The organism is Thermodesulfobacteriota bacterium (assembly GCA_034189135.1).
GTDB lineage: Bacteria > Desulfobacterota > Desulfobacteria > Desulfobacterales > JAUWMJ01 > JAUWMJ01.
Genome location: JAXHVO010000034.1, coordinates 1 through 45,833, shown reverse-complemented (window position 1 = coordinate 45,833; position 45,833 = coordinate 1). Strand labels below are relative to the sequence as shown.

The window sequence follows — 45,833 nt, the reverse complement described above, 5'->3', positions numbered from 1 at the left end:
AAAAATGGATTTGGTCGCAGAACAGTAATTTTAACACAATAATACCCCTTAAGGGGTTATCAGTATCGATGCCCTTATAGGGCTTTATGCAAGCCTCCGGCTGGGCCGGAGGTCATGACTCTAATATAATCATGGGGTTTTGGACTTAATTGGAACGCTTCAGATTTTAATTTGGTGGCGATGCAGGGACTTGAACCCCGGACACTGCGGATATGAGCCGCATGCTCTGACCACCTGAGCTACATCGCCATTATTTTTTTCTCAAATTTTAATAGCGCTTTCTCTAACAGTCTGTTTTAACATAGTCAAGTGGAAAACCAACCAAATGTACCATTTTATAATGGTCTCAGGTTCATATCGGATTGTTGAACACAGTTTTAATCTAAATCGAGGTGAAATCCGGCTGGCGAAGAGAAAAGCTTTGTCTTAACAATTCCAAAGGCAATATTTTTTTTAATCACGTTTTTACCCTGAACCGGAGACTTTTTTCTAAGACTTCCCCGATCCCGCTACCTGAACGGAATATTCTTCCAGACCACTCGGAAGGTTTGAAAATACAATCATAAACGGGAGCACCTGGCCGCTTTTAACATTTAGATTTATTCTTTTATCACCCAGGCGGTTTTTCAGTCGCTTAATAATGGCCGTTTGGTTAAGACTTTTAAGCTCTGTTTCTGATAATAAATTTCCACAATAAACCGTTTCTGTTTTTACCAGTGCTTTGCCCTGTTTATAGAGTTTGCCTGTCATTCTTATATGACGCCGGGAATGCTTGTATTCGTTTTTAATTTTACCGGTGACCACGAAAAGGGTTCCTATTTTCGGATTTTCTACAAATTTACCGTTTACGGACCTTTCAAAAATATTCATAGAAAGGTTGCCAATGTCTTTAACATCAGGTTGAAGCAGATCCCCCACTAAAGGTATTTCTCGGATAGCGTCGGTCACAGAAATCTTTATCCCCATGCTGTTTAAAATCTGCTGGGCCCCGTAAGCGCCTCCCACCAGAAGAACCAGGATCAGCAATATACGCATCGGCGCGCTCAGCCGCTTCTTACCCGCTGGTTTTTTTCTGGTTGCATAGGGTTTTGCTTTTTTTGAATCCGTAAAAGCTTCCACATCTTCAGCTTCGGATTCGTATTCCACCGCTCCCATATCAAAAGTATCATCAAGTTTTTCTTTTTGGGGTGAAACAAGTTGTTCTTCAATCGTTTCATCTTCTACCAGAAGATCCTGGGCGCTCCCATCAATTTCAAAATCCAGCTCCACTTCCTCTGGCTCCTCATCCTGTGGTTTTGTTTTTTCATCTGTATCGATCATGCTATCAATATCAGACAGATCGAATTTTTCTGTTGATTCCAGCTGTATTTCCGATGCGTTATCATCGGGGACGTCCGTGACTTCATCCACCATATCTAAATCCAACTCAAGCTCTTCCAATTCTTCAGCAGAAGCATCTTCTTCAATCTCTTTATCATTTTCACCCAGAGCGCTTTCCAGATCAGATAAATCGAATTCTTCCGCATCTCCCAATTCAACGGCCAACGAATCGTTATCAGTGTCTTCGCCCTCTTCCGTAACCATGTCTAAATCAAAATCAAGTTCATCTGTTTTTTCATCATAAACGTCTTCAGCAACCTGCTGATCTATTGTACCGGTTCCATCTTCCATATCAGGCAAATCGAGTTCTTCAATGGCTTCCGATTCAGGTTTTAGCTCTAGTTCAGCGTCATTTATGCTTTCAGCTTCGTCCATATCCAGATCCAGCTCAAAATCAAGTTCATCCGGCGCTTCTGCTTCTGCAACGGTGCTTTTTGGTGTTTTGTCGTCGGATTCCTTTTCATCTTCAAAATCAAGATCCAGTTCAAAGTCAAGATCATCATCTGCAGCCGGTTCAGCGCTTTTGGATTCCTCATCTTCAATTTCAAGGGAAGTGTCCGAATCCGACAAATCCATTTCAACGGTTTCTTCCAGTTCGGAATCGGATCCGTCTTGGTCGGAGATCTCATCAATATCAAGATCAAGTCCGAGGGTGTCATCGGTTGACTCGCTTTCAGTCTCCGGCGGTTTATCTTCATCAAGGATGTTTTCAAAATCAGAAAGATCCAAATCTTCTGTCTTTTCCAAATCGACTTCAGGTTCGGAATCACTTACCACTTCATCTTGATCGGAGCCAAAATCCAGTTCAAAGTCAAAGTCATCTTCCTCCGATGACTCACTTTCTTTGGCCGGTTCATCTTCTACATCAAGGATATTGTCCATATCAGACAGATTTAGCGCAACGGTTTCGTCGGGTTCGAAATCGGGCGAACCTTGGTCAGAGATTTCATCAATATCAAAATCAAGATCAAGCGCAAGGGTATCTTCGGAGGGGTCGCTTTCTGGCTCCGGTTCTTCGTCTTCTTCAGGGATACTATCCATTTCAGCAAGATCGAGATCTTCAGTTTTTTCCGACTCAAGAGTGGATTCCAATTTGGTCTCACCTTCATTTTCATCAATGTCAAGATCAAGTTCGAAGTCGAGATCTTCCTGCTGGGATGATTCGGTTTCTTCTGCCGGTTCATCTTTTACTTCCAGAATATTTTCCATATCCGACAGATCGATCTCTTCAGTTTTTTCCGACTCAAGAGTGGATTCCAGGCTGGTCTCACCTTCATTTTCATCAATGTCAAGATCAAGTTCGAGGTCGAGACCTTCCTCCTGAGATGATTCGGTTTCTTCTGCCGGTTCATCTTTTACTTCAAGGATATTTTCCATATCCGACAGATCCAGCGACAATGTCTCTTCGGAGATTTCGTCTTCTTTTAGAATATTATCCATTTGAGCAAGATCAAGCTCTTCAGTCTTTTCCGATTCAAGAGTGGATTCCAGGGTGGCTTCTTCTTTATCTTCTTCGGCGGTGAAATCGAAGCCAAGTTCACCGGATCCTTCTGATGAAGTCTCTGCGGAATCAGGCTCATTGTCCATGCCGAGTATGCCTTCAATTTCTTCCAGGTCAACGTTTTTAAGGTCTATTCCGTCTTCATCCGGCGTTTGGAGAGATGGTTCAGTATCCGGCGCAAACGGTGGCTCGTCTTTTGTGGCAAAGTCGGTCATTTCAGACTGGCCTTGTGAAGAAGTGGGATAGGCAGTAAAAACATTTTTGCATTTTGAGCACCGGACTTTAGAACCTGTTTCTTTTAAAAGGGTTTCATCAAAATTGAAACCGATACCGCATTTATTGCATGTTAAAATCATGGCAAACCCCGCTGATTATAATTTCAGGTGGTAAATTTCCGGCAGATTTCTATAATCTTCCGCATAATCAAGCCCGTACCCTATAAGGAACCCTTCCTGTACCACATGTCCGGAGTAATCAATTTGAATGTGGGTTTCTCTTCGCTCACGCTTGTCAATCAGGGCACAAATATTGACAGTGTCAGGCTTAAAAGATTTAAGATAATCGATTAGCCAGGCTAACGTCAAGCCTGAATCAACAATGTCTTCCACCACCAGTACGTTTTTGTTCTTAATATCGATATCTATGCTTTTGGTTAATTGAATCTTTCCCGATGATGAAGTTTTATCGCTGTAGCTGGAAATCCCTACGAAATCGACCTTTACAGGAATGGACAGGTTTCGCATGAGGTCAGAAAGAAAAACAAAAGAGCCTTTTAAAACACCGATGAGAACAAGGTCCCTGTCCTTATAATCCATTGAAATTTTACGTGCAATGTCAGCCACCATTTTGCCGATATCATCTTTTTTAAGGACAGGTATGAATTCAGGCATAGTAATAAGAAATCCCAACTCAATCAGAGCTATATTTTTAAATTGTGATTATTACACAGAATAGCTGTTCTTGTCAATATATTTAGGCGTTTAGTCAAGCCATATTGACAATATGTTGTCAATTCCAGACAGGATGTTGGTTTTAAGTTGAAAGATGCTGCCGTGAGTTACATGTTGAGCGCTACCGGTGGTTAACTGAAAATAATCCTGATTTATACCCCCCAACCCGGTATGCTATTTTCTGCTATGAAAAAGCCCTATTTTTTGGGTCGTTGGTATATACCACCTTGTTTCTACAGGCCGCTTTCTTTTAATTGTTTAATGATCTTTTTCTGCTCTTTGTTTAATTTTTTTGGTATGGGGATCTGGATATGAACATAAAGATCTCCCCGTTTTTTTCCTTTCATGGAAGGAAGTCCGTGGCCTGCGAGACGCATTTTGGTGCCATGCCTGGTCCCAGGGGGTATTTTCAGGCTTAACTCTTTTCCTTCAAGGGTTGGCACTGATATGCTCGTACCGAGAATGGCTTCACTTAACTTGAGGTCTCGATTTACATAGAGGTCATATTCCTTTGCACTATATATCGGATCATTCATTACCTTAGACTGAATATATAAATCGCCTGAAGGCCCGCCATAAGGACTCTCTTCCCCTTTTCCGGCAATACGCAGCTTTTTCCCGGTGATCATGCCTTGGGGAATCTTGACAGTCATTTTTTCATGGCGGCCTTTATGGTCAAAGCTGATGACCTTGCTTGTTCCTTTGGAAACCTCCTGCAAGGACAGTGGGAGCTCATATACAAGGTCCGGCCCTTTTAGTTGCTGCTGCCGGCCCGGATGAGAACCGAATGGGGATCCGGAACCACGTGAAAATCTCATACCCCCTCTGCGGCCCGTAAACGGGTTGGTCCCACCAAAGCCAAATTCTTTGAAGATATCACCGAAATCAAAACTTCGGAAAATATCCTCTTGAGAAAACCGTTGTTGAAAACCGTCAGAACCAAAAGTGTCGTACTGTTTACGTTTTTCCTTATCACTGAGCACGGCATAGGCTTCACTAATTTTTTTAAACTTTTCTTCAGCGTTTTTATCTCCCTTGGTGTGATCCGGATGATATTTCATGGCAAGTTTTCGGTAAGCCTTCTTGATTTCATCATCAGTGGCGGTTTTGGTTACCCCAAGTGTTTTGTAATAGTCTGTTCCTGACATTTATATTTCCTTATGTAAAAATTTTTTCATGTTGGATTATCCAGTATGAACAGAAAATAAGTTTAAAGTCCTTAAATGTCAAGGTAATTGGGAGGTGATTAAAATCACGTCGGCTATTTTCAGTAAACCATAGTCCCATCTACTTTGTTGTAGCGGTTTTTCAGCCATTCGCACTATTTTTTTTGTGAGCTTTAAGGGCAATCATAAGCACGGAAATGGCAGCCGGAGTGATTCCGTCTATGCGAGATGCCTGGCCCAGGGAAGAGGGGCTCACCGTTGACAGCTTTTCCTTCAATTCATTTGAGAGGCCATGGACAATGGAAAAGTCAAAATCCGGTGGTATTTTAATTTTTTCAAGGTCTTTGAACTTTTCAATTTCTTTGAGCTGCCGCTGGATATAGCCTTCGTACTTGATTTCTATTTCCACCTGACGGCTGATCTTAGGGCTGAGGTTGGCTGGACTTCCGGTCAGTTTTTCCACCGCACCATAATCAAGCTGAGACCTTTTGAGAAGTTGATCCAAATGAATCCCATTGGTGATTTCGCTGGAACCACGGCTCTTCAGGTAGTTGTTCACTTTTTTTGTTGGCTTGACAATGGTCTTCTTGATTCTTAGAATCTCATCGGCAATCCGGTGTTTTCTTTCTTGGATATCTTTTAATGTGTCATTATCGATTAAACCAAGCTCGTGACCGGTCTCCATAAGCCTAAGGTCTGCATTATCTTCCCGCAGCATAAGCCGGTATTCGGCTCTTGAAGTAAACATCCGATACGGCTCACGGGTACCCCTGGTGACAAGGTCATCAACCATCACTCCCATGTATGCTTGCGATCGGTCCAGAATGAAAGGCGGTCTTTTCTGAATGCGGCTCGCCGAGTTGATGCCTGCCCACATTCCCTGTGCGGCTGCCTCTTCATAACCGGAAGTGCCATTGATCTGCCCTGCCATATAGAGTCCCGAAATCGCTTTTGTTTCAAGTGTATGTTTAAGCTGGACGGGGTTGACATAGTCGTATTCTATGGCATATGCGGGGCGCATCATTTCAGCCTTTTCCAGTCCGTTTACAGATCGGACGAGCTGAATCTGGATTTCCATAGGCAGGCTGTTTCCAAGGCCGCTGGCATATATCTCTTCCGTATCGAGGCCTTCCGGTTCAAGGATGACCTGGTGCCTTTCTTTATCAGGAAATTTTACAATTTTATCTTCAAAGGATGGACAATATCTGGCGGAAACTCCCTTAATAATTCCGCCGTACAGTGCGCTGTGTTTAAGGTTGTCATAGACAATCTGATGCCCTTTCTGGTTGGTGTGCCCAATGTAACTCGGGATTTGAGGCATGGAAATTTTATCAGTAAAAAAAGAAAAGGGCACAGGGTCTGGTTCAACCTCCTGTCTTTCAAATTTGGTAAAATCGATAGTTGATTTTTTTAACCTGGGGGGTGTGCCGGTTTTCATCCTTCCCAGTTCGAATCCGAGCTCGCTCAAATGCGCTGGGAGGCCATAAGAAGCAAACTCTCCAGCTCTTCCTGCCTTAATTGATTTAAAACCAATATGTATAAGACCGCTTAAAAAGGTACCGGTCGCTAAAACAACAGAGCGCGCATGGTAGCCAAACCCAGTGACATCCTCCAGACCGATGACTCTCCCATCTTCTATCACCAGCTTTTCCACCATGGCTTGTTTTAAATCAAGGTTTGGCTGTTTTTCCAAAACAGCCTTCATGGCTATATGGTAGCGTATCTTGTCGTTTTGCGTTCTGGTTGAATGCACCGCCGGGCCTTTTTTGGTGTTCAGCGTTCTGAATGCAATAGTCGACTTATCGGTGATCCTGGCCATCTCTCCGCCCAGAGCATCTATCTCTTTAACCAGCTGTCCTTTTGCCATTCCACCGATGGACGGGCTGCAAGGCATCGCTGCCACTTTATCGAGATCAATGGCCAGAATAAGGACGCTGCATCCCATTCTGGCAGCAGCCAGAGCGGCTTCACATCCTGCATGGCCTGCACCGACCACTATGATGTCGTAATTTTTTTGATAAAATTGCATCTCTCTATTTTTGATAATCCGTGACTACTCATGCAGTCAGACTACTCACCTGGGTAGATACCCCTTGAGTTCTTTACCCCTTTATGGTTAAAAAATCATATAATCGAATCAATGGAAGGTCAAGCAATGATAGCTGAAGTGGATAAAAGATACAACGATTTAAACTCCTACTTTAAAAGTATTTTCGGATGCAGGGTTCAGAAAATTACCATAGATGCAGGTCTTTCCTGTCCAAACAGGGATGGGAAGATTTCGACGGGAGGCTGTATCTATTGCAACACGCGCGGATCAGGAACCGGCGCGTATGCAAAAGGGTTTTCCGTTACCGACCAGATCCTTGCAGGAAAAGAGGCCCTTTCCAAACGGTACAAGGCCAAAAAATTTATAGCATATTTTCAATCATTTTCCAACACTTACGCACCAATAGATTTGCTTAAACGCCTTTATGATGAAGCCCTGTCAATAGCAGGGGTGGTCGGCCTTTCCATTGGAACACGGCCGGACTGCGTGGACGAGCCTGTTTTAAAACTAATCGAAAGTTATACAAAAACACACCTGATATGGATCGAATACGGTCTCCAGTCCATACATGACAAGTCACTGGCGTTAATGAACCGGGGCCATGACTTTCAATGTTTTAAAGATGCGATTGAGGCAACTTTAAACAGGGGGATCAAGATATGTGCCCATGTGATTCTCGGGCTGCCCGGAGAAAAAAGAGGTGATATGATTGAAACGGCAAAGTCCATTGCCACAATGGGAATTGACGGGATAAAAATCCATCTTCTATATGTGGTTAGAGGAACTAAACTCGAAAAGCTGTACCGGCACCGGCAGGGTTCATACCAATGCCTCGAACAACGGCAGTATGTGGATCTGGTGTGCGACTTTCTGGAACGTATTCCCAAAGATATGGTTATTCAGCGACTTACCGGAGATCCCCATCCAGAAGAACTCGTCGCCCCCCGGTGGTCTGTTAAAAAAGCTCAAACCCTTGCCCTTATCAAAGAAACACTGGAAAACAGAGACTCATGGCAGGGAAAATTCTTGGATTAACTAACGACAACGTCACTTACAAGCTCTATCAGCAGCTTGTTTTTGTGTTTCGCGTAATTGTTGCGGGTTACGGGTTGCGGGATACGGGTTATAATAAAGCTATATTTCCTTTCAACAACGCACAACTCGTAACCCGCCACTCGCAACCCGATCATATTTTCTCAAGTTCGTATATACGGTTTCCGAGCCCAAGGCTTTGGGCATAGTCAAGCTGTATTTCCCAGTCCACCTTTGGATAGAGTTCCTTGAATTTATCTTTGCCGGGTTCGGTTTTTCCTTTAAGGCAGGTTCCTGCAAGACCGGTCTCTTTGTTTACCAGATCCACGGACGCCTGGTCAATGGCAACCGGATCTGTTGATGCCAGTATGCCGATATCCTTTACAATAGGTGCATCATTATAGGGATAGCAGTCACATGCCGGTGAAACGTTGGTAATGAAGTTCACAAACAGCGCCTTGTCTTGTTTACCCTTTAGAACACCCATGGTATATTCCACCATTTTCTCCAGGAAAACCGGTATCTGTTGATTCCACTGTACCTGCACAGCCTCATTGGGGCAAATAAGGATGCATTCGCCGCAACCGATACATTTTTTGATGTCAATCACGGCCTTTTCTTCAACCAAAGAAATGGCGCTTTGGGAACAGTGATCGACACAGTCTCCGCACCCGACGCATTTTTTTCTAACAATTTTTGGTGACACGGTTGAATGCTGGGAAAGTTTTCCTTTGCGGGACGCGCATCCCATTCCTAAATTTTTGATGGTTCCGCCAAAACCGGAAAGCTCATGCCCTTTGAAGTGGGCCACCGATACCAGAGCGTCCGCCTCGAAAATTTCCGACCCGATATATACTTTTTTAAAATTTTTTTGCCCGATTTTAACCACTGTTTCGCTTTTACCTCTTAAACCGTCTGCGATGATTACAGGGGCCTGCACAACGGAATAGGCAAAACCGTTTTGGATGGCGGTGGAAATATGATGTGGGGAATCGCTGCGGGTGCCCGAATAAAGTGTGTTGGCATCCGTTAGAAACGGAGCGCCGCCGACATTCCTAACGGCTTTTACTACCTTTTGCAAAAATACCGGCCGGATAAAAGCGGTATTTCCCATTTCGCCAAAGTGAAGCTTTACTGCAACCAGATCTCTATTGTTGATACAACCGGAAAGCCCTGCCGTAGCCAGCAGCCTTCCCAACTTACCCAACAGGTTTTCTCTGGCTGTTGCTCTTAGATCAATAAAATAGACTTTGCTAGTCATGGTTTTTTCTCCTTATGCAATATTGATGAACCGGTAAAAAGTGATAAAATTCCCTCTGTTTGTCAAAGATACAGCGTTTATGAGTGGGCCGGAAAAAATTGGGCTGAAGGTGAATAATGGGAGGAAACACTCTATACCAAGCCAGCGGCATAAAAATTGACGGAACAAGATGTTCAATTTTTAAAGAACTGGGTAATTATGAATCCATGATTACTATTTCGGCCTATATCCCTGTGCGAGTGGGTAGCGCCGGCCGTAACCGAACGCCTTTGACGTTACCTTAAGACCGGGGGCTGCCTGGTACCGCTTATATTCGCTCCTGTCCACCCTTGAAATAACATCCTCAACTGTTTCTCTGGCGAATCCCATTTTCACCAGTTCGTCTGCACCTTTATAGTCTTCGATATATCCCTTTAATATTGAATCTAAAATATCATACGATGGCAGATCATCCTGGTCTGTCTGTCCGGGTTTGAGTTCGGCGGAAGGCGCTTTGGTAATAATTCTGAACGGAATATATTCTTTTTCAGCATTTATAAAGCGGGCAAGTTTATAAACTTGTGTTTTGGGCACATCCGAGATGACCGCCAGCCCTCCATTCATATCACCATAAAGTGTGCAATACCCCACTGCAAGTTCGGATTTGTTTCCGGTGGAAAGAAGAATGCTGCCCTCCCTGTTGGACATGGCCATTAGAATAGTCCCTCTGATTCTTGCCTGTATATTCTGTTCCACAATACCCGGATTGCTTTTGTCGAAAGAAGGCGAAGTATATGGCAAAAACTCTTTGAGCATGCGATCAATCGGAATGTTTACAAGCCCTATTTCAAGGGTGTTGGCAAGTTTTTTTGTATCTTCATAATTATCTTTGGAAGTATATTGTGACGGCATAAAGACAGTGGAAACATTTTCTTTTCCCAAAGCCATGGTGGCAATATAAGCGGTTAATGCTGAATCTATTCCGCCACTTAAACCAACCACCACTTTGGTAAAACCACATTTTGTCACATAGTCGTGTGTCCCCATAATAAGGGCTTTGAGTAGGGATTCTGTATCCGATCCTGCCACTGCATGAAGATTCTGCCTATCAGGCTCAGAGATTCGCAAATCAAACAGGACCATATCTTCTTCAAAATCCTTTGCCCGGGCGGTCATCATTCCTTCTCGATTAAAAGCAGCACTTATTCCATCGAACAGCACGCTGTCATTTCCTCCCACCTGGTTGGCAAAAACAAAAGGAACATCATATTTTTTTGCAATAGATCCCAACATGTCCCATCTGAATTCTCTTTTGCCGACATGAAAAGGAGATGCGGATATATTTATGATTAGATCAGCGCCATCTTCTACCATCAATGATACGGGATTTAGGTGATACACTCTTTTTTTTATCACATCCTTGTCGTTCCAGACATCCTCACAAATGGTCAATCCTATCCTGTATCCCTTGTATGAAAAGCAGGCGGCTTTCCCCCCGGGTTCAAAATAACGCCTTTCGTCAAATACATCATAATTAGGCAGCAGCCGCTTGTTAACCCTGTGCAAAATTTTGCCGTTTTCAAAAAGAACGGCGGAGTTAAAAAGTCGGTTTCCTTCATCACCCGGGTTTTTATCGACAAAACCGCAAATAACACCTATGCTGCTTATGGTGGATATCAGATCGTTTAAACAGGCCAGGTTTGCCTCAATAAAATCTTCTTTTTCCAGAAGATCCCGTGGGGGATATCCTGAAACAGTAAGTTCGGAAAACACCACCAGGTCACAAGACAGAGCTCTTGCTTTGTCTGTATAGTATTTGATTCTGCTTAAATTATGTTTGAAATCACCGATTACGGGATTAATTTGGGCAATTGCTATTTTCATGACATACTTGGGTTGATGGTGAGAGTCTATAAAACGCTGAAATTAGAAAATAGAAATTAAAAATTTGGAATTCATGCTATTTTATTGCTTATTAATTATATTTAAGCACAGGCGGACTTTTTTGCCCATTTCGGCAGCAGATTTAAATCGCTTTTTTGCGCTCTTGGTCAGTGATTTGGTGATAATTGCCTCCAGGCAGGATGGAAGATTTGGTTTAATTTTTGACAATGGTATGTAGGACACATTTGAAATGGCATACATTAGATTTGTAAGGTTATCCCCTTTAAAAGGTTTTTCCCCGGTCAACAATTCATAAAGAACGACTCCCAAAGAAAAGAGATCGCTGCGGCCATCCAACTTTGCTCCTGCAACCTGTTCAGGTGACATGTAATTGGGAGTACCCAGGATGACCCCTGTCTGGGTTTTGGAAGCAGTCATCACACGGGCAATACCAAAATCAGCCACCTTTACCCTGTTGTTTTGCAAAAGAATAATGTTGTCAGGTTTTATATCTCTGTGTACCACACCATTGCGATGAGCATAATCAAGGGCTTCGGCTACTGACAAAACAACTTTTAATACCTGTTTGGGCCGGAGTAATTTATTTTTGCTGCAATATTCGGATAGATCCTTTCCTTTGAGAAATTCCATGGCCATGTAGGCCATATCGTATTCTTCTCCCACATCAAAAATGGTCACTATTTTAGTATGAGAAAGCTTTCCTGCAGCCTCCGCCTCACGAAAAAATCTCGTTTTTACTTCAGCCAGTTTATCGGCATCCACATCGGCATATTTCAGTGTCTTAATCGCCACTTCCCGGTTAATTTTCGGATCCATGCCAAGATAGACCGTACCCATTGCACCCTGACCAAGTTCCTTAATAATTTCATAGCGCCCCAGGGTGGGCTTGGTTGTGGCACCATTGATCAACAAAGTTTCTTCCTGCATGGTTGAACCAGGACTAAATATGGCGGTCTCGCCAAAACTTTCCAGAGCTTTTATGCGTTTGGTGATATCCTTGAATTTACCTGCTTTAAGCATATGGTTATAAACATCCAGTGCCTTTTTAAACATCCTTTTTCGTTCAAAATCGAGACCGAGATCATAAAGTAGGCTCCTGACCTCCTTGTTTTCAACAGGACAGCATGAAAATTTTTCAAAGGCAAAATCAAGCACACCCTTTTTCTGAAACGACAGGCCCAACATCTTGTTTAATTCCATGCTTTCACGCTGTTTTTCCTCGGCAAATCTTTTATATCCTGTGATAAAAAACCCGATGAAAGCCAGAAAAATCGGGGAAAGCACCTTAAGCCAGTAACCGAATACCATAAAAAGAACAACGGTAAATCCAATCCAGGTTAATAAAAAAATACTCAGTATCAAACCACCGTCTCTTGGATTTACCTTGGGAATAACAAATATAAGGAACAGGCCAAAATAAAGGACAACCATGGTTTCCATGGCAAAGCCCCAGGCGGGCCTGGAAAAATGTTTTCTATTAATAATATTCTCAACTACATTTGCGCAAATTTCAACTTTCGAAGCATCGCTATTTGCCGTTGTTTTAAACAGGGGAACAAAGTCTCTAGAAGTGACTCCAAGGAGAACGATTTTATCATTGAAGGCTTTTTCAGGAACTTTGCCGTGATAAACATCGGAAAATGAGTAACTGGTAATTTTTTGTCCCTTTCCGCCATAATCAATAAACATCTGGAAATATCCGTCAGTCGGGATTTCCAGGTTTTTAAGTCTCAGTCCGTCGTCAATCGGTATTATTTCATTAATACCCACCCCCACATATTTTGCAGCAAGTTGAAGGCCAATGGAGGGGAAATATCTTTCTTTATATTTGATAAAAAGTGGGGATCTTCTGACTTCAAAATCAGAGTCGATAGTCTGATTGATATGGCCCAGAGCTCCCGCCTTCCTGGCCAATTGATCGAAAGTGGCTGTCACTTGGTTGGCAACGATAATATCGCCGTCAAAAGCATAGGGATGTTGTGCCGGGCTTACCTTGTTTTTGCTGAAGTCGAGGGAATTAATAATTAAAATACCTGGCAATTCGGAGCCATCATCGTCATTTACGGGGCCGGTGTTAAAGCGCAGCGGCAAAACGATGTTGACTGCGTGATTTACAGCTGCAGTAAATTTATTGTCATGTTCAAGCCGTTTTTGGGATTTGGCCAGAAACCGGTCAATTTTAAGTCGACTTTTTCTGCTTCTGAGGAATGGTTCATTTTTAAATCTTCCTCTGATATTTATAATTTCCTTAAGTCCCGGATTTATTTCCTGGCTTGGGTATAAAAGATGCAGGCCAAATGCTTTAGGACTAAATCTGGAAAGACGGCTTATGACTTCGGCAATATATGAACGGGGCCATGGCCAGCAGCCGATCTCTTTTATGCTTTTCTCGTCAATTTTTACCAGTACCACCTGGCTGCTGATTTCCCTTTTTCGCAGGCGGGTAAGAAAATCATAGGCCTTGTATTCCAGAAACTGCATGGGATGAAACTCAAGCAGCATCCCCCCGATAACAAGCAGGGTGAGAATAGTGCAAATCAGCCAGTTGGAAAACAAAATTTTTTTAAGTTTCAGACTCATTAGACATTCAAGTATTAAACCAGTATTATTCCCATTCAACCATGGCAACGTTCTTCAGGTATCTTTGCGCGTCAAGATTTCCCCTGGTCGCTGCCTGCTTAAAATCTTCTATTGCCTTTTCTTTATCACCTGACAACAGGTAAACCCTTCCCCTGCCATAATAAAAAAGTCCTTTCTCTGGATCAAGTTCGATGGCCCTATTGATGGAAGACAGGCTTTTTTCATATTGGCCGAGCTCACCATATGACACGCCACGATGAAAATAAGCCTTGCTTTGTTCAGGTTCCAGGTTAATGACTTTATCGAAATACCTGATCGCATTCTCGTCGTTTCCGTAAACAGAACAGAGTATTGCCATGTCATACCAGTAGGCGGAGTCATTGTTTTGGTCTCTTTGATCTCTTTCCACCTCTCCTTGTTCGACAACATCTTTTTCTGCAGCCCCCGGGTTTTTTTCTGCGGAGATCTTTTCTGCTTGTTGTGTTTTATCAACTTTTTTCTGGTTTGCAGACAGTGTGCTGTTTACTCCCAAGATGAGCATGGAGACAAGGAGAATGATAAAAATTTTGTTAAAAAATTTGTGTACCCTCATTTTAATTCTCCTTACAAAATTGATGGCTTTGTAGGGCTCCCATCTGATGTGTTGCAGCGCTTTTTCAGACACTCGGTATCGGGTATGTAATGCCTCGTCTCTATAAAATCACGCCACCTTGGTTAGGGAGCTTTCTAGTTACCTATCGGTTATATTTAACAAATTGATTAGGTTTAATTTTATCATGTTTAGCGTTCTGGAAAAACTGCATTCAGACTGCCCGGTTTATGGTAAGGAAATCATTTATTATACCAGATAGTTAAAACATTTACCAAGTAAATGAAAGATTAAAAATATCAGCTTTTCATGCAGCCATCGGATATTGTATCAACAGCGGCAAAGCCCGGTTCATGAAGGGGGATCAATATATCGGCCATATGTTTAACTTTTAGCATGATATCATAAGCATCATAGGTATTTACCGGTGTACCCGGTGGAATGACCTCCATTTCCATTGCTTTTATTTCTTTTGGCGGGAATAAATTTTCCCTGATCACACAAAAACCGGTTATGGCTGCTTTTCCATCGGAAGTATCCACCAGTACAGTCAATCCCCCTTTGGTATGCACCGGCGTGTGCAGAACATGAATGCCCGGCAGGATTTCCGAATCTTCGGTAATCATTTTGATTTGTCCGTTTTGTTCCACATCTTCGATATAATCTTCGAGGTAACGGAAATCGAGAGGGTGGGGATGGTGGATACATTCCATCTCTTTTTCATGAATGTAAAACACCGCGTTCACGCATTTATAGTCATTTTCACAATGATCATTGTGCAAATGGGTGTGTATGACGATATCGATTTCCTCCGGTGACAAATTCCAGCGACTGAGTCCCTCTTCAAAGGTATAGATCTTTCCGTTGATCAACTTTTCTCTATCTGCCGATTGAATCGGACTCATTTCTCCGGTATCCACGAGGATATTTTTATCGCCGCCTTCAAGATACCAGGAGTAAATGGGTATGGTATAAGGCTTTCCATAGTCATGCTGGTACGTCATCATCCCCTTGTCGAAAACCTTGGTTCCCATTACAATAGGATGTATTTTATATTGGCACAAGGTTTGACTCCCATAATAAAAATATTAAAAATGACATAAAGGTTGAAATAATTCAACATTTAATATTATAACACCATCATAAAAAACGCAATAGCCCTGTTATCAAAACTTTGCATACGTCCAACCATGTGTAAAAAGAAAGACGATAGATTGTAAAAACACCAGCAAAATTTTTTAAGAAGATCAACTTTGCTGCACCTGTCACCGGTCCTTAAAGAAGCACCGGAAGGCCAAATAAAAAGGATGATATACAAGGCCTGGCGGTTTTAAAGGGACGAGACTATACATATAGTATGTTGAATTTCTGCAAAACCGCTGCAACGCAGTAGATGAGAATTTTTGCCACACCATCAACTTTAAAAAGGTTTTAGCAACATGGCCAAAGAAAATGATCTGATACTTATATATCTTGAAGATAAACCTCTTGCCTTCGCCAGAATAGAAGATATCCAGGCCGATTCAAAACCCGACTGGTACCACGTTAAGCTCCTTATTCTTCAAATTCCGGTTCAGATTGTCACCTGGATCTTGAAAGATATTTATATCAACGGCAGCGAATTTACCATGAACGGGAAGAAGATGCGGCTGGAAGAAGTCACAACTCCGGACGATACCATAAAACCGGACAGCACAAAACGACCGACGGACAAAAAAATGAATTCCGGAGATAACACCGGTGCCAAGGTGATTTCTATTAAAGATCTAAAAAAATGATGGATATGGCTTAATTTTTTAAGGGCATTGTTTCCCTTGAACGTGGCTCGATTTTACAGCAAAAATTTTTACGTCTGCATGATTTTGGGAGAAAATTGGTGCCGCAATGGATGGATTCAACTTCAAAGTGCACCACATTTTAAATAACTTTTGTTTGGTGAACCGGAGATTTCCCCATGGCTAAAAAACCCAGCTATGAAGAATTAGCCCAACGGGTAAATGAATTGGAACAGGAAAATAGCGAGCTCAAGCGGGTGGAGGATGCATTGCGTGAGAGCGAGGAAAAACATCGAAGTATTCTGGAAAATATTGAAGAGGGCTACTTTGAGGTCGATATGGCAGGGAGCTTAACTTTTTTCAACGACTCATTGGTAAAAATCCTCGGGTATACCCGCAATGAGTTGATGGGGATGAACAATCGACAGTACACCGACGAAGAGAATGCAAAAAAGCTATATCGAACCTTCAATAAAGTATATCGCACTGGAAAAACGCAAAAAGGCTTTGATTGGGAAATTATAAGAAAAGATGGCAACAGGGGATATGTTGAGGCCTCAGTCTCTTTAAGAAAGGGCACCGAAGGTCAGCTAATCGGATTTCGAGGGATTGTCCGGGATGTGAGTGAGCGCAAACAGGCGGAAAAGAGGGTTTTGCAATCGGAAAAACGTTTTCGTGACCTGTTCAATTCTATTAGTGATCTCATATATACTCATGACTTTGAAGGGCGCTTTATTTCATTAAACCCGGCCATGGAAAAGCTATTTGGATATGAGTATGATGAACTGGTCGGACAAAAGGGTTCGGATATAATGAAACCGGAATTTGCCAATGCTTTTGAAAGTGAATATCTGGAACCTCTCAAGGCGCAGGGATACCATGAAGGGGTCACCGTATATTTCAAGAAAAATGGCCAAAAGAGCTATATTGAATATCACAGCACGGTGGTTCATCCAGATGATGGAGAGCCTTTTGTCAGCGGTACGGGAAGGGATGTCACTGAAAGAATTTTATCGGAAAGAAAAGTTACCAAACTTCAGGAGCAATTGACCCAGGCCCTAAAAATGGAAGCGATCGGTACCCTGGCAGGGGGAATCGCACACGATTTCAACAATATTCTGTTCCCCATGTTCGGCTATTTAGAGATGATGTTGGAGGATATTGCTGAAGACCACCCGTTGCGTGGCTACCTGCTGGAGGTGTTTAGCGGAGCCAAAAGGGCACGGGATTTGATTAAGCAAATCCTTACGTTCAGCCGCCAATCGGATCATGAACGTAAACCGTTAGAAGCCCAAAGAATAATCAAAGAAGCCCTCAAACTGATCAAATCTTCCCTGCCCGCCACCATTGAGATCAGTAAGGATATACAAAACGATTGTGGACTGGTGCTGGCAGATCCCATCCAGATTCACCAGATCCTGATGAACCTGTGCACCAATGCCTATCAAGCCATGGAGGCCACCGGCGGGAAGCTGACAATAACCCTCAAAGAAGTCGAGTTGACGGCCAAAGAATTAAAAGACCCGAACATGATCCCGGGTCTGCATATTTGTCTGACAGTGGCCGACACCGGCCCCGGTATGGAGCAGAGCATCATAGACCGAATATTTGATCCCTATTTTACCACCAAAGAAGAAGGTAAAGGTTCGGGTCTGGGTCTTGCAGTTATTCATGGCATTGTCAAAAACCATGGGGGGTTTATCCGCGTTTATAGTGAACCGGGAAATGGAGCCGAATTTAAGGTTTATCTTCCAGTGATAAAAAAACAGAAAGAAACAGCAGCAGTTGAAACTGATACGCCCATTCAAAAAGGGACTGAACGCATCCTTCTGGTTGACGACCAGGACATTATTGTGGATATGGAAAGGAAAATGCTTGAGCGGTTGGGGTACCAGGTGACGGTTCGTACCAGCAGCATCGAGGCTTTGGAGGCCTTTCGGGCTAATCCTGACAAATTTGATCTGGTCATCACCGACATGACCATGCCCAACATGACCGGGGACAAACTGGCCGGTGAGATGATTAAAATTCGCTCTGATATGCCGGTTGTTCTCTGTACCGGATTCAGTGAAATGATGTCCAAGGAAGAGGCTGCAGCCATGGGAATAAAAGGTTTTCTGATGAAGCCGGTGGTAATAAAAGATCTTTCGGGTGTCATCCGCAAGGTGTTGGATGGCTAATTGAACCAATTGATAATCCCATCATTGCTTCCGGAAAACCTTGAAAATTTCAGCACCGCCAGATATATGCCTCACCCATATTCCATCTTTCCTTCTTTGCTTAAACGTTCAAAAGCGGAAAATTTTGCAGAACATTAAATGTGTTGACTGACACACAACACCTACAAAATATTAATAACCGGTATGAAAAAACAGCGAAAGAAATAAAACAATGAACGTTATATATTAAAACAACAATGGGTTCCAAAGGTCTCCCTGGTCAATGTTTATTGGCATCAGTTGGAGTTTAGCTGTTTTTTTATTCTTGACTACAGTTCAGTTGCAGTATAAACAATAAAAGACGCTTTGAAAATGAATGATATTTAAATATTTAAACCGATTTTGCTCTATTGTTGAATAGATGATTTTACACTGTGAGACTTTTGCAAAACGACACTTTCCGAAGTCTACGCTTATCTGCCCGATTTCTTCACCAGGCTCAAATTTCAATCTCCAAAATATTATATATATTCCTGTGGCTAAAATTTTCGCCTTCTTTGAACTCGAACAGACATTACCATTTTTCAAATGTCTCACCGTAACACCCTTGATAGATGATGTTTTTCCTCTGTGAGTCAATATTAACAGAAGTTTATTCCCCAACATACGTTTTTACATAATAAGGAGGTATTCACATGAAGATCAAGAGCTTAAAATTATTGTTTATCCTGCTTGTATCGGTTCTGTTTTTATTGGCCGCAAACAGCGCGTTGGCAAAAAAGCCGATTGTGATCGGATGCCCGTTATCGACGGCATACCTGTATGGCTGGGATGCAGAAAGGGGTGTCAAGCTGGCCGTTGAAGAGATCAACGCCAAAGGGGGCGTAAATGTGGGGGGTAAAAAGCGCCCATTCAAGGTAGAGGTGATAGATACCAGGGATTTAGAACCCGGTGTTCCGGTGAGTGAAGCCCTTTTGGCTGTGGAAAAGCTGATTTTAGACAAGAAAGCCGACTTCCTTATCGGCGGACCGGTCCGCTCAGAAGCGGCCCTGGCAGCCATGCCCCTTTTGTCAAAATACAAAAAAGTGTCTATTCTTACCACCGGTGTGTTGACTCCCAAATACCATGCCATGGTGGCCAAGCAGTATGACAAGTTTAAATACTGTTTTCGTATCCACGGTGAGGCCAAGCAGCTCGTGGGCGAGATGTTCGCCAATTTTGGTGAACTCAAAGAAAAATACGGATTCAACAATCTGTTTATTATTGCCCAGGATGTTTCCCATGCACGCGGTGCGGCAAATGTGATGCAAAAAGTCGCCACCAAAAAAGGGTGGAATGTCACCGGCGTGGAAATATATCCCACCGGTGCGACCGATTTTTCCATGGGACTGTTGAAAGCCAAAAAAACCAAAAGCGAAATTATCAATATCTGGATGGACATGCCTGAAAGCGCCATTCTCTTAAAACAATGGTATGAGATGAAGATTCCTGCGCTTCCCTTCGGCTCCACCCTGGCTGCCGCCGAACAGCCCGGTTTCTGGAAAGCCACCAAAGGCAAAGGGGAATACACCCTGTGTAATGTGGTCAACGCCGGTAATGCGCCCTCCAATGCCACCCCGTGGACCATGAAATTTTACAACGCCTATGCCAAAAAATGGGGAGTTGAACCGGAAGGCCTGGGTACGTCCAGCAGTTACATGGCTGTGCATGTATTGAAAGATGCCATCGAGCGTGCCGGAAGTCTCGACTCCAACCAGGTGGTCACAGAACTGGAAAAAACCGATGTGATGGGGGTTTACGGAAGGCTTCGGTTCGATCCTAAAAGTCACCAGGTCATCCCGGCAGCCGATCCCAAAGACGGCGCTGTGGGCAGTATTTTGCAGTGGCAGAAGGGAAACCGTGTGGTGGTGTATCCCAAAAGTATCGCTGTTGGCAGCATCCAGCTTCCGCCATGGATGAGAAAGTAACTATCCGAATCCAAGGGGATAGATCTTGATTATTCCTTTAAGTGGTTACATCGTAATCACAACACGGTGCAGATTAAAGGTTGCGTGTTACGGTTAACAACACGCATCACGTAACCCGTACATAACTCAATCAATTCGGTACAGCCTTTTGTCGTTGACCTGCTCCATAGGACCAGGTTTTATGTGGTAGAATAAAATATGGATATTCTGATCTACGGAACCATCAACAGTGTGGCCCTGGCGCTTTATGCCCTGGGTTTTGCCATGGTGTATGGCGTCAGCCGGCTGCCAAATTTTGCTCACGGTTCGCTGTATGTTCTAAGCGGGTTTGTGACCTGGGGTTTTCTTAACTCCCTGGGGCTGAATTACCTGCTCAGCATTATCCTGGCCATGATCGCTACCGCTGTGATTGGTGCTCTGATTTACCAGTTTGTGCTGATTCGTATCCGGGGCATGGAGATCTCGGAAATCATTGCTTCTTACGCCATCGGGCTTGCCATACTCGAAGGGTTGAGGTGGGGCGGTTTCAAGGGAATGACTTACACCCTGCCCGCCTTTATTGAAGGGAGTGTGACCATCGGCGATATCCCCGTAGATTACCAGCGAATGTTGGTGGTGGGTATTGGAGGGGTTCTGGTGGTATGCCTGTGGCTTTTCACCCGTTACACACGGGTTGGCCTGGCTCTTAAAGGAATGGCTCAAGACGAGCGTGCGGCCATGATGCTTGGAATTGATTCTGATTTTATGGCGGTGGTGGCCATGGGTTTCGGTTCAATGCTGGCAGCCCTTGCCGCAATTCTTCTGCTTCCTTTGGGAAACATAGTGGTGGAATCAGGTTATAATGTCCTGATTCTGGCCATTTCCGTTTGCATTGTAGGCGGACTGGGAAGCTGGATAGGCGCAATCTTGGCCGCCTTTCTCATCGGTTTTGCTCAAATCCTGACCGCTGTCTATTTGGGCTCTCATTATCAAATGGTGGTGGCATTGCTGGCCATCATTGTGACTTTGATCATTAAACCATCCGGTCTTTTCGGAAGACAGAAAGAACTGGAGGAAAGGGTTTGAAGGAAAACACTGAACGTCGCAGAGAAAGGATAGATCGGGGGATAAAGGTACGCACGGACGGAATTTATGCCATGATGTCATGGCGCGAGTTATCTTATTTATCCGCTCCCAGGTTGGTACTGATTTTGGGGATGTTGATTCTGCCTGTGGTGATGCCCGGGATGTACTGGCAGCGGGTCATTACCATTACCTGCATATATGCGCTTCTGGCCTTAAGCTTTGATTTTCTGGCGCATTTCGTCGGTCTGGTCTGTCTTGGCGGCGCGTTTTTTGTTGGGACCGGTGGCTATATGGCCGCCATACTCAATACGTCATTCGGTTTGTCTCCTTTGCTAACGATTCCCCTGGCTACCGTGGTAGGTGCCAGTGTATGCACCCTGCTTTTACTTCCCTGCCTTCCGTTAAGAGGGGTTTATTTTGCCATCGTCAGTCTCATGTATCCTTTGTTTTCCGCCCGGGTTATTGAGGCGTTTGATATTCTCGGTGGCACGGACGGTATTATCGGCATTGACGGCTTTTCCAGCAACTGGATTGAGCAGTACTTCGTTATCGGGGTGACTCTCCTTTTTCTCTTTGGGATCAGACGACTGGTGAATATGGATATCGGTCTTGTTTTTCGCGGCGTTAAAGACAACGATCAGGCAATCAAGGCATCGGGAATGGACATCACTCGTATTAAAGCCATGGCTGTTTTTATCGCTTCGGCCATGGGCTGTTTGAGTGGCGCATGTCTGGTCCACATCTATATGTGGTCAGGTATTTCTCAGTTTGCGCTTGATTTTTCAATTCTACCAATTGCAGCCACAGTGATAGGTGGTGGAGGAACGCTGGTGGGTCCGATTATCGGCTGCATGATTTTAGTCCCTATTTCCGAACTGCTGCGGGATTTTGGAACGCTTCGAATCGTTTTCTATTCCATCATCCTGGTGGGTTTCATCGTTTTTAAAAGTGAAGGAATCATGGTTTATGGACAGCGAAAATATCATCAGTTTGAAAGGTGGACAAAAGTATGACCGTAGATCCGATTCTTACAGTGCAGGAAGTAACCAAAACCTTTGGTGGGATTATTGCTTTAAACAGAGTCAGTTTCGATGTTTACGAAGGAGAAATATTGGGGATTATCGGTCCCAACGGGTCCGGAAAGACCACCGTGGTCAACTGCATCACCGGTTTTATTAAGGCATCCTCGGGCAGGGTCTTTTTTCGCGGAAAAGATATCACCAGCAAGGCGCCGCACAAAATTGCCGATATGGGAGTGACCAGGACCTTCCAGATAATGCGACCCTATTACACCTTACCTGCGTATAAGAACCTGGTTATCCCGCTGTTTTCTCCTCGTGCAAAGCGAACCGGAGGCTGGCGGGGCGGTGGAAAGCTTGGTGACAGGAACACCGTGAGCATTGATATCTTAGAAGAGATCGGCTTTGAAAGGGATTCGTTTGTTCCATATAAAATAACCTCTGCCCTGCCGACAGGATACCTTAAACGACTGGAGCTTGCCAGGTGTCTTGCCCTAAAGCCCGATCTTATTATCTGCGATGAAATTTTCTCAGGTCTTTCCATGAGCGAAATCGCAAGCATGGTGCCACTTATTGAACGCCTCCAGATGGACGGAATCACCCTGATCATGATTGAGCACAGGTTACGGGAACTGTTTCGAGTGGCCAACCGGATCATGGTTTTAAATTTTGGTGAAAAGCTTATTGAAGGTACATCGGAAGAGGTGATGGCGGACGAACGGGTTAAAGAAGCATATTTCGGGTCTGAAAATGTTGAGGAGGTGATGGATCATGCTTGAAGCAACAGGCCTGATGGTATTTTACGAAAATATGCTCGCGTTGAATAATATCAGTATCCGGTGCGGTGAAAATCAAATCACAGGTGTGTTCGGTGCCAACAGTGCGGGAAAATCAACCCTGATGTACGCCCTTTCGGGTATTATGCTCGATATTAAGAAAAAAGAAGAAATGTCCGGGGGAGAACGTATCACTTTGACCGGACAGGTCAAATTTTTGAATCAAGACATTATGGATCTTAAACCGAGCAAACGGGCTAAAAAAGGAATCATCCTCTGTCCGGAAAGACGCCGAATTTTTAAAGAAAGCTCTGTGATGGAAAACCTGCGAATCGGCGGATACCTGGCCACACCTTCCCAGGCAAAGGAGACTCTCGACTATGTGTTTACCATTTTTCCCGCCTTGAAGAAACTGAAAAACCGGATCGGAGGATTTTTAAGCGGAGGGGAACAGCAGATGCTGGCCATTGGCCGGGCACTCATGGCCCAGCCTAAAATACTGTTTTTGGATGAACCTCTGTTAGGGCTAAGCCCTTTGATGCAGGCCATGCTCGTTCGTGCAGTGAAAGAGATACGGGACGAAAAGAAAATCTCCATCATTATTACCGAGCAGTACGCCCGCCCGGTGCTACCTGTTGTTGATTATGCCTTTATACTGGAAAACGGCGCTGCGGTGATGGAAGGAACGCGGGAAGAGTTGATGAACAACCCGGATGTTCGTTCGGCTTATTTTGGGGTATAAGGGAGAAGTCTGTATTTGCAGCAAAATATTTTTTTCACCGCCCGCATCGCTTGAGACGCTAAGAATGCAAAGATAACCCTTTTTTTTTGCCGTTGAGAAGAACGGCAAAAAAAAATTCTCAACCACTCTGTGGCAAAAGTTGGTTTTTTAACGTTCAGACAGGATAGTTGCTATGGAGGATTTTATTATCCAACAGGATTGTTCATTGTTGCTTTCAACCCTTTTATCCTGCTTCAGTTAGCGGGGTTCAGCGTAAAGCAAAAAAAGAATATTAAACCTCTGCGGTCTTTGCGACTTTGCGGTGAATACATTTGCATATCCGCATAGCAAAGCTGGAATATTCAGCTTTGCTAAAGGCTAAAAGAATTATTTGAAATGAAAAACGAAGAGATAAAATTAGAACAAGAACTGACTTTCAACCGATTTGACAGGATGTGTGAGCGTTATCCGAAAAAAGACGCGGTGATTTATCTGGGAGAAAGTTTTTCCTATGCCCGTCTGAAAGATTTAAGTGACCGCTTTGCCGGCGCCCTTTCCGATATGGGAATTCAAAAAGGGGACCGGATAATGATTTACATACCCAACTGTATCCAGTGGGTCATCGCCTTTCTTGGAATACAAAGAATCGGTGCTGTGATCGTACCGGTGGCTCCGATTTATACTTCATTTGAAATCGAATATATGATCAAGGATTCCGGGGCGCAGACGATTATTTGCATGGATACTAATTATTGTTATGTAAAGGAGACCTTCAAAACCACCGGACTTAAACGAGCCATTATAACCAATTTGACGGACCTTCTTCCGCTGTGGAAAAGATATCTGGGTATACTCTTTGACAGGATCCCCAGCGGCAAGGTAGAGAAAAACAGCCGGGTTCATCAATTCAAATCCCTATTAAAACACAGGCGCCTGAAGTCAAAGGTATCCATCGATCCAACCAACGACCTCTCCTACATCCTTTATACCGGGGGAACAACCGGTTTCCCAAAGGGAGTGCCGGGGAATCACATCGGAATGACTTCTTACGTGAATGATGTAACGGATGATGTCGCCGGGGAACATCTCAAAGAGGGCGAGGATGTTTATATTGCCATCAACCCGCTTTTTCATATCATGGCCCTGGGCCTTTTTATGGCAATCGGGCTGAATAAAGGCAACACGACCATTCTCATGCCAGCACCCCAGATCGATGCTGTGCTTGAATCGATTCAACGGTATAACGTACGCTGGCTACTTGGTGTTCCGGCACTGTATCGGATGATCCTGGAAAATGACAGGATTGACCGATACGATTTAAGTTCTCTGGTTTATTGTTATTGCGGCGGGGATGTTCTGCCCGAGGAAGTGGCGCAGCGATGGAAAGAGCATTGCGGCGTACCGATTTACCAGGTATATGGATCCACCGAAGTTGGCCATGTGACTTACAGCAAGATCGGCAGAAAATCAGAATCGGGTATTATAGGTTTTCCATTAAAGAGCAGGGAGTGCATTGTGGTAGATCCGGATACTTTAAAACCGGTTCCGCAGGGTGAAAGCGGAGAGCTTCTGGTTACATCTCCCTATACCATAAAGGAATACTACAATAAGCCGGAAGAAACAAAACAGACTTATATTGAGATAAACGATAAAGTGTATTGCCGGATGGGCGATTTTCTCAGCTTTAATTCCGATGGAGAGCTGGTCTATATGGAACGCTCAGCCGACATCATCAAGCACAAGGCCTTCAGGGTTTCAGCCTCAGAGGTGGAAACGACTCTGCAGGACCATCCCACGGTGATTGGCGCATGCGTGGTCGGCATCCCCGATCCAAAGGTGGGGGAACGGATCAAGGCGATTGTGGTTTTGAAAGAGGATGCCAGGGGCGTTGGCGGCGCAGAGTTGCTCAATTGGTGCCGTGATCGATTGGCTCCCTACAAAGTTCCCGGTTATATTGAATTCAGAGACATGTTACCCAAGTCGAAGGTAGGAAAACTGCTCAGGCGTGAAGTCCGGGATGAAGAACGCAGGCGGATTGAAAAAGAAAAGGAGTAATTACGGGTTGCGAGTTTCGCGTTACGTGTAATAAAAAAAGATTATTTCCTATTCATACAACTTGTAAGTCGCAACTCAATGTCGTTAACTTATTCTAAGTTTCGAGCAATTAATGAATATCGAACAAGGAATATCGAACCGCAGAAGTAAGGAGAAACACTTCGTAACTCGACATTTCTTGTTCGATATTCTGCGGTTCAATAATCAAAAATCACTTAAGTTAACGCAATTGACATGTAACCTGTAATATAATGTTCCAGCGTATCATATGAAGAAATGATTTGATTACGGTTAAATAAGGAGAACCTCCCATGGGAGAATCTATCTTAAATAACAAACGAATTCTGGCGGTGGACGATGAGCCCGATATCCTTGACACTCTTGAGGATCTTCTTGAAGACTACAGCGGTCTGGTCCTGGATAGGGCACAGGACTACGAAACAGGCTACCATCTGATTCGTTCATGGACCTATGATGCTGTCATCCTTGATATCATGGGTGTTCGTGGATTCGATTTACTCAATGCCGCTGTTCATCTTGGTTTTCCTGCGGTAATGCTTACAGCTCATTCGCTTTCATCAGAAAGCTTGAAAAAGTCGATCGAAATGGGTGCCAGGGCTTATATCCCAAAGGAAAAAATGATGGAGATGGCCCAATTTCTAGAAGACGTTCTGACCCTTGAACATCGTTCCAGTTTAAGAAGAATGTTTGAACGCCTGAGCGGCTTTTTCACTGAAAAATTCGGGCCGCAATGGCAAAAGGACGAAAAAGAATTTTGGCAGCAGGTCGCTTCAGGAAGCTATGAACCCGAACCGGTCATTCTGCGCAAATGATTGTCTTAAAAATGGTAAGCGTTCACATCTGCAATACCTGTGAACCCTTAAAGAACAGAGATTGTGTGACCTTTTTGTTCCGAATGGGCGCGAACCGTTACTAAACATCAATTCTCAGCACTTTGGCACCCCGGATTTTTCTTTCCCTCAGTTCAAGCAGTGCCTTGTTTGCATCTTCCAGGGAAAATTCCTCGACTTCAGGTATTATAGGGATCTTTGCTGCCAGTTCAAGGAAGTCACTGACATCTCTACTTGCCACGTTGGCCACGCTCTTTATCTCCTTTTCCATCCATAGATGCAGCGGGTAGTCGATTTTTAACAGGTAGTCTTTGTCTTTTTCTTCCTTGCGTATGGCATTAATCACCAGCCGGCCGCTGTGATTTAAATTTTTTAAAGCTTCCACCACAGGCTTCCAGGCCGGAGTGGTGTCAATGATGCTGTCAAGCTTTTCAGGGGATTCTTCGTCCGTATTGCCTGCCCAAACAGCGCCAAGTTCTTTGGCAAAAATTCTTTCCTTTTCACTTCTGGCAAATACAAAAACTTTGCTCTTTGGGTATTTATGTTTGACCATCTTCAAGACAAGATGAGCCGAAGCTCCAAACCCGGTAAGCCCAAGGTTTTGTCCGTCTCTGATTTCTGTTAGTCGCAGAGAACGGTAGCCGATTGCTCCGGCGCATAGCAGGGGTGCGGCGTGGACATCAGAAAATTGATCGGGTATGGGAAAGGCGAAATCTTCTTTAACCGTCATGTATTCGGCATACCCCCCGTTGGCGTCCTGCCCGGTGGCTTTAAATTCTTTACACAAGTTTTCATCCCCCTGGAGGCAAAATAGGCACTTGCCGCAGGACGAAAAAATCCAGGCAATTCCCACCCTGTCTCCGATCTTATATTTTTTTGCACCGTTTCCAACTTTCTCCACTTTTCCCACGACCTGATGGCCCAGCACAACCGGAAGTTCAGGCGGCGGCGTTCTCCCTTCTATTTCATCCAGCTCGGTATGGCATACTCCGCAGGTTGAAACCTTAACCAGTATCTCCCTTTCGCCGGGAACAGGATCAGGCAGATGGACCATTTCCAAGGGTTGTTTATTCTCAGCAAAATCGCAAATATTTTTTAAAACCATTGCTTTCATTGTATTTCAGCCTCTTTAAATTCCCAACTTGTTTTTAAAATTTCTTGCTCTGCTCCGACTTACCGGAATCTCCGTCGATTTTTCGTCCGACATATGAACCAGGTAGCGTCCGTTGAACCAGGGAATGACTTCCCTGATACGGGAGAGATTGACCAGATACGCCCGATGGCTTCTGAAAAAATGATACGGCAACAACATAGTTTCTAGTTTGCCAAGGGTGGAAACACTGTGGCACACAAATTGGTTGTTTTGGGTATATATAACTAGCTTTTTTGCTTTCGACCGGCAAAAAAAGATTTTTTCCGGATCAAGAAGAAGAATACGGCCTTTATTTTCCACCGATATTCTAACCACCCTTTTGTCGGCTTCACCGATGTTTTCTATCAGGCGGTCCAGCTCGGTGATGGTGATGGTTTTGCTGTTTGAAGATAGTAGGCCTTTTGCCCGCGCAATGGTTTTTCTGATGCGATTTTCCGAAAAAGGCTTTAAAACATAATCGATCGCATTTGCTTCAAAAGCCCTGACCGCATATTGGTCAAAAGCGGTTGCAAAAATAATCAGGGGAGGGCGGTCAAAGGATGAAATCATTCGGGCCACATGAAAACCGTTTTTGACCGGCATATGGATATCGAGAAAGACCAGGTCCGGCTTTTTTTCTCTTATCACATTGATGGCCTTTAAGGCAGAATTCGACGAAGCAACCACTTCAACATCTTCAATTTTGGAAAGTATATAGGTCAGTTCATCAACTGCCGGTGGCTCATCATCTACAATAATACAGCGGATCTTCATGAAAGCTTCCTTTGAAGTCGGCAAAGTCGGCAGGGGGAAATACGGTACCAAGGTCCCCAAACTTTTCGAAATTACAATTTTAAGAGGTTTGAGTCAATATTGTTTTTGTAGCTAAAAAAAGGGAATTGAAGGAATGAAACAGAGCAACCCATCATACTGACGGCATCAACATGCGATCCAACTGTTTTTCAACCAGGCGATCGTTGCTGTTTAAATATTGTTTTAGTACATCATAACCGATGAGCGGTGTTTCAGAATAGGGAAAATGGATTGTCGGGGTTTTGCCAAATGCCTTGTTTAATTCATCTCCTGCAGAACTATTCTGCTTTTTATTATAAACAATTTGATTGACATCAATATTAATATCTTTCAAGCCTTGAAAAATACGTATCGATTCCGCCAAAGACAGTTCATCCGGGTTTAAAACCAGCTGTACCCTGGTTCTATCGCTGTTTTCAAAGGCGGTTTTTAAAGTCTGAAAGTCATTTTTCATTTCACTGATTTTATTTAACACTTTATCCCGCTCGATTTCTTTTTTAATCAGCTTTATTTTAGTGATCATTTCTCCTTTTTTAATAATTTCCTGCCGCAACGTCAAAAGTTGTTCGATCCAGATTAAGGAAAGCACAGGCAGGTTAAAAAATTTTAAAGAGAGCGCGGTAGGAGCCATGTCAAAAATCAGGTAGTCATAATCAGAAAAATTGTGTTGAATATGATTAAAAGCCAAGATAAGGGCATACTCTTCCAGGCCGGGGGAGTGCTTGATCACCTTAAAATAATTTTCCAGGTTAAATGCGGTTAAATAGGAATAGGTTCGGTTGACCTGATGCTGTATTTCCTTAAGATAGGCTTTAATCCATTTGTCCTGATCAACTTCAATGACGGAAAAAGCATGCGTTACTTGCATGGGTTTATCGGAAAAGCTTTTTCTAAAAATATCGGATTGGTTATGGGCGGGATCTAAAGAGACCATCAGTACTTTAAATCCTTTTTCAGCCAGGTAAACAGAATACAGGGCGGATGAGGTCGATTTTCCCACACCACCCTTGCCCATGAAAAATAAATTTGCCGGTTTGTGCATAGCTAACCTATATCGAATACGGAAAAAAGTTGTGACAGCGGCTCATTGGCGGTATCAACCTTTTTCATCATTAAAATCATTTCCTTTTCCATTAACGGCATCAGATCAAGCGATATTTGCATCGGTGGTGATGGCATGCCGATAAAAGAGCCCAGTACCAGAACCGCGAAAATATGGTTCAGTTCCTCATGCTCGGTCTCAATACATTCGACTGCCTTGTCCCGGGCAACTTCATCCGCAATTTTCCATGTAGAAAAGAGTTTATTTATTATAAATTTTATAATGTTAGGCATGATAGTATTTTAATTTTATTTGAGTCCAGCATGTTTATTTTACCCTAAAGATTCGTTTCTCAAATTCGATCCGCTTTTGTGACGGATAAAAATAATAAACGGCGTAAAGGGTGACTAAAAATGTAGCGGTGAAATAAAATTTTTTAAAATCAAAAAGATAAGCAAACAAACCCAGATAAGGGGTGACCAGGGCCATCCGAATCAGATTTTGTTCAAATTTGATGAATTTTGATTCAGCCGTATTTTTTTCATTACTCATTCGATGGGCAAACAGCGATCGCAAGAAAATAGGGGCGGCGATGCCACACACAACGGATAAAACGAAAACCACAGGCGCTAAAATCGATATAAATGGAGGTTGGCCCAAATAAAAGAAATTAAACCTTTTGGATAGGTAAATACAAATAAATCCGACCATGGCAGGTATCAAGAGGGTAAAATAAGTTTTTTTTAATTTATCAATCATAACTGGGCATATCCAGGTATAGCCAGGAAAATTTTAAAACGCATAAAAAGAAACGGAAGTACCGCTGCTATGCGATACTTCCGTCTGATGGTTGTTTGTTAAGTTTCTTGTGGTGTTGCACCTTCGGCTGGCTCACCGGTACTGAACAGTTTAATAAAGCCTTCAACTGCAATCCAGATAGCCACGATAAGGATGACACCGTTGATGATCTGCAGCAGCATGTTATGCGCCGTCCCGAATTTGGTCTGGTTCAATATGAGCGCCCAGATGGTCATAATGCACATAAACGCCGCAGGAATTCCTGCAATAACCCATTTCAGTCCGCCTTTGGCTTTCAGATAAACCGCAATAATAATCAGCACCAGGGCGGCCAGTGTCTGGTTGACCGCACCGAAAAGCGGCCACAGTTTCAAAGCGCCTTTCCCACCGGCTCCCGTAGCAAAGGCCAATACTATGGCAGTAGCTACAGCTATAAATGTGGCCACATAACGGCCGGTCAAAAAGTCAAGTTTCACATCGCCGAAAATTTCGGCAACCACATACCGTTGAATCCGGGTCGCTGTGTCCAGGGTGGTTCCGGCAAATGACGCCACAAAAACACCCATAATGACAATACAGACTCCATGCGGAATGCCCAGTGTACCGATCATATTGGCCGCACCGATGACAAACGCGTTGATTTTTGAACCGAGACCTGCGGCAGCCGCCCAGGAAGAGTAATGGGTGGTCCATGCGGCAACGCCTACAACTGTCTCGCCTCCTTTAGGCGTATACCCCATTCCGATTCCGGCAGCAACGGCAATCACCACCAGTGTGGCCAGTGTGCCTTCCATCAGCATGGATCCATAGCCCACAAACAGGGAATCTTCCTCAGTGCGCACCTGTTTGGAAGAGGTTCCCGATGAAACCAGTGCATGAAATCCGGAAATCGCCCCGCAGGCGATGGTGATAAACAGGAAAGGCCACATGGGGGGTGCCTTTGCCGGTGCAGTTTGTACGGCGGGAGCCACCAAATCCAGATTGCCGCTAAATGCAGTGAACAGTACTCCCAAAATCAGCAGGGCAAGAGCAATAACCAACTGGTGCGAATTGATAAAATCGCGTGGTTGGAGCAAGGTGGTCACCGGCAGGGTCGATGCGATAAAGGCGTAGATAAGCAGAATAATTATCCAGACACCGGTAGGGGGAATTCCTGCGATGGCAGGCATTTTAACCGGCACATAATAGCCGATGATGAAGGTGGCATACATCACAATCACGGCTATAATCGACCAGGTCATCACATTGGCACCCTTTTTATAAATCAGATAGCCCAGATAAATGGCAATGGGTACTTCCAGCCACACCGGGATCACCGATTGGGGAAATATTGCAAAAACAATGGCAATCACCAGACCAAAAATGGCAATAACAATCCACAACTCAAGGAAAACGATTAAAAAGAATAAAAACCGGGTCCGGCTGTTTACATATTTGGCTGTATATTCCGCAACCGACTGCCCCCGGTTTCGCATGGAAATAACTAACGCACCGAAATCGTGAACCGCGCCCATCACGATTGTTCCGAAAAAGATCCATATCATTGCCGGAACCCAGCCCCAGATAATACCGATGGCCGGCCCTACAATGGGTCCCGTACCTGCGATTGAGGTGAAGTGGTGCCCGAAAATCACTTCTTTTTTAGTGGGCACATAATCAACCCCGTCTTCCTGTTCAACGGAAGGCACCGCGGCATCGGGGGACAGATTAAATATTTTTTTGCCGATAAACTTGCCGTACAACTGATACATAACAATGTAACCGACAAAAGCGATCACCATGATCAATAACGCTTCCATAATTCCTCCTTTTGGGTTAATGGTGTTAAATAAAATTTCAGCTCTTTCAGCCTACCCTCTTTTTCATCCGTTAATTCCAATCTTTTAAAAATTGGTTTCACCTTTTTTCGAGGATTCTCTTAATAACCGAACCCAGGTGAAACTAATAACCGTAACCGCTATCCATTTTTTTAATTCTCACCCTGCAAGGCAAGGTGAGAATTAATTTCTGATTGGTAAATTCATAACCTGGCCCTCCTTTTTATTAATTGATATTTGAATAAAACCGTTTATTTTTGCTAAAACACTGTTTCAGATCCACTGAACATCAGCTCAACTCATGCATGAGATCTGAATTTGTCATGGGAACCTTTAGTTTTACCGTTGTGCCTGAATCCTGTTTGCTGTTCATTATCAATTTATATTGTGGGCCGTAGATCTGTTCCATGCGTTGGTTGATATTTTTAAGACCGATTCCTGGGGAATTATTGTCATGGTTGTTTTTGTTGAAAATATTTTCACTTTGTTTTTCATCCATGCCGATTCCGTCGTCCTGTACCATAATCTGCAGTTCTTTTTTATGTTTTGATATCACAACCCGAACCGATCCCCCCTCTTCTTTGGCCGAGATACCATGCTTGACTGAATTTTCTACCAGAGGCTGGATAATTAACGGGGGAATGGGCCATTGATCATATCCGGGTTGAATGTCCATGGTAAATTTGATGCGTTCGCCAAAACGGGCCTTTTCTATGGCAAGATAAGATTTGACCTGCTGCAACTCGTCGGCCACTGTCACAAAATCCTTATGATTTTCCAGGCTCTTTCTCAGATAACTGGAAAAATTCATCAGAAGCTCCCTGGCCTTTTCCGGATTTGTGCGGCAAAACGAAGTAATGGTGTTTAATGAATTAAACAGAAAATGGGGTTCGATCTGTGATTGCAGGCGCTTAATTTCAGCCTGGGCAAGAAGCTGGGTCTTTAGCTGAATATCCTCCAGTTCTAGCTGGGTGGAAAAGAGATTCGCCAGGCCTGAGCAGATTTGGAAATCGATACTGTTGAGAGGTGTTTTTTTGTCACCATACAGTTTTAAAGCCCCTACAGTATTTCCGGATTTCTTTAAGGGCACTATTATGGCAGATTGGAGCGGGCAGTTGGGCTGATTGCAGCCGACTTTGCTTTTTCTTTTAATAAAGAGCGGTTTGCCTGTTTCCACCACCACCTGGGTTGATTTTATCTGTATCTTCTGTCCTGCTTTGTGATGGTCCTCTCCGGCCCCGATAAAGGCAAGAATTTTGTCAACATCTGTGATGGAAACGGCGGCGACTGAAATATGATCAAAGATGATTTGGGCAGTGGCGCAGGCTGTTTTAAGATTGAGTCCGGATCGCAGATGGCTGAGGGTAAGATTTGCGATGTTTAAAGCCTTTTGTGATTGTATGGAAGCAATTTTTTCTCTGCCTTTAAGCACCACGCGGATGATTTCCACAAAGAGGCCCGCACCCATGGAATTAAGAAAAATCATGGGAAAGGACACCATTTCTACCAGGTGTAATGCTTCTTCAAAAGGCCTGGCCAGGGCTAAAACGATCAGCATATGGATCGTCTCTCCTGCAAGTCCGATTACCACAGCCAGTCTCCAGTTAAGGACACTTTCTTTTTCTTTTAATCTGGCTGAAATCAGCCCTGCGGCTATTCCTTCCAAGAACGTGGAAAGACCGCAGGGTATACAAGTAAATCCACCGAGATCGATCAAAATTCTGTGCCCGCCGGCAATCAGGCCGGCACCGATACCGACTACCGGCCCCCCGAAAAGCCCTGCTGTGATGACCGCCATGGCCCTCAGGTTGGCAATTCCGCCTTCCACCGGAACGCCCACATAGGTTCCCAGTATGCCGAATGTTCCGAAAAACAGGATCAATACAAATTTGTCTTTTAAGGTGGTTTCCTTGAGAACCAGTTTGCGAAAAGCACCCCAGGAAAGCAGCAGAAAGGCAGCCACCGCAATTATTCCAAAATTCTTAAATAATGTGATCAGAAGCTCGGTAATTGTCATTATAAGTCTTTATCTTTTTACAACCGCCATGCTGAAGGCGGTATTTTATTTTTACCCTTTTTATACTTATTGATAGAAGGGAGGATCACATCACAGGTCAGTCTTACCATGGGGGCGGATGCCAAAAACCCCATTGACACCACAAGATATCCAAGTTTGGTCTCTCGCGCATACAATGTGCCCTTTTCGAAAACAAGATTCGCCTCTTTGGCACCATGTAACGATTCAACAAAGGGTTTCCAGTCACGACTTTCCGGTTTATCAGACAATGGAGCGGAAAACTCCTCGTAAATCAAATCACCATCAAAGGAAACGATCATGATCCCGTTTACATCCTTTAAATCTAGCAGGTCGTCAAAAATTTTTTTCATAATTTTCCTCTCTTACAGGTAATGGTTTTCTCCTCGAATTATGACTCTCCCACTGTGCGGGGGGTTCTTCCCAGTTAAGTGGTACCTCTTTTACCATACGTAATAAGGGCTATATGAAAAAAACTCAAGAGTTAATACCATAAAGAGGGAAACAACAGCCACAGAATTTGGCTGACAGGTATATTTATAGGGATGAACGGTCGTTTATTTAACCTGAACGGCAAAAAGGGTCTTAGCCTAAGGAGTTATATTTATTGTCTGGGAACTACATAGGTGGATGGACTGCAGGCTGAAGACTGTCGGTGAAAACACATTTTGAAGCCATGCTTGTTACCAGAATCAGATATTTTCACCAAAGTGCGGCAATGGTGCTCTGTTTATCTCTTCCGCCCAGACAGCTTCAGCCTAAATAGGTGAACGACTACGAATTTTGAATTTTTTTCAGCTCCTGCCACACCTCATTCACCTGCTTGGTGGTTTCTTCTAAGGTGCTTTCATTATTTATGATAAATTTTGCAAAACCGACCTTGTCATCTATGGGAAGCTGTGACTTAAGGATGTTGGCCGCATCGTCCTGGCTGATTTTATCTCTTAATGCCAATCGTTCCACCTGCTTTTCCGGGGAAATATAAACCAGGATGAGCTCGTCAAACAGATACTGGAGATTCAGCTCCACCAGAAGTGGAATGGATACCTGAACAATGGCATCAGGTTTGTTGGCGGTAATCTCATCAATCTGCTGCAAAAAGGCTTCATAAATGGCTGGATGAGTGAAGCTTTCCAGCTTTTTTCTCTTTTCAAAATCTTTAAACACAATATCTGAAAGCTTTTTTCGGTCCAGTCGGCCGTCTTTATCGAGTACTTGTCGGCCAAAATAATCCGTGATACTCGCCAGGCCGGGGGTCCCGGGTTCCACCACCTGTCTGGCCAGCTGATCAAAATCTATCAGGGGAGCTCCCAGTTCTTCCAGCATGTCAGACACCGTGCTCTTTCCACTCGCTATGCCACCGGTGATTCCCACAATTAAACGATTGTCATCCCCCTTCAGCTTTTTCATAAAAGCATCCGCCTTTTTGTAGGAGGGGGGAAATAAGGAGGCTACATCAGCTTCCGCCCCGGCAAAACTGATGGGATAACGGACTCCCCTGCGGTAGAGCGCTTCCAGTCCCCTGAGGGCTTTCTCCATCATTTGCGGCGGAATCGCCATCACCATGTCTTCGTCCTGGGCACTGCCGTAACGCCGTTCTCCGTAGCACGGTATGGTTAGTGACGGTTTGTTTGTCAGATAGCACCGGGCAATGGCGTCAGAGCATGAAGATTCCCCCACGCAAAAAAACTGCATGACTTCATAATCTTCAAATTGAAGCGCGTTGATTAGCAGCATCATCTGCGCCGGATTGGCATAGATCAGCACAATATCCGGTTCAAAGGGATTATACACCAGTGGGGCCATGGCCACGGCCTCGTACCGGCCAAGGGGTAACCGTGGAATCGACGATTCATATTTTTTACCGTCTTCTTTGGTCGCCACCCAGACAATACTGCGAAAAGTTCCATCTTTATAGGTTTCCGGGGTGTCCGTTAAACCAATGATGGAAGGACAGCCGGGAAAGATAAAATCATCCAGCACGGCACCCACTGTCCAGTCAAAACATCTAACCTGGGTGATTAACTGACAGAGGGTCACTTTTTTATCACATCGGCGTAAAAATGGTATCGTATTAAGATCTTCTTTGTCCTCGAGCATTTTAAACGCAACCGGAAAGGCTTTCAGTCGCAGTAACAGTTCCATTCTTCTGATTATCTTTTCCCAATCTTGTGACACTGTCATTTCGCATTCTCCTTTCTAAAATTCACCGCATTATAGTCTCCGTTTTTCAGAGCCGCCAGAAGTTCTTTTTCATTACTGATACTGCCGGTAAACCGGGTGGCGTATTTTCCCACCTCATCCACCTCATGGGCGTCACTGCCGCCTGTTGCCGGCAGCTTAAGGACAGCCGAAACCTCGGCTGCCAATTTGTTTTCTTTTTCAGTCACTTTTCCGTTCAAAACCTCAATGGCGTCCACAAACTGAAAAAGAGATCGCGTCTTGGCTTTTTCCGCTGTCAGACCCAACTGCCCGGCACCAAAGACAAGAAAGCCCCTAAAAGGATGGGCGGCGATCATAAAACCATCTGCGTTTAGGACTTTCTTTTTAAGATCTTCAAGCTTTATGATCCCCCGTATATCTTTATACATCCCGAAAACCAACATATCACCCTGATCGGTGGTAATTTCATTTCCCCTGAGAATCAGAAAACCGTGCTTTTGTCTTAACTCTTCCACCTGTTTTTTCTGCCAAACATAGTTATGGTCGGTCAGGCAGATACCATCCAATCCGATGTTTTTGGCCTCTTTAATCAATTGTTCGGTGGCAGCCGAACTGCAGGGCGAAGCCGGTGACGTATGCGTGTGCAGGTCAACAAACACCCCTGCAGATTTTTTTTCTGAAGTATTTGCTGTCTCGATAGAATCTTCTTTAGAGGTCGCTATTCTAATTTGAAGTGGTTCTGCTTCCACCTGAATGGAACGAACAGATGCAGGTTCAAGAGCGGTTTGCCTCTCGCCGGATAGAAACTGTTCCAATGTCAGGCTGGGTTCATCGGTTTGGGCAGCCTGCCACTTTACAATGGTTGCAGCCTCTTTGGCTGCATCGCAGCTTTCGATTAGAAGGTTGGCAAAATGGCGGCAGCCTTCACGGCCAATAATTTTGTGGACTTTGGCAGCCAGCTCTTCATTAATATAAAATTTTGTCGCTGACTGTAAAACGGCAACGGCGCGAGGACATTCCGGAGTTGTAAACCGGTTCCAGCGGCCATCGATCGATACAATTTTTAAGTCATTTAAGCGAATAACAAGGTCTATTTCCAATCCATAGATATCATCATCAAGCACTCCGTGGACTTTTAATGTGTCCACGCTATTTTTTATTACAGAGACCAGTTTGTTGCGGGAAAATTTCAGCATGATTTTGTCTCTCCAAGCTTAAACGGTGGTGGTCTGAACAACGAATCCAGTTTGCTTCAATCACAGTTATAATGGCACAATATTGAAATTGCTGTTATAAAACGAACTCAAGTTTGGCATTTTTTATTTTAAGCCAAAAGGTGCCAAACTTGAGTAAATAACATATTTTTTTACTCTGGAAGAAAAAATTTCAGGACCGTCCATTCATACTATGGCGGATCAATTCCTTCTACTATTGGACTGCCGGGGCGAAAAGCGGCACACCGATTGTATAACCGAATGTTATCTTTGACCATATTGGCAAAATAATCTTTTTTCTCATCTTCAGCCTCAGGAATCGTCTGCAGTGTATCCTTGGTAAATGCCAGAATCACACCATGACAGCATTCTTCAACCATGAACGCAAGCTCTTTGCAATCGGTCACCTCACCGATCAGGCCTTCAATAATTTTAAGCATTCCTGAACCGATCCTAACTCCGATGACTTTTTTTAGAGCGATGTCGATTTTGGTATCATTCATGTTCACCGCACGGGGGAATTCACCTCCGGCAGCTATGATCTCCAGATCCGGCAGACGTACGGTGATTTCAATCCATGCCTCGGTCAGAGTATCCTGCAGGCGGCAGACGGATTTTAAAGTTTGATCATCAATTTGTTCCACGCTGGTACAACGATTTCTGGAAAAGCAAAGTGTCGGTGCCATAAAATGGGTCTCCTGGTATGGTTAATGCCTGGGGGTAAAGGAACAGCGGGTCACCCTTCTGTCACTTATCCTCCGGGGTCAAGTTTCAGCCTTCAAGTTGTCGCCTGTCGAGTTTTGTAGTTTAAATCGCCAGGCGCAGAACCATTCTTCAGGATGTTCATCCGGCGGGCATCCGATGCATTCGGTGGTGATCCTGGGATCAATTGCTGTGGCGAAATAGGGATATTCAACCAGTCCCACCGACTTGCAGGGATAATCAGCCAACCCCTTGCGTTTGCGGGCTGATTGAACCCGACACTCGTTCATTTGAAAAATGAAACTGTGAGGGCCTTCTGGTATAATCGATTGGGTATTGATGCGGGCATAAAGACGGAAGCCAAGGGCCTTTTTTAACCCTTCGAGTCCGGGGTTTTTAGCAAGATTCAGAAATTTTTTGATGGACCATGCTTCAAAAGGAGAGAAATGCGCCCAGCAGGAATCGTTACAACGTTTGGCATCATTCATACCGCTTTCAAATTCTACCGCTTGAAACCATACCCCGTCATTGGCCAGCCAGTTAACGGAAACAGTATGCAAAAGTTCAACAAGCGATTCTTTAGGCATATCAAGAAGGGGCGTTGGGATACCGCCCTTCATTTGAAACCCGAAGAGTTTGGATAGCCTTTTCATCTGGATGCCGATGCTTTTTTCCGATACAATCTGCAGGGTATCCAGCGCTTTGCCCATCCCCATCTGGTGCCTGACTTCGGTAAACCACAGGGCATAGTGGATAATAATTCTATGAAACATGTCCATCACCAGATGGACGGTATCTTCCCGGCTCAGGTCCTCTACTCGATCCGCTTTTTCCGGCATAAAAGTACTCCTCGGTTGGTATCTCAATGGTGAATCGATGGTAACTCAGTTGGATAGGCTGAAGAATGTGAGGAAAAAGCGCATTTTGAAGCTTCGTTTGGTAAAAACCAGGATATTTATGCCAAAATACGGCAATCGTGCTCTTATGATCTCTTTAGCCTTCAATCAAAACAACTTTCGCCTGAATATATGAACAGTCATCCTTTATTATGTTTTGGGTCGGTATTGTTCAGGCAAGACCGCCTTGGAACTCCATCCTTTAGGCAGCATCTGCCCTGGTTTTTCACCCAATTTTTCCTTTCTTTTCTTCAAACCGGGTCTGGCAAAATGCATGTGGCCTTCCTTTAAGGTGCGGCCGTTAATAACCGCATCGGAGCGTAATCTACGGCCGATGGTTTTCTCCATCTGCCTGCCTAACCACAAAATGCGGTCCACATCGTAGCCATGTTCTATGCCCATCTCATCAATTTGAACCAGCGTGTCTTCCAGGGTAACCAGGCCGACATATCTGGGGTCTTCATAGTAGTAGTCTCCGGTACCTCTGGTGGGGCAGTCATCCAGAAAATTAGCGGGTTGTCCGCCCAGACCTCCCAGGGTGGCTTCAAAATTGATAATCCCGGCATGCAGAGCAGCCAGAACGGATGCCGAAGCGACGCGTTTGGTTTCATGGAAATGGGCGATATGAAGCCTGGGGTCCGGAATTTCATCAAGAATCATGGAGTAGTAACGGTAAACCTCCGCAGCCGAAGCACTGCCGTCATGGTCGGCGTGTTCAATGTCATGGGCGCCGATCTCCAGCCATCGTTTGGTAAATTCCACCGCATCCTTCATGTCCGTGGCACCCCCAATGGGGCTGCCCCAGATGGTACTCACCGTGCCGCACATGTTCATGCCCGCATCGTTGCATTTTTTTGTGCATCGTTCGGCTTCGGCCCAGTAATCGGGAAGGGTTGTGCCGGAATTGGCAAAATGATGCTCTTCTTCGGTTGACACCATCATCAGGAGACGATCTGGTCCTATTCCTTTTTGCTTAAGCTCAATGGCGCGATCAACGGCACCTTCACGGATGGTAATGGCTGTAAGCACAATGTCATCGTAATTTATACCTTTTTTTTCACATCGTTTTTTAAAACGATCACCTTTCAGGTGGGTAAGCAACTCCTCCGCATCCCTGAACTGTGGCATGAGAAACGGGTTTCCCAGATTGGTTACTTCAATATGGCGGCAGCCGGCAAAGATCAGTTCTTCAAGATAAAACTTTTTTGCTTCGGTAGAGATGAATTTTTCTTCATGCTGAAAACCGTCACGAATGGTTATATCACCGATGGTTACTTTCTTCGGCATTTTGGGAAATATTTTCCAATAATCATACTCGGTCATAAAATCCTCCTTGGTAAAGAATTCTGGTCCTATGGACCGGGTTTAATGGCTTAAATAAATAACTCTAAAAATATTTTTGCTTTTTGAACCGCAGAATATCGAATAAGGAATAATGAATGTCGAAGTGAATTATAAAGAAAAAACCTTCTTAATTCGAAATTCCTTGTTCGATATTCGATATTTGAATAATGCTCACTTGAAATAATAATATATAGCTTTTCAAGGAAATTAGATAAATTTTCAAAGTGTTAGCTTAAAAAAAATTCACTATTTCCCCTTATATACCGGCTTTCTTTTTTCACGAAAAGCGGCAAGACCTTCCAGACGGTCTTCAGTAGGTATGCAAATCCAGTAGGCATTCGATTCAATGGCAAGGGCTGTGCCGAGATCGGTCTCAAGGCCGTAATTGATCGCATACTTTGCCTGTTCGATCGCAATGGGGCCTGTTTCACATATCATGCCTGCCATTTTGTTGCATTCGTCCATTAGCGCCTCGGGCTCGCAAATTTTATTGACAAGACCGATACTGAGCGCCTCTTTGGCTCCCACCCTCTGACCGGTGAATATAAGCTCTTTGGCTTTTCCTTTTCCAACAAGCCGGGGAAGTCTCTGGGTGCCACCACCGCCTGGAATGATGGCAAGTCTGGCTTCGGTAAGTCCCATAGAAGCGTTCGTTGATGCGATACGGATATCAGAAGCCAGTGCCAGCTCTGTTCCTCCGCCCAGCGCCACACCGTTTATCCCCGCAATGACCGGTTTGTTCAGCTGTTCAATTGAGGTGAAAAGGTTTCGTATGGTAAATATATATTTTTTAACCTGAATCGGTGAAAGGGTGATTCGTTCTTTAAGATCCGCTCCTGAGCAAAATGCTTTTTTGCCTGCTCCGGTGATGATAATGACCCGGACATCCTTATTAAATTGTAAATCTTCGATTTCTGCCTTTAGTGCAAGAAGCAAATCAAAATTAAATGAATTCATCACTTCAGTACGATTAAGGGTAAGAGTGACAATTTGGTTGTTTTCTTCCTTAAGGAGAATACTATCATTCATGGTGACCTCCGCGAATCGAATAATTGAACGAGCGCTCACTCAGATTTTTATTTATAATAAACCCCCCGATGCTGTCAAGGAAAACTTAGCATGTTTTAAAAACTTTTAAACTATTTGTAATCATTCATAAAAGTGCCTAAAGCTTTATGGCAGTTTTTGATATAGGGAAGCACTTCTTTTGATTCTTGAAAAGGCAGGAGATAGGACAGTGCTGTTTGGTATCTGGCTATATTCATATAACTTATGGCGATGCACAGGCTTAACTGCTGATTGTGCGGAAAATGCTTCAATCCATGGGAAAGTATGTCGATGGACTGCTGGTAATTTCTGTTTTTTTGTCTGGCAATGCCCAGTCCCAGGTAAGCTCTGGAGTCGGGGTGATAGTCGAGGGCCATGTTGTATAATTTATCAGCAATTTTTTGTTTTCCCTTTATCGATTCAATTCCGGCATAGTCGCCATGGTCAAAAGTCATTGCCAGCCGCGATAAAAAATCGGAATGCATCGGATACAACTCCTTTTGGTCGATAAGGGAAATCGCATCCACAAATCCAGGAAGCATTTTATAGTAAGCGGTCCTTAGCTTGTTACCGAAATCGAGAATCATTTTTTCACTCAATTCTGCATCGGTTTCAAAATACATAATATCTTCAATTCGTTTTAGCCAGATATCATCCGTGACATTATGTTTTTGCTTATAATCTTCATAAAGCGTGGTCCCGGGAAACAGATCTAATATGTAAAAGATGGTAGCCAGTGGTTTGATTTCACGGATCAGCTCTATGGTTTGTTGGATTGATTCCGACGATTCTTTCGGGCAGCCATAGATGAAATAGGCGCGGGCCAAAATTCCGTATTTTAAGGTAATTGAAAAGGCCGTTTTTATTTGATCCGTGCTAATATTTTTATTAAGAAATTTTCTCATTTTTTCACTTCCACTTTCAACGCCGTAACTGATTTGAATACAACCCGCTTTTTTCATCCAGTAGATAATGTCATCATTTACGTAATTGACCCGGGATATGGCCACCCAAGCAATTTTTAGTTTTTTTTGCAGAATTTTTTTGCAGATTTGGATGACCCGGTTTTTGCTGATAGTAAAGGTGTCATCGGAAAAGTAAAAAAAAGTGATTCCTTTTTGGTAGAGGGCCTCGAGCTGCTCGACAAAATATTCAGTGGAGTGAAATCTTACTTTAGTTCCCCAGAAACGGGGGGATCCGCAGAAGGTGCATTTCCCGGGGCATCCTCTGGTTAATGACAGGTGGTTAAAAGTAAAATATTTTGCCGGTACGGGCAATTCGTCCAGATTATTTATCGGTTTACTGGGTTCTGTTTTCAGCATCTCGCCATTTTTTTTGAACGCGATGCCTGTTATGGTTTCAATGCCTTTGGGGTCATTATTTTTAAGACAGTTGACCAGTTTTAAAAAGGAATATTCCCCCTCTCCGATAACCACATAGTCAATTTCCTCAAAATGGGTCAAAAAATGTTTCCATAAAAAAGTGGCGCCGATTCCTCCGAACACGATCTTGACGCCTGGATCAATCTGCCTGGCGATTCGAGCAATTTCAATCCCTCCCCACCTGTTTGCATGAAGTATGGAGAAGCCGATGATATCCGGTTTTTTTTCAGAAAGGATCCGGCTAATTTTTTCCGGCGTTTTATTGATATTATGCCAGTCTAAAATTTCAACCTCGTAGTCATTTTGTTTCAACACCGCCCCCACATAAAATAAACCTTGGGGGACGATCGCAATATCGTCTTGATGAATTCTGTCTTCAAGAAAATATGGATAAATAAGTAATATCTTCATGATAAATCATCTTTAAGGGTGTAACGCATACATTTGAACTGAACACAACATACCGTACACCATATGGTTGCTGAGTACCATATATGGTATCCATCGGTCTATCCGTTTCTCGATAACTTCTTCAAATTACCGTTTTGAAAAATTGACAATACGAAAATAAGAAAAACATTCTCCCAATAGTATAAACTGCAAACCGTAGCCAGTTGATCGTTTCCCCATCCAGCAATGTATACAATATATTGGGGGCTTAAATACCATATGTACGGTATATGGTATTTATAACAGGATCAATCAAAAGCAAGAATCAAATCTCTAATTCTTTCCATATTAAAATAACTACAATTCAGCAAGGGGCTATAGTCCTTTTATATTGATTTTAGCTATAATTTGTACAATATAACAAGAATGAATCATCCCCTTGGTGTGAAAGCGGTGCTTTTTGATTTTGACGGGACTTTGACCAAACCAGGTTCCATCGATTTTAATTTGATAAAAAGAGCCATCGGTTGTCCTCCCGAAAGCTTCATTCTGGAATTTATTGAAACCATAGACGATCCTGTCCTAAAGGAAAAAGCAGTATCTGTGCTGGAAAGCCTGGAAAACAAAGCGGCAAAATGTTCGGAACCCAACCACGGCGCAGAAGAACTGTTTTTGTATTTACGTTCAAATGGAATAAAGACAGGGATCATCAGCCGCAACAGCCTCGAATCAATCCAGAAATCCTTTGGTAATTTTAAAACCATCAACGCCGCTGATTTTAATGTGATCGTTACCAGAGACGATCCGGTCAAACCCAAGCCTGATGCGGACGGAGTTATTCTGGCAGCTAAAAAACTGGAAGTGGACCCGAAACAACTGGTTGTGGTGGGGGATTTTCTCTTTGATATACAGGCTGGAAAAAACGCCGGGTCGATTACGGTTTTTTTAAACAACGGACGTAAGCACGATTTTCCTGATCCGGAGAGCGATTACACGATTTCCCGACTGGGTGAACTAAAAAAGCTTATCCGCCCTCTAGTGCCCCTTCCTGCAGGAAAGTTTCCCCAGGACCTTCTTGAGCGGTTTTTGTCGCATCTTCCCTGTTATGATCAATCGGTGCTGATAAAGCCGGGGATCGGTGAAGATATATCGGCTGTGGATGTGGAAAATGAAGAAATACTGGTGTTAAAATCAGATCCCATTACTTTTACCACTGATGCATTGGGCCATTACGCGGTAATAATCAATGCCAATGATATTGCCACATCAGGGGCCAAACCCAGGTGGTTGCTGACTACTTTTCTGTTTCCCTGCGGGTTCACCGCATCTTCGATTTACCATGTCCTGTATGAAGTTTCCGCAGTATGTCAAAAATACGGCATCACTTTATGCGGGGGCCATACTGAAATCACCGATGCGGTTACCAGACCGGTTATGACCGGGATGATCGCTGGAACGGTTAGCAAGCATGATTTAATCGATAAAAAGAATATGAAACCCGGAGACAAAGTGCTGTTTACCAAAAAGGTGGCTGTGGAAGGGACAGCCATCATTGCCGGGGAATTTAATATCGGGTTAATGAAGCTTGGAGTCACCAAAGAAGAACTCGAAGATTGCAAACAGTTTGTTTCCAGCATTAGTATTTTAAAGGAAGCTGAAATTTCGCATCGATTTGGTCATGTGAGTGCCATGCATGATGTCACTGAAGGCGGACTGGCCACAGCACTCGATGAACTTTCTATTGCAGGCGGGCACAGACTCAGGGTTGATATGGACAAAATTCCTCTGTTTCCCCAGACGGAAAAGATTTGTCGGCTGCTCAATATCGATCCCCTTGGACTTATCGGTTCCGGCAGCCTGTTGATTTGCTGTGACAGCAATATTTACCGGGACTTGATGCGGGAAATACGAAATGCAAATATACATGTGACCTGTATTGGCGAAGTCATCGAAAAGGGTCGTGGAATCGAAGCTCTCAGCAACAACACTCCAGTTAAATGGCCATGTTTCGAAGTGGATGAGATAGCCAGGCTTTTTTCATCAGGGTAAGCGAAATTTTGAAATAGTGTTAGTTTTAGAAGACGTATTGGGGCCTGAAGGTCTTTTAGCCAAGGGGAAGCTAAAACCTTACAGGCCCTATTTTTTATGGGCGATTTGTTCTAATTAGTGTCTGAACGACAATTGAAAACTGTTTGAATTTACGATGTAAAATCGCATAGAAGTAAAACGAAGATTTTCCAGAAAATGCATAATTTACTTGCATTGGCAACTCGTTAA

At 43.9% G+C, this 45,833-nt stretch carries 35 protein-coding genes and 1 tRNA gene; 11 read left to right on the top strand and 25 right to left on the bottom strand.

The features are described from left to right. Positions 1 to 172: 172 nt before the first annotated feature. From SWH54_05210 to mnmG, 5 genes are all read right to left on the bottom strand, one after another. Positions 173 to 249 (bottom strand) — tRNA-Met (locus SWH54_05210). 240 nt (positions 250 to 489) lie between these two features. After that, positions 490 to 3,237, bottom strand: coding sequence for a DUF3426 domain-containing protein (locus tag SWH54_05205; GenBank protein ID MDY6790651.1), 2,748 nt, complete (start codon positions 3,235 to 3,237; stop codon positions 490 to 492). 15 nt (positions 3,238 to 3,252) lie between these two features. Continuing rightward, the gene (gene hpt, locus SWH54_05200) at positions 3,253 to 3,771 is read right to left on the bottom strand and encodes a hypoxanthine phosphoribosyltransferase (protein ID MDY6790650.1); all 519 of its coding nucleotides are present in this window, start codon (positions 3,769 to 3,771) and stop codon (positions 3,253 to 3,255) included. Between the two features lie 293 nt (positions 3,772 to 4,064). Further along, positions 4,065 to 4,979 (bottom strand): DnaJ C-terminal domain-containing protein, encoded by a 915-nt coding sequence (locus SWH54_05195; protein MDY6790649.1) that lies wholly within the window; start codon positions 4,977 to 4,979, stop codon positions 4,065 to 4,067. A 160-nt stretch (positions 4,980 to 5,139) separates the two neighbouring features. Beyond that, positions 5,140 to 7,026, bottom strand: a complete 1,887-nt coding sequence (mnmG, locus tag SWH54_05190; protein MDY6790648.1) for a tRNA uridine-5-carboxymethylaminomethyl(34) synthesis enzyme MnmG — start codon at positions 7,024 to 7,026, stop codon at positions 5,140 to 5,142. Between the two features lie 126 nt (positions 7,027 to 7,152). Between mnmG and SWH54_05185 the strand changes: the two genes are divergently transcribed. Further along, positions 7,153 to 8,082 (top strand): TIGR01212 family radical SAM protein, encoded by a 930-nt coding sequence (locus SWH54_05185; GenBank protein MDY6790647.1) that lies wholly within the window; start codon positions 7,153 to 7,155, stop codon positions 8,080 to 8,082. A 151-nt stretch (positions 8,083 to 8,233) separates the two neighbouring features. Here SWH54_05185 and SWH54_05180 read toward each other — a convergent pair whose 3' ends face one another. The 5 genes from SWH54_05180 to SWH54_05160 all read right to left on the bottom strand — a co-directional run bounded on the left by SWH54_05180 (position 8,234) and on the right by SWH54_05160 (position 15,457). After that, the gene (locus tag SWH54_05180; GenBank protein ID MDY6790646.1) at positions 8,234 to 9,340 is read right to left on the bottom strand and encodes a DUF362 domain-containing protein; all 1,107 of its coding nucleotides are present in this window, start codon (positions 9,338 to 9,340) and stop codon (positions 8,234 to 8,236) included. A gap of 213 nt (positions 9,341 to 9,553) precedes the next feature. Then, positions 9,554 to 11,203, bottom strand: a complete 1,650-nt coding sequence (locus SWH54_05175) for an NAD+ synthase (protein ID MDY6790645.1) — start codon at positions 11,201 to 11,203, stop codon at positions 9,554 to 9,556. An 81-nt stretch (positions 11,204 to 11,284) separates the two neighbouring features. Next, positions 11,285 to 13,804 (bottom strand): serine/threonine-protein kinase, encoded by a 2,520-nt coding sequence (locus SWH54_05170; GenBank protein ID MDY6790644.1) that lies wholly within the window; start codon positions 13,802 to 13,804, stop codon positions 11,285 to 11,287. 25 nt (positions 13,805 to 13,829) lie between these two features. Next, on the bottom strand, positions 13,830 to 14,396 hold the full coding sequence (locus SWH54_05165; protein ID MDY6790643.1) for a tetratricopeptide repeat protein: 567 nt from the start codon (positions 14,394 to 14,396) through the stop codon (positions 13,830 to 13,832). A gap of 296 nt (positions 14,397 to 14,692) precedes the next feature. Further along, on the bottom strand, positions 14,693 to 15,457 hold the full coding sequence (locus tag SWH54_05160) for an N-acyl homoserine lactonase family protein (GenBank protein MDY6790642.1): 765 nt from the start codon (positions 15,455 to 15,457) through the stop codon (positions 14,693 to 14,695). A gap of 375 nt (positions 15,458 to 15,832) precedes the next feature. On the opposite strand from SWH54_05160, the gene SWH54_05155 reads away from it, so the two are divergent. The 9 genes from SWH54_05155 to SWH54_05115 all read left to right on the top strand — a co-directional run bounded on the left by SWH54_05155 (position 15,833) and on the right by SWH54_05115 (position 26,763). Continuing rightward, positions 15,833 to 16,171 carry a hypothetical protein gene (locus tag SWH54_05155; protein ID MDY6790641.1) on the top strand — a complete coding sequence of 113 codons (339 nt, stop codon included), beginning with the start codon at positions 15,833 to 15,835 and terminating at the stop codon, positions 16,169 to 16,171. Between the two features lie 176 nt (positions 16,172 to 16,347). Then, the gene (locus tag SWH54_05150; protein ID MDY6790640.1) at positions 16,348 to 18,348 is read left to right on the top strand and encodes a PAS domain S-box protein; all 2,001 of its coding nucleotides are present in this window, start codon (positions 16,348 to 16,350) and stop codon (positions 18,346 to 18,348) included. A 674-nt stretch (positions 18,349 to 19,022) separates the two neighbouring features. After that, positions 19,023 to 20,294: an ABC transporter substrate-binding protein gene (locus tag SWH54_05145; GenBank protein ID MDY6790639.1), complete on the top strand. Its 1,272-nt coding sequence runs from the start codon at positions 19,023 to 19,025 to the stop codon at positions 20,292 to 20,294. A gap of 198 nt (positions 20,295 to 20,492) precedes the next feature. After that, entirely contained in the window at positions 20,493 to 21,359 is an 867-nt protein-coding gene (locus tag SWH54_05140) for a branched-chain amino acid ABC transporter permease (protein ID MDY6790638.1), read from the top strand. Beyond that, positions 21,356 to 22,372 carry a branched-chain amino acid ABC transporter permease gene (locus tag SWH54_05135; GenBank protein MDY6790637.1) on the top strand — a complete coding sequence of 339 codons (1,017 nt, stop codon included), beginning with the start codon at positions 21,356 to 21,358 and terminating at the stop codon, positions 22,370 to 22,372. Before SWH54_05140 ends, SWH54_05135 begins: the two co-directional genes overlap by 4 nt. Next, complete coding sequence (locus SWH54_05130) at positions 22,369 to 23,157, top strand: ABC transporter ATP-binding protein (protein ID MDY6790636.1); 789 nt, start codon at positions 22,369 to 22,371, stop codon at positions 23,155 to 23,157. The genes SWH54_05135 and SWH54_05130 overlap by 4 nt, the downstream gene beginning before the upstream one ends. Next, on the top strand, positions 23,150 to 23,896 hold the full coding sequence (locus SWH54_05125; GenBank protein ID MDY6790635.1) for an ABC transporter ATP-binding protein: 747 nt from the start codon (positions 23,150 to 23,152) through the stop codon (positions 23,894 to 23,896). The genes SWH54_05130 and SWH54_05125 overlap by 8 nt, the downstream gene beginning before the upstream one ends. A 375-nt stretch (positions 23,897 to 24,271) precedes the next feature. Beyond that, complete coding sequence (locus SWH54_05120; GenBank protein MDY6790634.1) at positions 24,272 to 25,930, top strand: AMP-binding protein; 1,659 nt, start codon at positions 24,272 to 24,274, stop codon at positions 25,928 to 25,930. 311 nt (positions 25,931 to 26,241) lie between these two features. Continuing rightward, entirely contained in the window at positions 26,242 to 26,763 is a 522-nt protein-coding gene (locus SWH54_05115) for a response regulator (protein MDY6790633.1), read from the top strand. A 100-nt stretch (positions 26,764 to 26,863) separates the two neighbouring features. On the opposite strand, the gene SWH54_05110 is transcribed toward SWH54_05115, so the two are convergent. The 15 genes from SWH54_05110 to SWH54_05040 all read right to left on the bottom strand — a co-directional run bounded on the left by SWH54_05110 (position 26,864) and on the right by SWH54_05040 (position 43,577). Continuing rightward, on the bottom strand, positions 26,864 to 27,895 hold the full coding sequence (locus tag SWH54_05110; protein MDY6790632.1) for a zinc-dependent alcohol dehydrogenase family protein: 1,032 nt from the start codon (positions 27,893 to 27,895) through the stop codon (positions 26,864 to 26,866). Positions 27,896 to 27,910: 15 nt separating this feature from the next. Beyond that, entirely contained in the window at positions 27,911 to 28,687 is a 777-nt protein-coding gene (locus tag SWH54_05105) for a LytTR family DNA-binding domain-containing protein (protein ID MDY6790631.1), read from the bottom strand. A gap of 151 nt (positions 28,688 to 28,838) precedes the next feature. After that, the gene (locus tag SWH54_05100) at positions 28,839 to 29,768 is read right to left on the bottom strand and encodes an ArsA family ATPase (protein MDY6790630.1); all 930 of its coding nucleotides are present in this window, start codon (positions 29,766 to 29,768) and stop codon (positions 28,839 to 28,841) included. Positions 29,769 to 29,770: 2 nt separating this feature from the next. Then, positions 29,771 to 30,061 (bottom strand): hypothetical protein, encoded by a 291-nt coding sequence (locus SWH54_05095; GenBank protein ID MDY6790629.1) that lies wholly within the window; start codon positions 30,059 to 30,061, stop codon positions 29,771 to 29,773. Between the two features lie 34 nt (positions 30,062 to 30,095). Further along, positions 30,096 to 30,527, bottom strand: a complete 432-nt coding sequence (locus tag SWH54_05090; protein ID MDY6790628.1) for a hypothetical protein — start codon at positions 30,525 to 30,527, stop codon at positions 30,096 to 30,098. A 98-nt stretch (positions 30,528 to 30,625) separates the two neighbouring features. Continuing rightward, positions 30,626 to 32,365 (bottom strand): carbon starvation protein A, encoded by a 1,740-nt coding sequence (locus SWH54_05085; GenBank protein MDY6790627.1) that lies wholly within the window; start codon positions 32,363 to 32,365, stop codon positions 30,626 to 30,628. 307 nt (positions 32,366 to 32,672) lie between these two features. Continuing rightward, positions 32,673 to 34,400, bottom strand: coding sequence for a LytS/YhcK type 5TM receptor domain-containing protein (locus SWH54_05080; protein MDY6790626.1), 1,728 nt, complete (start codon positions 34,398 to 34,400; stop codon positions 32,673 to 32,675). 17 nt (positions 34,401 to 34,417) lie between these two features. Continuing rightward, a complete protein-coding gene (locus SWH54_05075) occupies positions 34,418 to 34,771 on the bottom strand; it encodes a hypothetical protein (GenBank protein MDY6790625.1) in 354 nt (117 codons plus the stop codon). 421 nt (positions 34,772 to 35,192) lie between these two features. Continuing rightward, complete coding sequence (coaE, locus tag SWH54_05070) at positions 35,193 to 36,602, bottom strand: dephospho-CoA kinase (GenBank protein MDY6790624.1); 1,410 nt, start codon at positions 36,600 to 36,602, stop codon at positions 35,193 to 35,195. Beyond that, on the bottom strand, positions 36,599 to 37,777 hold the full coding sequence (locus SWH54_05065) for a PHP domain-containing protein (protein MDY6790623.1): 1,179 nt from the start codon (positions 37,775 to 37,777) through the stop codon (positions 36,599 to 36,601). The genes coaE and SWH54_05065 overlap by 4 nt, the downstream gene beginning before the upstream one ends. Before the next feature lie 209 nt (positions 37,778 to 37,986). Further along, positions 37,987 to 38,481, bottom strand: coding sequence for a hypothetical protein (locus SWH54_05060; GenBank protein MDY6790622.1), 495 nt, complete (start codon positions 38,479 to 38,481; stop codon positions 37,987 to 37,989). A gap of 78 nt (positions 38,482 to 38,559) precedes the next feature. Next, on the bottom strand, positions 38,560 to 39,336 hold the full coding sequence (locus tag SWH54_05055) for a DUF6125 family protein (protein MDY6790621.1): 777 nt from the start codon (positions 39,334 to 39,336) through the stop codon (positions 38,560 to 38,562). Positions 39,337 to 39,543: 207 nt separating this feature from the next. After that, on the bottom strand, positions 39,544 to 40,716 hold the full coding sequence (locus SWH54_05050; GenBank protein MDY6790620.1) for a pyruvate carboxyltransferase: 1,173 nt from the start codon (positions 40,714 to 40,716) through the stop codon (positions 39,544 to 39,546). A 267-nt stretch (positions 40,717 to 40,983) separates the two neighbouring features. Next, positions 40,984 to 41,766: an enoyl-CoA hydratase-related protein gene (locus SWH54_05045; protein ID MDY6790619.1), complete on the bottom strand. Its 783-nt coding sequence runs from the start codon at positions 41,764 to 41,766 to the stop codon at positions 40,984 to 40,986. A gap of 110 nt (positions 41,767 to 41,876) precedes the next feature. After that, a complete protein-coding gene (locus SWH54_05040) occupies positions 41,877 to 43,577 on the bottom strand; it encodes a radical SAM protein (protein ID MDY6790618.1) in 1,701 nt (566 codons plus the stop codon). A gap of 405 nt (positions 43,578 to 43,982) precedes the next feature. Between SWH54_05040 and SWH54_05035 the strand changes: the two genes are divergently transcribed. Then, positions 43,983 to 45,605 carry an HAD-IA family hydrolase gene (locus tag SWH54_05035; GenBank protein MDY6790617.1) on the top strand — a complete coding sequence of 541 codons (1,623 nt, stop codon included), beginning with the start codon at positions 43,983 to 43,985 and terminating at the stop codon, positions 45,603 to 45,605. Positions 45,606 to 45,833 lie beyond the last annotated feature (228 nt).

Excerpts from the sequence above, each read along its gene's own strand:
- SWH54_05175 (MDY6790645.1), bottom strand. The coding sequence starts at position 11,203 with ATGAAAATAGCAATTGCCCAAATTAATCCCGTAATCGGTGATTTCAAA.
- SWH54_05090 (MDY6790628.1), bottom strand. The coding sequence starts at position 30,527 with ATGATTGATAAATTAAAAAAAACTTATTTTACCCTCTTGATACCTGCC.
- SWH54_05050 (MDY6790620.1), bottom strand. The coding sequence starts at position 40,716 with ATGACCGAGTATGATTATTGGAAAATATTTCCCAAAATGCCGAAGAAA.
- SWH54_05130 (MDY6790636.1), top strand. The coding sequence starts at position 22,369 with ATGACCGTAGATCCGATTCTTACAGTGCAGGAAGTAACCAAAACCTTT.
- SWH54_05185 (MDY6790647.1), top strand. The coding sequence starts at position 7,153 with ATGATAGCTGAAGTGGATAAAAGATACAACGATTTAAACTCCTACTTT.
- hpt (MDY6790650.1), bottom strand. The coding sequence starts at position 3,771 with ATGCCTGAATTCATACCTGTCCTTAAAAAAGATGATATCGGCAAAATG.
- SWH54_05205 (MDY6790651.1), bottom strand. The coding sequence starts at position 3,237 with ATGATTTTAACATGCAATAAATGCGGTATCGGTTTCAATTTTGATGAA.
- SWH54_05080 (MDY6790626.1), bottom strand. The coding sequence starts at position 34,400 with ATGACAATTACCGAGCTTCTGATCACATTATTTAAGAATTTTGGAATA.
- SWH54_05150 (MDY6790640.1), top strand. The coding sequence starts at position 16,348 with ATGGCTAAAAAACCCAGCTATGAAGAATTAGCCCAACGGGTAAATGAA.
- coaE (MDY6790624.1), bottom strand. The coding sequence starts at position 36,602 with ATGACAGTGTCACAAGATTGGGAAAAGATAATCAGAAGAATGGAACTG.
- SWH54_05035 (MDY6790617.1), top strand. The coding sequence starts at position 43,983 with ATGAATCATCCCCTTGGTGTGAAAGCGGTGCTTTTTGATTTTGACGGG.
- SWH54_05065 (MDY6790623.1), bottom strand. The coding sequence starts at position 37,777 with ATGCTGAAATTTTCCCGCAACAAACTGGTCTCTGTAATAAAAAATAGC.
- SWH54_05055 (MDY6790621.1), bottom strand. The coding sequence starts at position 39,336 with ATGCCGGAAAAAGCGGATCGAGTAGAGGACCTGAGCCGGGAAGATACC.
- SWH54_05145 (MDY6790639.1), top strand. The coding sequence starts at position 19,023 with ATGAAGATCAAGAGCTTAAAATTATTGTTTATCCTGCTTGTATCGGTT.
- SWH54_05075 (MDY6790625.1), bottom strand. The coding sequence starts at position 34,771 with ATGAAAAAAATTTTTGACGACCTGCTAGATTTAAAGGATGTAAACGGG.
- SWH54_05110 (MDY6790632.1), bottom strand. The coding sequence starts at position 27,895 with ATGAAAGCAATGGTTTTAAAAAATATTTGCGATTTTGCTGAGAATAAA.
- SWH54_05195 (MDY6790649.1), bottom strand. The coding sequence starts at position 4,979 with ATGTCAGGAACAGACTATTACAAAACACTTGGGGTAACCAAAACCGCC.
- SWH54_05095 (MDY6790629.1), bottom strand. The coding sequence starts at position 30,061 with ATGCCTAACATTATAAAATTTATAATAAATAAACTCTTTTCTACATGG.
- SWH54_05105 (MDY6790631.1), bottom strand. The coding sequence starts at position 28,687 with ATGAAGATCCGCTGTATTATTGTAGATGATGAGCCACCGGCAGTTGAT.
- SWH54_05040 (MDY6790618.1), bottom strand. The coding sequence starts at position 43,577 with ATGAAGATATTACTTATTTATCCATATTTTCTTGAAGACAGAATTCAT.
- SWH54_05155 (MDY6790641.1), top strand. The coding sequence starts at position 15,833 with ATGGCCAAAGAAAATGATCTGATACTTATATATCTTGAAGATAAACCT.
- SWH54_05085 (MDY6790627.1), bottom strand. The coding sequence starts at position 32,365 with ATGGAAGCGTTATTGATCATGGTGATCGCTTTTGTCGGTTACATTGTT.
- SWH54_05100 (MDY6790630.1), bottom strand. The coding sequence starts at position 29,768 with ATGCACAAACCGGCAAATTTATTTTTCATGGGCAAGGGTGGTGTGGGA.
- SWH54_05170 (MDY6790644.1), bottom strand. The coding sequence starts at position 13,804 with ATGAGTCTGAAACTTAAAAAAATTTTGTTTTCCAACTGGCTGATTTGC.
- SWH54_05060 (MDY6790622.1), bottom strand. The coding sequence starts at position 38,481 with ATGGCACCGACACTTTGCTTTTCCAGAAATCGTTGTACCAGCGTGGAA.
- SWH54_05125 (MDY6790635.1), top strand. The coding sequence starts at position 23,150 with ATGCTTGAAGCAACAGGCCTGATGGTATTTTACGAAAATATGCTCGCG.
- SWH54_05045 (MDY6790619.1), bottom strand. The coding sequence starts at position 41,766 with ATGAATGATAGTATTCTCCTTAAGGAAGAAAACAACCAAATTGTCACT.
- SWH54_05165 (MDY6790643.1), bottom strand. The coding sequence starts at position 14,396 with ATGAGGGTACACAAATTTTTTAACAAAATTTTTATCATTCTCCTTGTC.
- SWH54_05120 (MDY6790634.1), top strand. The coding sequence starts at position 24,272 with ATGAAAAACGAAGAGATAAAATTAGAACAAGAACTGACTTTCAACCGA.
- SWH54_05115 (MDY6790633.1), top strand. The coding sequence starts at position 26,242 with ATGGGAGAATCTATCTTAAATAACAAACGAATTCTGGCGGTGGACGAT.
- mnmG (MDY6790648.1), bottom strand. The coding sequence starts at position 7,026 with ATGCAATTTTATCAAAAAAATTACGACATCATAGTGGTCGGTGCAGGC.
- SWH54_05180 (MDY6790646.1), bottom strand. The coding sequence starts at position 9,340 with ATGACTAGCAAAGTCTATTTTATTGATCTAAGAGCAACAGCCAGAGAA.
- SWH54_05140 (MDY6790638.1), top strand. The coding sequence starts at position 20,493 with ATGGATATTCTGATCTACGGAACCATCAACAGTGTGGCCCTGGCGCTT.